The sequence below is a fragment of the Oceanisphaera litoralis genome (assembly GCF_016907015.1).
GTDB classification, from domain to species: domain Bacteria; phylum Pseudomonadota; class Gammaproteobacteria; order Enterobacterales; family Aeromonadaceae; genus Oceanimonas; species Oceanimonas litoralis.
On record NZ_JAFBBE010000023.1, the window covers coordinates 1 to 56,403 of the forward strand.

The 56,403-nt window shown below is 57.1% G+C and carries 52 protein-coding genes and 4 pseudogenes; 20 read left to right on the forward strand and 36 right to left on the reverse strand.

What is annotated here, in order from left to right:
* Positions 1-216 precede the first annotated feature (216 nt).
* The 6 genes from HNR62_RS13465 to HNR62_RS13490 form a co-directional block, all read right to left on the reverse strand.
* On the reverse strand, positions 217-1,404 hold the full coding sequence (locus tag HNR62_RS13465) for a Wadjet anti-phage system protein JetD domain-containing protein (RefSeq protein ID WP_204796599.1): 1,188 nt from the start codon (positions 1,402-1,404) through the stop codon (positions 217-219).
* A 4-nt stretch (positions 1,405-1,408) separates the two neighbouring features.
* Positions 1,409-4,843, reverse strand: a complete 3,435-nt coding sequence (locus tag HNR62_RS13470) for an ATP-binding protein (RefSeq protein WP_204796600.1) — start codon at positions 4,841-4,843, stop codon at positions 1,409-1,411.
* Positions 4,836-5,441 carry a DUF4194 domain-containing protein gene (locus HNR62_RS13475; RefSeq protein ID WP_204796601.1) on the reverse strand — a complete coding sequence of 202 codons (606 nt, stop codon included), beginning with the start codon at positions 5,439-5,441 and terminating at the stop codon, positions 4,836-4,838. Before HNR62_RS13475 ends, HNR62_RS13470 begins: the two co-directional genes overlap by 8 nt.
* Before the next feature lies 1 nt (position 5,442).
* On the reverse strand, positions 5,443-6,915 hold the full coding sequence (locus HNR62_RS13480; protein WP_204796602.1) for a DUF3375 domain-containing protein: 1,473 nt from the start codon (positions 6,913-6,915) through the stop codon (positions 5,443-5,445).
* Between the two features lie 24 nt (positions 6,916-6,939).
* Positions 6,940-7,122: a hypothetical protein gene (locus tag HNR62_RS13485; protein ID WP_204796603.1), complete on the reverse strand. Its 183-nt coding sequence runs from the start codon at positions 7,120-7,122 to the stop codon at positions 6,940-6,942.
* A 130-nt stretch (positions 7,123-7,252) separates the two neighbouring features.
* Entirely contained in the window at positions 7,253-7,489 is a 237-nt protein-coding gene (locus HNR62_RS13490) for a LysR substrate-binding domain-containing protein (protein ID WP_239552807.1), read from the reverse strand.
* A 73-nt stretch (positions 7,490-7,562) separates the two neighbouring features.
* Here HNR62_RS13490 and HNR62_RS13495 point away from each other — a divergent pair, with 73 nt between their 5' ends.
* Complete coding sequence (locus HNR62_RS13495) at positions 7,563-8,414, forward strand: bifunctional allantoicase/(S)-ureidoglycine aminohydrolase (protein WP_204796604.1); 852 nt, start codon at positions 7,563-7,565, stop codon at positions 8,412-8,414.
* Positions 8,415-8,535: 121 nt separating this feature from the next.
* Here HNR62_RS13495 and HNR62_RS13500 read toward each other — a convergent pair whose 3' ends face one another.
* Together HNR62_RS13500 and HNR62_RS13505 are read right to left on the reverse strand one after the other, a co-directional pair.
* Positions 8,536-9,405: a pirin family protein gene (locus HNR62_RS13500; protein ID WP_204796605.1), complete on the reverse strand. Its 870-nt coding sequence runs from the start codon at positions 9,403-9,405 to the stop codon at positions 8,536-8,538.
* A gap of 17 nt (positions 9,406-9,422) precedes the next feature.
* Entirely contained in the window at positions 9,423-10,025 is a 603-nt protein-coding gene (locus tag HNR62_RS13505; RefSeq protein WP_204796606.1) for an FMN-dependent NADH-azoreductase, read from the reverse strand.
* A 69-nt stretch (positions 10,026-10,094) separates the two neighbouring features.
* Between HNR62_RS13505 and HNR62_RS13510 the strand changes: the two genes are divergently transcribed.
* Entirely contained in the window at positions 10,095-11,012 is a 918-nt protein-coding gene (locus tag HNR62_RS13510) for a LysR family transcriptional regulator (RefSeq protein ID WP_204796607.1), read from the forward strand.
* A 20-nt stretch (positions 11,013-11,032) separates the two neighbouring features.
* On the opposite strand, the gene yjjG is transcribed toward HNR62_RS13510, so the two are convergent.
* On the reverse strand, positions 11,033-11,425 hold the full coding sequence (gene yjjG / locus HNR62_RS13515; RefSeq protein ID WP_204796648.1) for a pyrimidine 5'-nucleotidase: 393 nt from the start codon (positions 11,423-11,425) through the stop codon (positions 11,033-11,035).
* A 145-nt stretch (positions 11,426-11,570) separates the two neighbouring features.
* Here yjjG and HNR62_RS13520 point away from each other — a divergent pair, with 145 nt between their 5' ends.
* Complete coding sequence (locus HNR62_RS13520; protein ID WP_204796608.1) at positions 11,571-12,179, forward strand: LysE family translocator; 609 nt, start codon at positions 11,571-11,573, stop codon at positions 12,177-12,179.
* Between the two features lie 36 nt (positions 12,180-12,215).
* On the opposite strand, the gene HNR62_RS13525 is transcribed toward HNR62_RS13520, so the two are convergent.
* Positions 12,216-12,599, reverse strand: coding sequence for a VOC family protein (locus tag HNR62_RS13525; RefSeq protein ID WP_204796609.1), 384 nt, complete (start codon positions 12,597-12,599; stop codon positions 12,216-12,218).
* Between the two features lie 191 nt (positions 12,600-12,790).
* Here HNR62_RS13525 and HNR62_RS13530 point away from each other — a divergent pair, with 191 nt between their 5' ends.
* On the forward strand, positions 12,791-14,146 hold the full coding sequence (locus HNR62_RS13530; RefSeq protein WP_204796610.1) for an MBL fold metallo-hydrolase: 1,356 nt from the start codon (positions 12,791-12,793) through the stop codon (positions 14,144-14,146).
* A gap of 347 nt (positions 14,147-14,493) precedes the next feature.
* Here HNR62_RS13530 and HNR62_RS13535 read toward each other — a convergent pair whose 3' ends face one another.
* From HNR62_RS13535 to HNR62_RS13570, 9 genes are all read right to left on the reverse strand, one after another.
* Positions 14,494-15,660, reverse strand: a complete 1,167-nt coding sequence (locus HNR62_RS13535) for a glutathionylspermidine synthase family protein (protein ID WP_204796611.1) — start codon at positions 15,658-15,660, stop codon at positions 14,494-14,496.
* Positions 15,660-16,280: a DUF1190 domain-containing protein gene (locus HNR62_RS13540; RefSeq protein ID WP_204796612.1), complete on the reverse strand. Its 621-nt coding sequence runs from the start codon at positions 16,278-16,280 to the stop codon at positions 15,660-15,662. The genes HNR62_RS13535 and HNR62_RS13540 overlap by 1 nt, the downstream gene beginning before the upstream one ends.
* A gap of 9 nt (positions 16,281-16,289) precedes the next feature.
* The gene (locus HNR62_RS13545; protein ID WP_204796613.1) at positions 16,290-16,706 is read right to left on the reverse strand and encodes a DUF350 domain-containing protein; all 417 of its coding nucleotides are present in this window, start codon (positions 16,704-16,706) and stop codon (positions 16,290-16,292) included.
* A 149-nt stretch (positions 16,707-16,855) separates the two neighbouring features.
* A complete protein-coding gene (locus tag HNR62_RS13550; protein ID WP_204796614.1) occupies positions 16,856-17,500 on the reverse strand; it encodes a YjfK family protein in 645 nt (214 codons plus the stop codon).
* A gap of 216 nt (positions 17,501-17,716) precedes the next feature.
* Positions 17,717-18,403, reverse strand: a complete 687-nt coding sequence (locus tag HNR62_RS13555) for a PspA/IM30 family protein (protein WP_204796615.1) — start codon at positions 18,401-18,403, stop codon at positions 17,717-17,719.
* Positions 18,400-18,801, reverse strand: coding sequence for a DUF2170 family protein (locus tag HNR62_RS13560; RefSeq protein WP_204796616.1), 402 nt, complete (start codon positions 18,799-18,801; stop codon positions 18,400-18,402). The genes HNR62_RS13555 and HNR62_RS13560 overlap by 4 nt, the downstream gene beginning before the upstream one ends.
* 150 nt (positions 18,802-18,951) lie before the next feature.
* A complete protein-coding gene (locus tag HNR62_RS16210; protein ID WP_338044111.1) occupies positions 18,952-19,533 on the reverse strand; it encodes a phosphoribosyltransferase family protein in 582 nt (193 codons plus the stop codon).
* 27 nt (positions 19,534-19,560) lie between these two features.
* Complete coding sequence (locus tag HNR62_RS16215) at positions 19,561-19,845, reverse strand: ribose-phosphate pyrophosphokinase-like domain-containing protein (RefSeq protein ID WP_239552808.1); 285 nt, start codon at positions 19,843-19,845, stop codon at positions 19,561-19,563.
* Entirely contained in the window at positions 19,842-21,350 is a 1,509-nt protein-coding gene (locus HNR62_RS13570; protein WP_204796617.1) for a thymidine phosphorylase family protein, read from the reverse strand. The genes HNR62_RS16215 and HNR62_RS13570 overlap by 4 nt, the downstream gene beginning before the upstream one ends.
* A 255-nt stretch (positions 21,351-21,605) precedes the next feature.
* Here HNR62_RS13570 and HNR62_RS13575 point away from each other — a divergent pair, with 255 nt between their 5' ends.
* A complete protein-coding gene (locus HNR62_RS13575) occupies positions 21,606-21,851 on the forward strand; it encodes a hypothetical protein (RefSeq protein WP_204796618.1) in 246 nt (81 codons plus the stop codon).
* Positions 21,852-22,050: 199 nt separating this feature from the next.
* Here HNR62_RS13575 and HNR62_RS13580 read toward each other — a convergent pair whose 3' ends face one another.
* From HNR62_RS13580 to HNR62_RS13590, 3 genes are all read right to left on the reverse strand, one after another.
* A complete protein-coding gene (locus HNR62_RS13580) occupies positions 22,051-23,337 on the reverse strand; it encodes an MFS transporter (RefSeq protein ID WP_204796619.1) in 1,287 nt (428 codons plus the stop codon).
* 12 nt (positions 23,338-23,349) lie between these two features.
* The gene (locus tag HNR62_RS13585; protein WP_204796620.1) at positions 23,350-23,793 is read right to left on the reverse strand and encodes a YybH family protein; all 444 of its coding nucleotides are present in this window, start codon (positions 23,791-23,793) and stop codon (positions 23,350-23,352) included.
* Between the two features lie 157 nt (positions 23,794-23,950).
* Positions 23,951-24,847: a dienelactone hydrolase family protein gene (locus HNR62_RS13590; protein ID WP_204796621.1), complete on the reverse strand. Its 897-nt coding sequence runs from the start codon at positions 24,845-24,847 to the stop codon at positions 23,951-23,953.
* A 425-nt stretch (positions 24,848-25,272) separates the two neighbouring features.
* Between HNR62_RS13590 and HNR62_RS13595 the strand changes: the two genes are divergently transcribed.
* The 8 genes and pseudogenes from HNR62_RS13595 (at position 25,273) to HNR62_RS16345 (ending at position 33,741) form a co-directional block, all read left to right on the forward strand.
* Entirely contained in the window at positions 25,273-25,998 is a 726-nt protein-coding gene (locus tag HNR62_RS13595; protein WP_204796622.1) for an ABC transporter ATP-binding protein, read from the forward strand.
* Between the two features lie 10 nt (positions 25,999-26,008).
* Positions 26,009-28,360: an FtsX-like permease family protein gene (locus HNR62_RS13600; RefSeq protein WP_239552809.1), complete on the forward strand. Its 2,352-nt coding sequence runs from the start codon at positions 26,009-26,011 to the stop codon at positions 28,358-28,360.
* 4 nt (positions 28,361-28,364) lie between these two features.
* Positions 28,365-29,585 (forward strand): efflux RND transporter periplasmic adaptor subunit, encoded by a 1,221-nt coding sequence (locus HNR62_RS13605; protein ID WP_204796624.1) that lies wholly within the window; start codon positions 28,365-28,367, stop codon positions 29,583-29,585.
* Positions 29,586-29,816: 231 nt separating this feature from the next.
* Complete coding sequence (locus HNR62_RS13610; protein WP_204796625.1) at positions 29,817-30,554, forward strand: endonuclease/exonuclease/phosphatase family protein; 738 nt, start codon at positions 29,817-29,819, stop codon at positions 30,552-30,554.
* A gap of 191 nt (positions 30,555-30,745) precedes the next feature.
* Positions 30,746-33,043, forward strand: a complete 2,298-nt coding sequence (locus tag HNR62_RS13615; RefSeq protein WP_204796626.1) for a putative bifunctional diguanylate cyclase/phosphodiesterase — start codon at positions 30,746-30,748, stop codon at positions 33,041-33,043.
* Positions 33,037-33,438: a hypothetical protein gene (locus tag HNR62_RS13620; protein ID WP_204796627.1), complete on the forward strand. Its 402-nt coding sequence runs from the start codon at positions 33,037-33,039 to the stop codon at positions 33,436-33,438. The genes HNR62_RS13615 and HNR62_RS13620 overlap by 7 nt, the downstream gene beginning before the upstream one ends.
* Positions 33,425-33,523 (forward strand): annotated as a pseudogene (locus HNR62_RS16470) (diguanylate cyclase); the annotation flags it as partial. The gene HNR62_RS13620 and the pseudogene HNR62_RS16470, both read left to right, overlap by 14 nt.
* 38 nt (positions 33,524-33,561) lie before the next feature.
* Complete coding sequence (locus tag HNR62_RS16345; protein WP_338044112.1) at positions 33,562-33,741, forward strand: diguanylate cyclase domain-containing protein; 180 nt, start codon at positions 33,562-33,564, stop codon at positions 33,739-33,741.
* A 70-nt stretch (positions 33,742-33,811) separates the two neighbouring features.
* Here the strand turns inward: HNR62_RS16345 and HNR62_RS13635 are convergent, their stop codons facing one another.
* The 5 genes from HNR62_RS13635 to HNR62_RS13655 all read right to left on the reverse strand — a co-directional run bounded on the left by HNR62_RS13635 (position 33,812) and on the right by HNR62_RS13655 (position 39,381).
* Entirely contained in the window at positions 33,812-35,047 is a 1,236-nt protein-coding gene (locus tag HNR62_RS13635; RefSeq protein ID WP_204796629.1) for a glycosyltransferase, read from the reverse strand.
* A gap of 420 nt (positions 35,048-35,467) precedes the next feature.
* Positions 35,468-36,910, reverse strand: a complete 1,443-nt coding sequence (locus HNR62_RS13640) for a mannose-1-phosphate guanylyltransferase/mannose-6-phosphate isomerase (RefSeq protein WP_204796630.1) — start codon at positions 36,908-36,910, stop codon at positions 35,468-35,470.
* Positions 36,911-36,945: 35 nt separating this feature from the next.
* Entirely contained in the window at positions 36,946-37,629 is a 684-nt protein-coding gene (locus HNR62_RS13645) for a pseudouridine synthase (protein ID WP_204796631.1), read from the reverse strand.
* Between the two features lie 117 nt (positions 37,630-37,746).
* Entirely contained in the window at positions 37,747-38,166 is a 420-nt protein-coding gene (locus HNR62_RS13650; RefSeq protein ID WP_204796632.1) for a GNAT family N-acetyltransferase, read from the reverse strand.
* A 126-nt stretch (positions 38,167-38,292) separates the two neighbouring features.
* Positions 38,293-39,381 (reverse strand): ADP-ribosylglycohydrolase family protein, encoded by a 1,089-nt coding sequence (locus HNR62_RS13655; protein ID WP_204796633.1) that lies wholly within the window; start codon positions 39,379-39,381, stop codon positions 38,293-38,295.
* 328 nt (positions 39,382-39,709) lie between these two features.
* On the opposite strand from HNR62_RS13655, the gene HNR62_RS13660 reads away from it, so the two are divergent.
* Entirely contained in the window at positions 39,710-40,417 is a 708-nt protein-coding gene (locus HNR62_RS13660; RefSeq protein WP_204796634.1) for an inorganic diphosphatase, read from the forward strand.
* A gap of 193 nt (positions 40,418-40,610) precedes the next feature.
* Here the strand turns inward: HNR62_RS13660 and HNR62_RS13665 are convergent, their stop codons facing one another.
* Positions 40,611-42,956 carry a Tex family protein gene (locus tag HNR62_RS13665; protein ID WP_204796635.1) on the reverse strand — a complete coding sequence of 782 codons (2,346 nt, stop codon included), beginning with the start codon at positions 42,954-42,956 and terminating at the stop codon, positions 40,611-40,613.
* Positions 42,957-43,307: 351 nt separating this feature from the next.
* Positions 43,308-43,646, reverse strand: a pseudogene (greB, locus tag HNR62_RS13670) (transcription elongation factor GreB); the annotation flags it as partial.
* A gap of 106 nt (positions 43,647-43,752) precedes the next feature.
* Here greB (HNR62_RS13670) and gmtY point away from each other — a divergent pair.
* Genes gmtY through greB (HNR62_RS13690) form a run of 4 tightly spaced genes read left to right on the forward strand, consistent with a single transcriptional unit; the run spans position 43,753 to position 48,892 of the window.
* Positions 43,753-45,069, forward strand: coding sequence for a gamma-mobile-trio recombinase GmtY (gene gmtY, locus HNR62_RS13675; protein WP_204796636.1), 1,317 nt, complete (start codon positions 43,753-43,755; stop codon positions 45,067-45,069).
* Entirely contained in the window at positions 45,066-47,798 is a 2,733-nt protein-coding gene (gmtZ, locus tag HNR62_RS13680) for a gamma-mobile-trio integrase GmtZ (RefSeq protein ID WP_204796637.1), read from the forward strand. Before gmtY ends, gmtZ begins: the two co-directional genes overlap by 4 nt.
* Positions 47,799-47,806: 8 nt before the next feature.
* On the forward strand, positions 47,807-48,412 hold the full coding sequence (gene gmtX / locus HNR62_RS13685) for a gamma-mobile-trio protein GmtX (RefSeq protein WP_204796638.1): 606 nt from the start codon (positions 47,807-47,809) through the stop codon (positions 48,410-48,412).
* Between the two features lie 6 nt (positions 48,413-48,418).
* Entirely contained in the window at positions 48,419-48,892 is a 474-nt protein-coding gene (greB, locus tag HNR62_RS13690) for a transcription elongation factor GreB (RefSeq protein ID WP_204796639.1), read from the forward strand.
* 207 nt (positions 48,893-49,099) lie between these two features.
* Here the strand turns inward: greB (HNR62_RS13690) and HNR62_RS13695 are convergent, their stop codons facing one another.
* Entirely contained in the window at positions 49,100-50,713 is a 1,614-nt protein-coding gene (locus HNR62_RS13695) for an IS1634 family transposase (protein ID WP_204796640.1), read from the reverse strand.
* Between the two features lie 80 nt (positions 50,714-50,793).
* On the opposite strand from HNR62_RS13695, the pseudogene HNR62_RS13700 reads away from it, so the two are divergent.
* Positions 50,794-51,674, forward strand: a pseudogene (locus tag HNR62_RS13700) (IS5 family transposase).
* Between the two features lie 181 nt (positions 51,675-51,855).
* Here the strand turns inward: HNR62_RS13700 and HNR62_RS16225 are convergent.
* The 3 genes from HNR62_RS16225 to HNR62_RS13715 form a co-directional block, all read right to left on the reverse strand.
* Positions 51,856-52,071: a hypothetical protein gene (locus HNR62_RS16225; protein ID WP_239552810.1), complete on the reverse strand. Its 216-nt coding sequence runs from the start codon at positions 52,069-52,071 to the stop codon at positions 51,856-51,858.
* Between the two features lie 233 nt (positions 52,072-52,304).
* Entirely contained in the window at positions 52,305-52,688 is a 384-nt protein-coding gene (locus HNR62_RS13710; RefSeq protein ID WP_204796641.1) for a DUF6173 family protein, read from the reverse strand.
* A gap of 55 nt (positions 52,689-52,743) precedes the next feature.
* Positions 52,744-53,235 (reverse strand): hypothetical protein, encoded by a 492-nt coding sequence (locus tag HNR62_RS13715; RefSeq protein WP_204796642.1) that lies wholly within the window; start codon positions 53,233-53,235, stop codon positions 52,744-52,746.
* A gap of 163 nt (positions 53,236-53,398) precedes the next feature.
* Here HNR62_RS13715 and HNR62_RS13720 point away from each other — a divergent pair.
* Positions 53,399-54,563 (forward strand): annotated as a pseudogene (locus HNR62_RS13720) (IS4 family transposase).
* A 57-nt stretch (positions 54,564-54,620) separates the two neighbouring features.
* On the opposite strand, the gene HNR62_RS13725 reads toward HNR62_RS13720, so the two are convergent.
* The 3 genes from HNR62_RS13725 to HNR62_RS13735 all read right to left on the reverse strand — a co-directional run bounded on the left by HNR62_RS13725 (position 54,621) and on the right by HNR62_RS13735 (position 55,920).
* Positions 54,621-55,217 carry a DUF6988 family protein gene (locus tag HNR62_RS13725; RefSeq protein WP_204796643.1) on the reverse strand — a complete coding sequence of 199 codons (597 nt, stop codon included), beginning with the start codon at positions 55,215-55,217 and terminating at the stop codon, positions 54,621-54,623.
* Between the two features lie 100 nt (positions 55,218-55,317).
* A complete protein-coding gene (locus HNR62_RS13730) occupies positions 55,318-55,665 on the reverse strand; it encodes a hypothetical protein (protein WP_204796644.1) in 348 nt (115 codons plus the stop codon).
* A 60-nt stretch (positions 55,666-55,725) separates the two neighbouring features.
* Positions 55,726-55,920 carry a hypothetical protein gene (locus HNR62_RS13735; protein ID WP_204796645.1) on the reverse strand — a complete coding sequence of 65 codons (195 nt, stop codon included), beginning with the start codon at positions 55,918-55,920 and terminating at the stop codon, positions 55,726-55,728.
* Positions 55,921-56,403: the final 483 nt, after the last annotated feature.

A 56,403-nucleotide genomic window follows, 5' to 3' on the forward strand; every position in this document is an offset into this window, starting at 1 on the left:
CCCCCAAGGATGGGTTTATGGCGTGTCGAGGGAGGCGGCTGTGTTGCCTCTGGTCTGGGGCCTCAATATGACCATATCATTACTGGGATTGGTATAATGCGAAATGTACGGTTTTCTAGGCTCCCCTTGATGAGGGTTTATGGCCGGGGGTTAATTTATTTTGTTTTAAATTGAACGCTTCCTATCATTTTTCTCCGGCTGTCGGTTGTTTTGTATTCAGGGGAGCGCGGCCAGAGCCTCTTCCAGTAGCGGAAAAGGGACTCTTTCCTGCTCCAGGCGCAGATTGGGCTGCCAGTGGTGTTGCTTGAGTTGTTGATAAAGCTGTTGTTCGGACTCGTTCAAGTGTGGCAGTTGCGTGGCTGAATGGGGTTTGGCTTCGACTCCCCATAGCGGGCGACAGTGCAGCAGGGTGTCGCTATCCATCAGCAAGGATTGCGCCTGAGGAAAGTAGCTGCGCAACTGCGAGAGCATGGCAAAGCCATGGCTGTCGATATCGCCCCAATAATGAAGGCGGCATTGTGCCAGCCAGGGCACCTGTTTCAATATTTGCACGCCATAACCGAGGCCGAAGATTACCAGGGCATTCCGTGTGGCGGGAAAGGCGAGGCCGTTTACCTTGTTTTCGGTGATAAAAACCCGGTCGAGCAACAGGTCCAGTTTGCTGAACGCATCCAGAGGTATGGTCAGATCGGTCAAGCCGCCCAGCTCGGCGGCCAGCGCGGGGTCGAGCAGGCGAAAGCGTACAGTGGGCTGTTCGTAGTTAAGACCATAACGCTTCTCGAAGCCGTGTTCTTTCAGTCCATTAAAGTGTGTATCAATAGCCGCTTCGGGCAGTAGCTGGTCGAGCAGCGTTTTAAGGATTGGCTTGTGGGCTTCAATAAACTTGCTGTCTACGCCCGTTATATCGAGTTGGCGGATATATAACCCCGGCCGTGGGTGGGCGACCAGATAGCGACAGACCGCCAAAAGTTGCGGCCAGCAACCGGCGTATTTACCAATGATGGCGGCGGCTGGTGGTAGCCAGGCCGCCAGCGCAGGGAAGCTGGCTTCAATGAGTCCGCTATCGGCCATAAAGTGGCGCCAGGGTTGCAGTTGGCCAAGAAAGCGCGCCAGCGCGTCCATGCTGGCAAACTCGATGGCCACCGGTAATCGCTGGCGGCCCATGGTCGAGAATTGAAACTCCTGTTCGACCAGATTGACTTCTTTTACCGTTTTCAGCTCATTTCTGAGTTGCAATAATTGGCGCTGGCACAAGGCAAAGTCATGCAGCAATTGCTTGTCGCTCGGGCGGGGGAGCTTGACTTGATAGGGAAAGTCGAGCGTTCCCTCCAGCCAGGCCCGGTGCCAGCTTAAGCGATGCCACTGTTTATTCAGCTTGTTGCGAATGGTCTTGAGCTCCAGCATCTAACTAGCTTGTCTCCCGGATCATCTGTTTGTAAGGCTGCAAATTCTGGTGTTGTTGCTGCTGATGTTGCTGCTGATGTTGTTCCAGCTGCTGGCGATATTCGGCTATGGTCATGTTGAGCACCATGGAGCGATTTTGTTGCTGATCGACAAAGTGAACCTGTTGCACATAATGCTCGATGACATCGAGTTTTTGTAACGGCGTAACCAGCAACAATTGCAGACCCAGCTTTTTAAATAACTCCAGGCCAAAGCGGGTGCTGTCTTTGGAGCCGCGGGCGAAGGCTTCATCGATGACCACCAGATTAAACCGGCGCCGATGTTCGCCTTCTTGCCCTACCAGCCGGTATTGCAGCAGGATGGCGGCGGCAAGAATGGAATAGGCGAGCTTTTCCTTCTGGCCACCGGACTTGCCACCGGAATCCGAGTAGCATTCTTTCTCGCTGTTATCTTCCCGATAGCGTTCAATCACGTTAAACAGCTGCCAATAGCGCACATCGACCACTTTCTTGGTCCATTTTGGTTCGTTGCGCATTTGCTCAATCAGGCTTTTGACCTGCTCAAACTTTTGCTCCGAATACAGGTTGTCGTCGGTGGCGTATTCCACGCATTGCTTCAGTCGTTGCTTGAATTCGCGGATTTCTACATCCGGTGACGCCACGCCGTCTACTTCGATATAGGTGCCGTCCTGGTAATCCAGCTCCTGTAACGATTGGTTGATCAACCGAATGCGGGCGGCAATGTCTTCTTCCTGGCGATCGAGCTGACTGCGAAATAACGCCATGGCACGAATGGTGTCCTGGTTGAGCATCTCTTTAAAGCGTTTTTCGTGGCGCGGTAGATCCTCTTGCTGCAACTGACTCAGCAGTGCCTGATATTCCGTTAACGCCGCCAGACTTTGGTCCAGCTCGGTGACATCGTTGGGGAAGGCGTGGCCAAACTGCCCCATGGCCTTGATCATCTGGCTTTCTTTACGGCCCCGTTTTTCTTCCAGGTGTTGAATTTTATCGTTCAGCTTACTGCGCAGTAGAGATCCCTGATTGGCGAGCATTTCTATGCGCAGATTGTCGTGGGCACCATATTGACGAAACAGGGCGCCGAGGCCGGGGAAGTACTGCTCTTTTGCTCGCTCGGGCAAGGCGTGCAGTTGGGCTTCTTGCGCGGCCAACACCTGACTAAAATTCTCGATGTCGCTGGCAAGTTTGCCTTGCTCGGTTAACTGTTGATCTCGTTGTGTTTGCAGCCGAGTTTGGCTGTTTTTGGCCGCTTTCAGGGTTTTTTGCAGCGCCTGCAGCTGATCCGAAGATTGTTCAAGTTGCCGATATTCCTGTTGCAACTGCTCAATCTGCTCACTTGACTGTGGCCAGTCGAGCTGCTCAAAATCGAGATCAAACTCGGCCAGATTCAAGGCCTGGCGGCGTACTTCATCGAGCTGTTCACGTTGTTGTTGATGCTGTGCCAGTTGCGAGTGCAGCGCACTAATCGCCTGTTGCAGTTGCTGGTGCTGGGCAGTTAACAGCTGTATTTTTTGCTTGTTGCTCCAGCCCAGTACATAACGGCTCTGGTCGTTAATGGCGTAGCGGTCGTCTTTTTCGTGACGAGAAGGCCCCGACTTTATTTGGCCCTGGGCGGTCAGCCCCTTGTTGCTGCGGCGAAAATCTTCCAGGTTGGCACAGCAGTGATAATTAAAGCGCTGCGTCAGTTCTTTATCCAACCAGGCATAAAGCGGGCTATCGGGCTTGATCTCCACCTTGTCGGGCAACTGGCCCGGTTCGGGCTTGATGGGTAGATAATCGGTGAGCGTTTTCACTCTGTGATACACTAGGCGCGAACCCAGTTTCGTTTGCTCGATAAAATTGCTCACCGAGACATACAGGTGCTCGGGTACCAGCAGGCTGAGCGCAAAGTTATGCAGTACCCGCTCGATAGCGCCCTGCCAGGCTTGTTCGTGGGGCTTTATTTGTAACAGCTCGCCGACGAAGGGCAGCTCGGTTTCGGTCACGGCCAATGCCGCACAAAGTTGCTCGCGGATCTTTAGCTGACGCAATGGAATATTGGACTGACGCTTTTTCAGTGCAACCAGCTCATCGTTAATGGCGTTCTGTTGGGACTGCTGTTGGCTTAAATCGTGTTTTAGCGCGTCTCTTTGCTGTTCTTTCTGCTCTTGTTGCTGACTAATGTGCTCAACATGCTCTTTGGCTTGGGCCAGGTTGGTGACAAAAGTGTCGCTCTCCAGCTGTTCATTCAAGCCCAGGGCTCGCACCAGCTGCTGATAACGATGGGCGTTGCCCTGGCGCTGGTCTCGCTCTTTGCCGAGGCGTTGCATATCGGTGGCGAGTTGCTGTAACCGGCCACCACCCTGGCTGTAAATGTCTTCACTCAGCTGCTCAATCTGCAGTCGATGCTGGTTCAGCTGTTCGTCAAGCTGCTGCAAGTTGAGTTTGGCTTTATCTTGCTCCTGGCGTTTTTGCTGTAGCCGTTTCTGGTACAGCGGCACCGCCAGGCTGGCCATAAAGACATCACTCAGCTCGCGGCTTTGATTGTAATGCTCTTTTTCCTGTGCCGCCGCGAGCGCGTCATTGCCCAGCTGACTGACGGGTTCAAGCAGGCCCACTTTTTGTCGTGCCGCCACTACCGCATCATGCACGCGTTTAAGGGCATCATAACTGCTCTCCAGCTCCTCTATTTGCGCTTCAATCGCGGGGGCGGTCAGCATGTTTTGCCGCACAAAATCGGTGACCGAGCCCACCGACTTCATGGATATCGTCTGGTTGAACAGCTCCAGCGCGCGGCCATCGGCGCCTAAACCCAACTGTTTGCTAAAGCACTGCTGGTAGGGTGCAAAATTATCGAAGATCTCGATATCGCTGTGTTTACGCAGACTTTTGCGCAGATCGGCCATTTTACTGCCAAAGTTGGCGAAGTGTTTCGCCAGACCAAGCCGGGATTGTGCCACCACAAACAACCGGCGAACTTTTCGCTCGCCCGGTTTCAGCCAGAATACTTGCGCCAGGGTGATGTCCTGCGCCAACGCCGAGGAATGAAATTGCGCCAGTAACACGCTGTAATGATCGCCCCCGCGCAGGCCCACGGCTTTGGCTTTGCCGTAATCATCTTGTTGGGAGGTGTAATAGCCATGAAAGTAAGACTCAAGCGAGCGTTCCTTGTCATCGGCTCCCGCCGCCTTGTTAAACGCCACCTTGCGCGGTGGTACCAGCAAGGTGGTGAGACCATCCACCAGGGTGGACTTGCCACTGCCAATGTTGCCGGTGAGCAGGCTGTTATTGCCGGCCAGATTAAGCTGCCAGATTTTTTGGTCGAAGGTGCCCCAGTTCAACACCTCGAATTGCTGCAATCTGAAGCCATTCAAGGTGCCGCTATCGATATCGGTATCGGTGTTGGCGTTAGCATTAGCATGAGTGGGCAGGGTATCAGTCATGGTGTTGCTCCTGCTGCGGCGTCAGCAATTGGCTGAACTCGGCAATTTGTTCGGCATTAACGAAGGCCTTGATGATGCGCTGCACTTCGAAGTCGTCGGGAAAATTGGTCATGGTGCTCAAAAAACCCATTTCGATGACTTTTTTGATCAAGGCATCGTATTCGCGCTGTTGTTTCAGCTCGTTGCTGACCTCGGGGCTGTAAGGCTGCAGCCATTGATAAATTTCCTGGCGGTTAACGATAAGGCGCGGCGTACTTTCTTCATCGTCGTGTTCGGCCAATCGCTTGCGCAGGGCAACCAACAGCAGGGTTTGCGCCAGGGTCAGGCTGCGTCTGGGGATCAGGCGCGGTAGTTCGACATCGTCATCTTCAAACTGCAGTTGCGTCATAAAGGCGTAGCCTTCGGCTTCATCCAGCGTTAAGCCCAGGCCAAGGTGCTGAAAATAATCACGAATGGCCTGCTGATCCCGCAGCAGTTGTTCCCACAAATCACGATGGCGAGCACGGTACACAGGGCCTTTAAGCAGCCTGATCAACAGTGCCGACCGGTCACGTTGGGCTTGTTCTGATAATGCGTGGCTGGCTAGGGTATCTGACATATCAGCGACTCCGGATAAAGGTGATGGCGGGAATGTTAATGGTGCGGGTAAGGCCGGGTTCCGGCTGCCAGCTGATGACTTGCTCCCGTTGCTCATCGATATGGGCGGGCAGCACCTGCTCGCAGGCAAGCTTGATATAGGTCAGCAGTTCATCCAGTCCGTAGCGCAGCGGATAACGCGCTATGATTTGTTCCAGCGTGGTTTGACCGTGGCTGTCGAGCAGGCATTGGCTGATGTTTTTTTGTAGCTGCTGCTCATCGATGTGACTGATGGCTAACAAGGGAGTGAGATCCACCTGCTCGGTGGCGTCGCCCATTTCCGGCTGGGAATCAATGTGCTCGCTGCCTTTATCCTGATACAGCTGACGGCTAAAAACAGGGTTAATGGCTGCTTGTGTACCCGCCAGCGTGGTGAGCTCGGCTTTGACATCGATCTGCGGTTGGGCATTATGTTGATGGGCAAGCGCTTCAAACTCATGAATAAGCTCGATAATGCGGCGGTTATCCTGAGATTGCTCCTGAATATAGCGGCGTAACTGGTCGGTAATTTGCTGGCGGGTGCCGTGCACCTTGGCGCCGGCTTCCAGCAGGTAGCTGTAAAGATGGCTCAGCAGCGAGTCCTGCTGTACCAATATCCGGCCTTGCTCCTGACTGAGCAGTTCTTGCAGATTGTGCCGCATGCTGTCTCGTAGCTGTGGCGTCATCAGTAACTCGAAAAATGCGCTAAACGACTGGCCTTCGTCGGAGTCATCGATCACATCCTGATGGCTGAAGATATGATCCAGTACCTCTCCTTTATGGCCACCGCGCAAGCTGATGGTTTTGCGGGTTTCTTTATCGAGGCTGCGAAAGTTGGCTTCAACCTGGCGAAAATCTCCCAGCAATTGCCGTGACATATTGCCGAGCAAAAACAGCCGCTCTCGCACCTGGGTGTCGGAAAATCCGCTGTCCTGGCCCAGCTCTACGGCAATGATCTCCTGCTCTATCTCTGCCTTGCGCGCCCGCAGCGTGTGGAGCTTGGCCTCGCTGTCTTCGCTGGTGCCCTGTACGAGTTCGCCAATGAGATCGAGCAACATCTTCAGTCGCGATTCCGTACCCACAAACTGCCGGCCTTGTATTTCTTCCAGCCAGCGCAGTACTTTTTCCACTTCCGGCAGCAGATCACACTCCGGTTCGTCTGCTTGTTGAGGCAGGTATTTGCGCAGATAGCCACCCTTGGCGTTGATCCAGTCATCAATATAGGCCCGCGCCGACTTGGGATATTTTTCATCAATGCAGCCGTCGGTAATATTGAACAGATGCTGCTCAAGCATCGCAACCAGTTCCAGGTACGGAATGCTGCGTCTGTTAGTGGCGATAAAAGCGTGATGAAAGAAGCTGGCGAGCAAAGCAAAGTGCTGAGAGCGCAATAAGCGCAAGGCCACACTGTGTTCTTTAAATTGCTCGAGTTGGTCATAACTTAAGGCGGTGTTCATCAGCGGACTCCGGGTAACAGCGTGTTATTGTCGATGAGTGGCGGTGCTGGAATCGTTATCTTTTGTTAACTCAAACACATGGATCGTGCCCTGTTTTTCCAGATCGGATAGTTCCCGGCTCTGGCTGAGCAGGACGGCATCGGTCAGCTGTTGCAGAGCCAGTTGATAGTTTTGCAACCGTTGCTGCCAGCGAATATCCTCGGACATTGACTTACTCCATGTGTGCTGATGGCATTACCCTCTTACTTTACCGCTTTGGTGCGATAAGGGGAAAGGAACAAGACCGGAATGACTATTGCCGGCAGGTGTCGTTGCAGGTCTCGTCACAGGCGGCCGATCAGTCGGTCGGCCAGCTGGCCAGCCCCGGCACGCTGCCCTGGCGTTGTTTGACCAGTGCCAGATCCATATCGCCTCGCTGAAACTCACGCCAGATGTCGCTGCACAGGCCGCTTTTCACCTCCAGCCGAATACCCAGGTACTCGCTCGAGAAGGCCGATAGCGTGGGCATGATGGCGTGAGTGGCAAAGTCTTCCGGCACCCCCAGACGTATTCTACAATAGCGGGTGTTCACCATTTATACAGTCGTGTCGGCCGGCGTGGCGCTTGTCGGCGAGCCGCCGACTTTCTCGTATTAAAGGACAGATACCATGGCCCGTAATACCTATTATGCTCCCAAGGGCGGCCTGCCGCCCCAGACTCAGCTGATCCACGATCGCGCGGTATTCACCGAAGCCTACGCCATTATTCCCAAGGGGGTAATGAGCGACATAGTGACCAGCTTCCTGCCATTCTGGGATGAAACTCGTCTGTGGGTGCTCGCCCGTCCTATGAGCGGTTTCTCCGAAACCTTCTCCCATTACATCATGGAAGTGTCTCCCCAGGGCGGCAGCACCAAGCCCGAGCTGGACTCCGGTGCCGAAGGCGTTATCTTCATCGTTGAAGGTGAAATGACCCTGACGTTGGAAGGGAAGGAGTATCACATGGAGCTGGGTGGCTATGCCTACCTGCCGCCGGGTGCCAACTGGGCCATCAATAACAACAGTGGCGAGCCGGTTCGCTTCCACTGGCTGCGCAAGGCGTACGAATTTGTGGACGGCATAGAGGTGCCGGACGCCTTCGTCACCAACGAGAACGACATAGCGCCGACTCCGATGCCGGACACCAACGATGCCTGGGCCACCACCCGTTTCACCGATCCGACCGATCTGCGTCACGACATGCACGTGAACATAGTGACCTTCCAGTCTGGCGGCGTGATCCCGTTCGACGAAACGCACGTGATGGAACACGGCCTCTACGTGCTGGAAGGCAAGGCGGTTTACCACCTGAACCAGGACTGGGTTGAAGTGGAAGCCGGCGACTATATGTGGTTGCGCGCCTTCTGCCCACAAGCCTGTTACGCCGGTGGCCCGACTCGTTTCCGCTACCTGCTGTACAAGGACGTTAACCGTCACATGGTGCTGAACGCTTCTCCTGCCTATCGCGGCAACCGCAAGTAAGCAGCACGGGCCAATAATGCTAAAAGGGCAGCCCACGGGCTGCCCTTTTTAGTGTAAAGCTCCATCAGGGTACGGCCTTGCCTGCCGTCATGCCTGATTTACTTCGGTATCCCGGTATTTGTCAGGCCAATCGGCCATGACGAAAATCTTGCACCGCCTGGTAGATTTCTTCTTTGGTGTTCATGACGAAGGGGCCGTATTGCTCAATCGGTTCACGCAGTGGCTGGCCGGCAATCAACAAAAAGCGGCTGTCTTGCAACGCCTGAACACGGACCCCATCGCAGTCGTTACTCGTGTTTAATATCGCCATGCCGGGCGCTTGCATGGTTTGCTGCGCCATATCAATTTCACCCTGATACAGCTGGATAAATGCGTTATGCGCAGGGGGAATTTGTTGTACCAAATGGCTGCCTGCCGGCAGGTGCACATCCAGATACAAAGGCGCGGTAATCGGGCGTTGCACTGCACCCTGAACGCCATGGCTGCTCCCGGCAATCACACTAATGTGTGCGCCCGAGTCGGTCACCAAACGTGGTATGGTTGCGGCGTCAAGATCCCGATACCAGGGCGCAGTCATTTTTTCATGGCTGGGCAGGTTCAGCCACAGTTGAAAGCCGGCCATGCGGCCCGCAATTTGCTGTGGCATTTCAGAATGAATCACGCCGCGCCCGGCGTTCATCCATTGCACACCACCGGACTCCAACAAGCCTTCATTGCCTTCGCTGTCGCGGTGCAGCATGCGGCCTTGCAACATATAGGTAATGGTTTCAAAGCCGCGATGCGGATGGTCCGGAAAGCCCGCGCTATAGTGGTCGGGATCATCACTGCCAAAGGCATCGAGCATTAAAAAAGGATCGAGGCGTTGCTGCAACTGAGCATCCAGATAGCGCGTTAATGTGACTCCTGCGCCATCAGAAGTGGCGCGTCCGGTAATAATTCGCTCGATTGAACGTGAGCGCGAGATAACGTCCGATGGCAACAGCGTAGACATGATAAGGCTCCTGAAGGTTATACGTTTAAGGCCAGCGTCAGGTCGTGTTCAGCTTGAGTAAAACCGGTTTGAGCGGCTTGCTCTCCCATGTTTAACCCTTCAGCATAAATAAAGTGTTGTTCGGTAATACCAATAAACGTTAACAGCGTTTTTAAAAAAGGTGTTTGGCTGTCGGCCTCGGTGCCGCGATAAATGCCGCCACGTGCAAAACCAATATACGCCTGCTTGTCTTTCAGCAAGCCTTGTGGTCCCTGGTCGGTATACCGAAACGTCACGCCGTTAAGGACGACATTATCAATCCAGTTTTTCAGCTGGGCAGAAATACCAAAGTTATACATGGGCACACCCAGCACCAAGGCGTCACAGGCTTGTAATGCCTGGACCAGTGCCGTGCTTTGCTCGGCCCTGGCCGCTTGCTGTTCGGTACGCAGCTCGGCGGGGGTAAACAAGGCGGTAATGGCATCATTATCCAGTGCTGGTGCAGGCTGGGTTGCCAAATCAAGCACCTGTACTGTGGCATCGGGATTGTTTTCCAGCAACCGCTCTACAATGCGGTTTGCAACGCGAGTCGAGTTGGCATCCGTGGCGCGAGCACTGGCATTAACTTGTAAGATTTTCATTTGGAATGGCCTCCTGAATAAGATGTAATTACTCTATATCATCGACCAATCAATGATTAGGCGGGGTAAATGAGTAACATTGTTCCATTACCAGAACAATTGTCGGCAGATGACTTGCTGATCTTTGCGCAAGTGGCGCAATTACACAGCTTTACCCAGGCGGCCAACCGGCTGGGCAGGCCCAAATCCACAGTCTCAAGGCGTATTACCGTATTGGAAGAGCAACTGGGTGAGCGGTTGTTTGTGCGGACGACCCGGCGTATGACATTAACCGAGTTTGGCGAACAGCTGCTGGATCATGCCCAACAAGTAACGGTAGAAGTGCAGGCGGCCTGGGCGCTGAGCGAACAGCGCAAGGTGCTGCCGAGCGGGCGGTTGCGGGTGTCTATTCCCAGTGATTTCGCCAACCTGTTTTTGGTCGACATGCTGGCGGCGTTTGTTGCCCTGCACCCCGAGGTGTCTTTGGAGCTGGATCTTTCTGCTCGACGGGTAGACTTGCTGGGCGAAGGCTTTGACTTGGCCGTACGCATGGGCGCCTTGCCCGACGATGCTCTGCTTACCGCCCGTCGTCTCACGGTATTTTCCAGCGGCTTGTATGCCGCGCCCGAGTATTTATTACGACAGGGCGAACCGCAGCAGCCGGATGACTTGCAGCAACACCAGGCCGTGCGTCTACTCACACGTACCGGCGAGCCAGCCAGGTGGCATTTGTGTAATGGTGCCAAACAGTGGCAAGGCGTGCCATTGGGCCGTTTAAGTGCCAACTCGCCAGTGCTGTTAATGCGCCTGGCCTGCACCGGCGCAGGCATTGTTGAAATTCCGCATCAGTTTGCGCTAACCAGCGTGCAGGCTGGCCATTTACGCCCAGTGCTATCAGACTGGAGTGCGCCCGAGCACATTGCCTGGGTCGTGTTTCCCGGCCGACGTTTAATGCCCGCCAAAACCCGTGCTTTTATTGACATGTTGCATGCCGCCCTGAACGAATAAGAGGGGTAAGCCATATTTAATCACTGATGAGGCAACAACAGCTGGTGCAGTTGGTTGAGGGAGCTGACCTCAAAGTGTGGCCGAATGCCTTCGGGGGCGGCGCTGTCGTTGCTGTTTAACCAGCAGGTGTGAATGCCGGCGTTGAGGCCGCCCAGAATATCCGAGTGGAGGTTGTCGCCCACCATCAGAATCTGTTCTTTCGGCGGGTGGCCCATCTGCTCGAAGGCGTGCTCGAAAATGCCCGTATCCGGCTGGGCGACACCGACCTGCTCCGAGATCACCAGGGTGGAGAAGCTGTCCTGCCAGCCGGCCCGTTTCAGCCGGGTATGCTGCATGGCGGTAAATCCGTTGGTGATGATGCCCAGCTTCGCCTTGCCCTGCAGTGACTGGATCAGCTCGCGGGCGCCGGGCAGCCAGCAGAAAAGTGTTCAGTGTAGGGATATTGGCCGAGCAAACACAACCGCGCAGATAAATTCCGCTTAAACCGGTGCCGACTTCTGCCTTAAGATAGGGGCTGGATTCAGGCGGCAACGATTTGGCAACCGAGAGGCGAAAAGAATGGAATTTTCCAGCTGGCTGGCATTGGCGGCCATTTGTGCGATGGGGGCCATCAGCCCCGGCCCCAGCCTGGCGGTGGTGATGCGCAACACGGTCAGGGGCGGCCAGGGCCATGGGGTGTGCACCGCCCTGGGTCATGGACTGGGGGTGGGGCTTTATGCGTTGATCACCGCCCTCGGGCTGGCGTTGCTGATCACCCGTAACCCCATGCTGTTCGAGGTCATCCGTTACGGCGGCGCCGCTTTTCTCGCCTGGCTGGGCATCAAGGCGTTGCTGGCCCGGCCGGGAGGTGGCGATACCAGGATCGGCGAGCATCCGGTGCGTGGTCGTCAGGGCGCCTTCGAGGGCTTTATGGTGGCCTGCCTGAACCCGCAACTGGCCATTTTCTTCGTGGCGCTGTTCAGCCAGTTTGTGCGGGCCGACACCGGCTGGCAGCAGGGGGGCGTCATGATGCTCACCGCCGGTGGCATTGATGCGCTCTGGTATGTGCTGGTGGCGCTGCTGTTGTCGCGCGGGCCCGTGCTGGCCTGGCTCAAGGCCAAGTCGGGGCTGATCGACAAATTGAGCGGGCTGGTACTGCTGGCGCTGGCGGTGAAGGTGGTGCTTTAGAGGGAGGCGGCCCTGCACCAGGCAGGGCCGAGGCGATCAGCGCAGGGAGTGCAGGCCGATCATGTTACCTTCGGTATCGATGGCCAGGGCGACAAAGCCATAGGGGCCGATGGCAAACTTGTCGCGGGCCAGTTGCCCGCCATTGGCCACTACCTTGTGGGCCTGTTCGGCGCAGTCGTCACAGCGAAAATACACCAGGGTACCACCTCCACCGGGCGACATGCCGTTCATCTGCACCAGGGCGCCGCAGGCGCCGCTACCCTCGTCTTCTCCCGGAAACATCCACATTTCCGGCCCCTCTCCTTCCCTCTTTTCCGGCTGTTCCAGCTTCACATCCAGCACCGCCTCGTAGAATTTACGCGCTCGTGCCATATCCGCCACATAGAGTTCAAACCAGACCACGGCATTGCCTTTCATCATCTTGCTCCTTCATCGATGGGAAACTCATCAAGTCTAGTCCTCTTCGGTCAGCCGTGGCGCTGGAACGGCAGAACCCGCCAAACTGACGGATACTGAGAGCAGAAGGTGGTGGCAAACGCGGTTTTTATATTTGGCGACAGACCGATACAGGGTCTGCACCGCTTCGGCATCGGCAACATGAGGGGATCAGCATGAAGATTACCTTTCTCGGCGCGACCCAGACGGTCACCGGATCCAAATTTCTGGTCAGCAGCGGCGATACTCAAATTCTGGTGGATTGCGGCCTGTACCAGGGCTACAAATGGTTGCGGGAGCGTAACCGGCAACCGCTGCCGCTGGATCTGCGCAAGCTCGATGCCATTGTGCTGACCCACGCCCATCTGGATCACTCCGGCTATATACCGGTACTGTACCGGCAGGGTTATCGCGGGCCCGTTTACTGTCATCCGGCCACCCGGGCCCTGTGCGGTATTCTGTGGCCGGACAGCGGCCATCTGCAGGAAGAAGACGCCAAGTTCTACGGCCGGCACAAGCTGGGCAAGCATGAAAAGCCCGAACCCCTGTATGACCGGAAAACGGCAGAGAAGAGTCTGGCGTTGCTCCAGCCCCTCGAGTTTGGCCGCCCGCTGGAGATTGGCCCCCTGAAACTGCAGCTGCAGCCCGCCGGTCATATTCTGGGGGCCGGCAGCCTGATCCTCGAAGCCGAAGGTAAGCGGGTCGGGTTTTCCGGCGATGTCGGCCGGCCGAACGACCTCTTCATGCGGCCGCCTCAGCCGCTGCCCGAGCTGGATCTGCTGTTGCTGGAGTCCACCTACGGCGACCGCCGTCATGAAGACACAGACCCTTTCCGGCAACTCGAAGAACTGGTCAATGACACCGTGGCCGGCGGCGGCGTCATGCTGATCCCCAGCTTCGCCGTGGGCAGGGCCCAGACCATGCAGTATCTGCTGACCCGGCTGATGCTTGAAGAGCGTATCCCCCGACTCAAGGTGTTTCTCGACAGCCCCATGGCCATCGATGTCAGCGGCATCTATGCGCGCTTTGCCGACCAACACAAGCTGGGCCATGGCGATTTTCAGCAGATGAATCAGGCCATTACCTTTACCCGTACCGTGGAGCAATCCCAGGATCTGGCCGACGAGGTATACCCGCACATCATCATTGCCGGTAGCGGCATGGTCACCGGAGGCCGCATTCTCCACCACATGAGGCGGCTGCTGCCGGATCACAGAACCACCCTGGTACTGACCGGCTATCAGGCGGGCGGAACCCGGGGCGCCAAGCTGTCGCAGGGGGTGGAAAGCGTGATGATCCACGGTGACTGGGTGCCCAACCGCGCCCGTATCGAGATGCTGCACGGACTGTCGGGCCATGCCGATTACGTGGAGCTGCAGCAATGGCTGGCGGCCTCGGCCTTGACCGCCGACACGCAAATTCAGCTGATCCACGGCGAGCCCGAAGCACTGGAAGCGATGCGCGACCACCTGCGCCGCACCAGCCCCTATGATGTAGAGATCGGCGAATATCAGCGCATTTTGACGCTGTAGGCATGTACCCCCATGCCCCTGTACCCCAGAGGCAACACAGTCGCCTCCCACGACACGCCATAAACTCATCCATGAGGGCTCGGGAAATGCCGTCCATGGCATTTCACGGTCGTGGTAGTCGATCTCTGTTGCCTCTTTTGGAGCACCGAGTTGCCCGCAAACGACGCCAACAGGCGACTCTGTAGCATCAAGGAGGACAAAGGGATCTGCTCCAGCGACCATCACATGACAGGGATGTCATGTGCTGAGCGACACATGGATGTGCTCGAAGCGGGTCGTCGGAGCGGGCCCTTTGTTCGGGGTTGATATGACAATCGAATAGATCGATTGTTTAAATCGGATTGGTATCAACCCAGTATGATATGGGGCAGGTAGCGGGACAGATCCTGGGTGATGAGGCCGGTATCTTCCCGCACCGCTATGCCGGCGGGTTTATCGTCCACCAGCCAGCTGCCGATCAGGGCGTGGTTGTCGCCGAATTTGGGCAGCGGATGCCAAGCCTGCACTATATAGCCCTCTTCTCCATAGGGGCCATCTACCTCGGCCACCAGCTCGCCGTGGCGCATCACGCTGATGTTGGCGCCCTCGCGGGAAAACAGCGGCTTTTGCACATACTCCTGCAGCGCGCTGCGTTGGGGATCGTCGCCGAAATAGGCGGGTAACAGGTTGGGATGGTCGGGAAAGCGCTGCCAGAGCAGGGGCAGCAGCGCCTTGTTGGACAGCACCGACTTCCACAGCGGCTCCAGCCAGTTGACCCGGCTCGATGCCAGATGCTCCGCATAGTGTTCCTGGAACATGAACTCCCACGGGTAGAGCTTGAACATCCAGTCGATGGTGTGGTTGTCGGTGTCGGTCAGCCAGCCGCCTTCGCCCAGGCCTATGTCTTCGATATGGACGAAGGCGGTGTCCAGTCCGGCCTCCCGGGCGCAGTCTTCCAGATACTGTACCGTACCCCTGTCTTCGACCGTGTCCTTGCAGCAGGAAAAATGCAGTCGCTGGCCGGGATAACGGGCGGCCAGTTCCGCAAAGCGGGTCACCAGTCGCTCCTGCAGCAGGTTGAACTGATCCGCGTCGCGGCGCAGCCGGCCGGCATCGACGTTGTCTTCCAGCCACAGCCATTGCCAGAAGGCGGTCTCGAACAGGCTGGTGGGGGTGTCGGCGTTGTTTTCATACAGCTTGGCCGGGCCCCGGCCGTTATAGGCCAGATCCAGCCGGGAATAGAGGCTGGGATCGCGCCGTTGCCAGGAGTCGGCGATGCCCTGCCACTGGGCCTCGGGAATGCAGAAACGCCTGAGCCAGCATTCATCGCGTACCACCATGTCTACCACCTCCAGGCACATCTGGTGCAGTTCGGCGGTGGGGTCTTCGATGTCCCGCTCTATCTGCGCCAGGGTGAACTGGTAGTAGGCGGTTTCGTCCCAGTAGGGCTCGCCATACATGGTATGAAAACCGAACCCCAGTTGCTCGGCCTGAGTGCGCCAGTGGGGGCGCTCCTTGTGGCTGACCCGCAGCATCAGCCGCCCCAGCTCCGGGAGCCGGAGCGACTGCTGCTTTTGGTGCTTTTCCAGCTGCTCTTGGCCTGGGCGCTCGAGCCGAAGCCGCCGCGCGAGATGGTGCGGGTCACCTTGGGCTTGGGCGCCAGTGCCTCCTTGCCGACCGAGATGCGCTTGCCGTAGCCGGCCTTGCCCAGCCGATGGCCGTTGGCGGTGCTCCACTGGCCGTAGTAGGGCGAGTAGGGGTTGCGGGAGCTGTATACCGGGGTATGGGCATAGCGGTTGCCGTCGAGCAGGCGCCCGAACATGAAACCCGCCATGGCCGGCATGAACCAGTTGTTACCCTGATATTGATAAGGCACACAGCTGCCGCCGCCGAAGTCGGCTTCGCAGTCGCTGCGCTGGTTGTATTTGGGCGCCGTGTCGGCCGACTCGGCCAGCGCCTGCTGATAGGCGGCCCGGCACTGCTCGGCCAGTTGGGGGTTGTCGTTGCTGCAATCATCCGGTGACCGATAGACCTGCACCTCGGTGTCGCTTTGGCCGCAGGCGCTGAGCAGTACCGAGCCGGCGATGGCACCGCCCACCGGTTTGCCGATGCGATCCGCCATGCGAGAAAGCAGCTGACGTTTGGATCGTTTCATAAGGCCTCCTCAGTAGGTGATGCAGGCGGCGTTGAGCAGCCCCACGGCGATCGACAGACCGCCGACCACGGCGCCGGCAGAGACCTGACCTTCGTTGATGCGGGCGGCAATTTTGGGCAGAAACACCAGCCGCACCAGGGCGAAGGCCAGCAGCTGGGCCACCAGGGCGATGAGGCCCCAGACCGCAAAGTCCAGCAGCGACACCGAGTTGGCGGCGGCGCTGGCTACCGCCAGCGAGAAGCCGACGAAGGCGCCGACCAGGGCGATGGCCGCCGCCAGGTTCTGGTTTTCCTTGATCAGTTTCCATTCGTCATAGGGGGTGACCAGCACATAGAGCCACTTGAACAGCAGCAGCATGACGATGGACAGGGAGAAATACAGTAAAAAGGGCCCGAGGCCCGAAAGTGAGGTGAGTAAAGCGTCCATGAATATCCTTTATACCGTTGGTGGAAAATTGTCTGTTACAGGGTGCCGTAGGTTGCGGATGAGCGACGCGAATCCCAACTATCCCCAACTATCGGCCGGCGCAAAAATGCCGGAATTCGCTTCGCTCATTCCAACCTACTCAATAATCGTCAGCTCACAAACCGGAAATCGGTCGGGCCCAGATCGATGCCGGTCGCGAATATCAGGCTGCGCTCGGCCCGCTGGTGTAGAATTTTTTCTTCCGCCGCTACCATCAGTACTTCCACGTCATCGGTGTCTGCCAGCGGCCGCTCGTAGATCATTACGAACTGATCGGTCTCGCTGCGGCTGCCGTCCTTGAGCCAGGTGCTTTCGGTCATGGCTACCGGCCGGGTGTTGTCCCAGGCCCTGGTGAAGAGCTGGCCATCCAGGCTCCATTCCGGTTGCACCAGCTCGCTGTCGAGCAGCCGGTTCCAGGCGGCATCGCCGTCTACCGGCCGGGTCTGGTAGAAATACCAGAGCTTGACCTCGGCCACGCAGTCGTCGCCGGTGCCGCCGCTCAGCAGTACCTGCACAAAGCCGTCGTCGTCGGTATAGAAGCGCAGCAACTGATGGCTTTCGTCCAGAATGACCCGGCCCACGGCCTGGATGATCTGGGTGCCGGCCGCGCCTTCGAAGGTGACCTGTCCTTCGAGCAGCGACAGCTTGAGCGTATCCAGCTCGAAGCCGCCGCCCAGCCGCAGCCCCAGTATTTCCGGGGCCGGCTCGGCCTGAACCGACGGCGGCTGCATTTTTTTCTTCAGCCAGTCGAACATCTTATTTACCCATTAAGTAATGCAGCCTAACAGATGTGGTCCTGTCGTCATCCCGCGGGTCCTCTCTTGTCATTCCCGCGAAGGCGGGAATCCAGGACTTGTGGCGCAGAGCGGTCAGACTGCTGCTTGTCTGCAAAGGCACTGGACCCCCGCGTTCGCGAGGGTGACGATAAAGGCGCGTTAGCTCCAGAATCCACATCAGTTACAGGATACTGCTTATTTACCCAGAATACGGGCCAGTTCATCCTCGGCGCCGGCAGACTGGCTGCCGGTAATGCCGGCGGACTTCAGCTTCTGCTCCAGGGCATCGCCGCTCTCGCTGGCGGCTCGCTCGGCGGCCACGTCCAGCTCGGCCTGACGCTGGGTCTGCTTCTGCTTGATGCGATCCAGGGATTCGACCGCAGTTGTCATCTTGGTGTTGGCACCGCCGTGGCGGGACGACACCGCCGCCTGGGCCTTTTGCACGCTTTCGGTGGCCTTGACCATGTCCAGTTGCTGTTCCAGCTGACGCAGACGGCCTTTGGCGGTGGTGATGTTGTTTTTCAGGCTCAGCTCGGAGGCGGCATACTGGTCGGCGTAGCGCTGCTCGCCGTCCTGCTCGTTTTTCAGCTCGGCCACCCGCTGGGCACATTCCAGCGCCAGCTCCTTGTTGTCCTTGGTCATGGCGGCGCGGGCGTGGGCTTCGTACTCCGCTATGCTGGCGCCGATGGCGTCCACCTTCTGTTTGGCCAGCTTGCGTTTGGCCATGATGCCGGTCAGGGCTTCATCGGAGCGGCGCAGCTCCTGTTTGGCTTCGCGAATTTCCTGCTCCAGAATACGCAGGGCCTGGCTGTCGGCCACGGCCTCGGCGGCCTCGTTGGCGCCCCCCTTGATGGCGGTCACCAGTTTTCTCCAAACGCTCATATGGTTACTCCTTGCAGCTGGTCCTGATACAGGTCGAGAAAGGCTTCGGTGTTGCGGAACAGGGTTTCCACCTCGATCAGCACGCTTTCTTCCTTCGAGCCGGCCGAAAGGGAGCCGAAGGCGATGTAATAGTCGTCACGGTTGATCTTGCTGATGCCGACCGTGGTCAGCGGAAACAGCTGATGGGTACGCAATATGGTGTCGTTCAGCACGGCGGCGTCGTTGACCTGGCTGGCGGGAAACAGCAGGGTTTCGGCGATGATCTGTTCACCGGCCACGGCGAGATAGGCTTCCAGCCCGTCGGCATTGGTGATCAGCAGGGAGTCGTTTTCGAGTGTGCATTGCCAGCCTTCGCGGGTGGCAAGCAGGCCGTGCAGTTGTTCCAGGGTCCAGGACATGCAGGTACTCCAGTGTTGGTAGGAAGTAAGATGAATGGCTCATCACTGCAGACAAGATAGAACAGAGTTGGTTCCGAAAGCTACCCTCATTCGCCCATCGAATGCGCCGGGGAAGCCCGGTCGGCGTCACTCGGGCGCGCTGATGAGCGGCTAACAGGCGGCCAGCCGTTCCCGGATGGGGGCCAGTAGCAGGGGGCTCAGATCGATGGCGTTGGAGGAGTGGGCAATGGCATTGGTGGTGATCAGTCGGCGCAGCCCGTTGTTGGTCAGCTGCTGCTCTATGTGGTCGGCAAAGAGCCCGTGAATGGCGGCGCAGTCCACCTTGTTCAATCCCTGAGCGTGCAATGCCTGCAGGCAGCGCAGCACCGTCTGGCCGCTGGAGATGACATCGTCGATGATCACCGCCGTGTGCCGGCGCCAGGCGGACAGATCCGGCAGCCGTACCGCTACCTGCCGATCGCCGCTGCGCACCTTGCTGCCCACCACATAATCATGGCCGCTCCGGGCGGCGATCTGCGCCACCCACTGTTCGCTCTCGGCATCCGGCCCCACCAGCAGCAGCGGCTCCTGCCGTTCGCCCAGCCAGCTGGCCAGCAGGGGCGCGGCCTGCACTACTGTGCTCGGCACGGTATAGATTTCAGCCAGGCGGTGATAGCGATGCAGATGCGGGTCGACGGTGACCAGCCAGTCGATTTGCGGCGACAGCAGCCGGGCGAAGGTGCGCGACGTCACCGCCTCGCCGGCGTGAAAGCATTTGTCCTAGCGCATGTAGCAGAGATAGGGCGCAATCAGGCCAATCTGGCTGGCACCCAGCTCCTTCAGGGTGTCGCACAAAAAGCTTAGGGGCAGAAACTTGTCGTCGGGACGGGACAGATCTGCCAGCACCAGTACCGGGCGGTCTTTTACCTCGGCGTGAATGCGCAGATAGCTTTCGCCATCCGGAAAGCGGCGCCGTTCCAGCCGGCCGACGTCGGCGTTCAGGCCCCGGCACAGGGGCGCGCACAGCGGATGCGCGTCATCCAGGGAAAACAGCAAGGGGGTCATGGGGCTTCTCCAACCATGAACATATCGTGATTGTTGGCGTAATAGGCCGCCGCATAGTCCAGTTCGCCCCGGCTGTCGGCGTAGAGGGTCAGCAAGGGCTGATCCTGCGCCAGGGCCTGACCCAGCTTGATATGCAGGCGCAGGCCGGCGGCGGGGGAAATGGGCGCGCCGGCCAGCTTGGCCAGCCGGGACAGGCGCCGGTTGTCCATGGCCAGCAGGGTGCCGCTGTGCCGGGCCCCCAGCTCGAGCCGGTGGGCGGCCTGCGGAATGGGCTTCATTCCGCCCTGGGCGTCGCAAATGCGTTTGAACTGCTCCCAGGACTGACCGGATGTCAGTATTTCCCGCGTCCGGGTCTGCGTGACTTCCAGGGTGCCGCTACCGGCCAGATTCAGCAGGTGGGCGGCGAGAAACAGCGCCCGCTCGCGCAAATCGGCGGGGGCCCCGGGCTCGTTGTTGAGCACGGCGAGGATATCCTGCGCCTCCTGAGCCGGCCCTATGCCATAGCCGATGGCCTCGGCGCCATCGGTGATCAGGCAGCGCATTTTTAGCCCCAGCGCCTGACCGACGGTATCGAACAGGCCGGCCAGGTGTCTGGCCTCGTGCTGGCTGCGCACCTTGGCGGTCGGCCCCACGGGAATGTCGATCAGCGCATGGGTAGAGCCGGCGGCCAGCTTCTTGGACAACACCGAGGCCACCAGCTGGCCGACCCCGTCGATGTCCAGCGCATGCTCGATACGGATCAGCATGTCGTCGGCGGGACTGAGGTTGACGGCACCGCCCCACACCAGGCAGGCATTGACCTGGCGTACCGTCTGCTGAATCTGTTCCAGGCTGAGGCGTACCCGGGTCAGCACTTCCATGGTATCGGCGGTACCCGAGGGGGAGGTGATGGCCCGGGACGAGGTCTTGGGCATGACCAGGCCGGCGGCGCTGGCGATGGCTACCACTATGGGGGTGGTTCTGTTGCCGGGCACGCCGCCGATGCAGTGCTTGTCGACCAGCTGCAGGGTGTCGGGCCAGGTCAGCCGTTTGCCGCTGGCCACCATGGCCTGGGTGAGGGCAATGATTTCCTGGGTGTTGAGCCGGTCGACCCCGGCGGTGATAAAGCTGGCAATCTGCATGTCCGAATAACGATGGGCGCTAATGTCGGCCACTATGTCGTGAATTTCCCGGGATGACAGGGTGTGACCGTAGATTTTTTTGCGTACCGCGCTCATGGAATGGAGCAGGGGGGCATGACTGATCTGCACCCGTTCCCCTCCCTTCAACGCCATGCGTTGCCAGGCGATGCGAGAGAAGCCGATATGGTCGGGCGGTAGCACCTTCTCGGTGACCACGTTGAGGGTGGCGATAAGGGTACGGTCTTCCAGGCCGATCTGGATACGGGTATTGGCGTTGAAGCCTTCGGCCCGACACACCTCGCAGTCGGCGCGCATGAACACCACCGGCTCCTGGTGAGTATCGATGCCCATTTCCATGGCAATCAGCGAATGAGAGGCGGACATGGCAAGCACCTTCTGTTTGGCTGGGTACAGGTCGGAACGGATTTTTCCTGGTTTTTAATAGACTAGCCCGGCCGGGTGAATCGTGCTTGAGCACAGGGGGCGGCTGAACGTGGCCGGGGACCTGCCCAAAAAGTTAACCGAATGGTGCTCGATAGACTAAATTGAAACTCATGCTTGAGTTGCGCATATCTCCAGCATCGGTGCATTAACATTTTTGTCAGACCTCCAATCAACATCACCAAGAAGGAAAGCAGCATGGCTTATGTGATTATCGGTGGCGAAAAGTACGAGAAAGAGTTGATCGACCTGGCCACGGCGCACACGACAGGGAAGGGCGAAGGCAAGATCTCAAAAGATGAGGCGGCCGATCTGTTAACATCGGCGCTGGATGGCCAGGGAGTGACGGACACCGAGATGAACACCCTGAAGTATATTCGCCAGAATTTTGATTTCACCGATGCTGCGGCAGCCTATTTTGACAACGAGGTTGCCAGGCTTTAACTGCCGACGGTACAACACCTATTCTGACCATTGCCCCTGAGTGAAAGCGCTAGCTTGCGGCCGGTGCCGGCGTTCCCGGTCGCCGGCCCTGGCGGTGATGGTCAGCAGCACTTCTTTGGGATCCGCATTCGAACACGGGGTGCCGGACGGTTGATGCATCATGATATAGCGCGAAGGGCGGGGAGTGAGCGGCTGCCCATTATCTTGGTTGGCGTTTGTGGCCGGGCTCGCGCACCCGGGCCAGCAGCACGGCGCCGAGTACGAACAACACCAGCAGGCTGAGGATAGACAGCCGGTTGCTGCCGCTCACCAGTGCCACCACCCCTACCAGCAGGGGCCCCAGCACCGCCGCGAACTTGCCGATCATGTTGAACAGGCCGAAGTAGGCGCCGGCTTGGTCGGCAGGGATCAGCCGGGCGTAGAAGGAGCGGGACAGCGCCTGCACCCCGCCCTGCACCAGGCCGATGGCCCCGGCCAGCAGGAAGAACTGGCTCTCGGTCTGCATGGCGTAGCCGCCGGCGGTGACCAGCGCATAGACCAGCAGCCCCAGGTAGATGGCCCGTTTGGTGCCGATGTGCTCGCCCAGATAGCCGAAGGCCACGGCGGCGGGAAAGGCGACAAACTGCACCAGCAGCAGGGCGACGATCAGGCTGTTGCTGGCAAAGCCCAGGGCCATACCGAAGTCCACTGCCATGCGGATGATGGTGTGCACCCCGTCGATATAGAGCCAGTAGGCGATGAGAAAGGTCAGCACCCCGGGGGTCTTGACCGCCTGGCGCAGTATGGCGACCAGCGCCGCGAAGCTGGTGTCGGTACCGGCACTGGCGGGCCGCTCCTTCACCCAGAAGAACAGCGGCAGGGCGAACAGCGTCCACCAAGCCGCCACCATCACGAAGGAGACCTTCACCGCCTGGGTGGCCGAGGCCAGGCCGAACCATTCCGGCTGGGTGGCCATCACCACGTTGAGCGCGAACAGCAGGCCACCGCCCAGGTAGCCCAGGGCATAGCCCCAGGCCGAGACCCGGTCGCTCTCTTCCGGGGCGGCCACGTCCACCAGCAGGGCGTCGTAGAAGGTGAGGCCGCCGAAAAAGCCGACGCTGGCGGCGGCGAACAGCAAGGCCGCCAGCAGCCACTGGCCCTCGCCGGCCCAGAACAGCCCGAGGGTGGGCAGCACCCCGATCAGGGTGAACAGCAACAGCAGGCGCTTCTTGGCGCCGCGCCTGTCGGCCACCGCCCCCAGCCAGGGGGACATCAGCATCACCAAGAGGCTGGCCGCCGAGCTGAACAGTCCCAGCCAGAAGGTGCTCTGGGCCGCCGCCATCTCCTCGGCCCAGTACTGCTTGAACAGCACCGGGAAGAAGCCGGCCAGCACGGTGGTGGCGAAGGTGGAGTTGGCCCAGTCGTACAGCGCCCAGGACCAGGTGGCACGGGTGTTAAGGGTGACGGTGGTCATGGGGTGAGAATCCTCGCATGGGGGGCTGATCATCGCATTCCTCCTTTATCGTTGGGTGTCCCCGGCGCGTGCCAAGCGCTCGAGTACCGCCAGCATGGCCGGTGATATATCCGTGTGATGATGGATCATCTTCCAGCTGTCGCCCGCTCGCCGGTAGAGGTTGGTGACCCTGTGCTCGATGGCAACCTGCTGGTCGGCGAGGGTAATCTGCCCCTGCTCGACGCCTGTTTCACAGGCCAGCTCTCCGGCAACGTGGATGCACTGCTGGTGCAGCTCGACCTTGCCACCGGAGGCAAGCCGGGCGACCTGTTCGAATGAGGCAAAGACTGCATCCCAGCCGACCTGCCGGCCGCCGATGGGATGCAGGGCCGTGACCATGGCCCCGTGCGACCAGATAGCGGCAAGCGGCTTGGCATCGCCGTTGGCCATGCGGGTCAGGGCCGCATAAAAGCGCAGGGATACGGTGCGAACTTCGTCTTCCGCTGACATGGGCTTTCTCCTGGTGTGGTTGGCTGAACCGGGTTGGTTAACGCCAGAGTGCGTCCTGGCGTCATTCTCATTCTGGTCTCGATCCGTGACACTCACAAATTTACCGGGGTGTTCATTTCATGTCTTTATCGCTTGAGACCCTGTCTATGATTTCGGCTTAGGGCCGCAGATGCTCGTTGAAAAAGGCGATGGTTCTTGACCAGGCCAGCTCGGCGGCCTCGGCATCGTACCTGGGGGTGGAATCGTTATGAAAGCCGTGCGGGGCATTGGCATACACAAATGCCTGATAGCGAATGCCATGCTGGTTGAGCGCCTGCTCGTACGCCGGCCACTGGGCATTGATACGCTCGTCCCGTTCGCCCATGTGCACCAGCAGCGCCGCCTTTATCCGGCCGACCTGATCCAGTTCGGGCGGCATACCGTAAAACGGCACGGCGGCATCCACCAGTTCGGGCAGACCGGCAGCCAGGCGGTTGGTCAGGCCGCCACCAAAACAGAAGCCCACCACGCCCAGCCTGCCGTTGCCGTTGTCCATGGCCGCCAGGAAGCGGGCCGCGGCGGCAAAGTCCGCCGCTATCTTGTCGCCATCCAGCCGTTGTTGCAGGGCGCGACCATCGTCATCATTGCCCGGATAGCCACCCAGCGGATACAGGGCGTCCGGGGCAAAGGCGATAAAACCCGCCTTGGCCAGCCGCCGGGCAACATCCTCGATATAGGGGTTGAGCCCGCGGTTCTCGTGGATCACCAGCACCGCCGGTAATGACGCCGGCACATGGCGGGGCATGACCAGGTATCCCCGTCCCTTGCCGTGACCGTTCGGTGACGTAAACTCCCGGTAGCTGGCCTGAATATCCGTGTCGTTGAACGACACTTGCTGGGCCCGGGCGTAGTCGGGGGTAAGCGCCTCGAACAAGGCAACCGCCGTCATGCTACCCATCGCCACACGCCCCAGTCCGGCCAGGAACTGGCGGCGATCGATCAGCCCGTGAGCATATTGATCATAGAGGCGGAATGCCTGTTCCGGGATCGATTGCGGGTTCATTTGCTTGCTCATCGGGCACCTCCTGCAGTTTATCCGGCCAAAGTCGGCATCGTATAGACCGGGATTCCATTCCTGTTTCGCCGCCCAGTCGATGGCCATATCGACTTCCGCTCGGGTCATGGCCCCGAGGGTATGGTTGTTGTCCGGCACCCTGTATTTACGACCCCTGTCGACAGGTGACGAAGCTTGGTACTGTGACAATAATGTTGGAGCGTCCAATAATACTTCTGCGTCAACTCGATGCTGTTAACTCGATGCTGTTAACTCTAGCAGTTCTCTGAGCCGGCAGCTTGACCGTAACCCTGAACACCCGGCTGCATGCATCTTATTCTATCCGTACCCGGTGGCGCGAGTGATGGCGGCATGTTCTAGCGGCATAGAGCGATAGCACTTAGGCTTTTGTTAAACCGCCGCCGCTATCACGCACGAGTGCCCCCATGACCGAACCACTGGATTATCGACTGCCCGCTTTTCGTACCCGGGATCTCACCCGGGTTTATGGCGAAGGTGCGGCCGCCGTGCAGGCGCTGCGCGGGGTGAACCTGGAGATCCCGGCCGGCGAGCTGGTGGTGCTGCTGGGCCCGTCCGGCAGCGGCAAGTCGACCCTGCTGAACCTGCTCGGCGGCCTGGATCGGGCCAGCAGCGGGCAACTGTGGTTTTTCGACCGGGAGCTGAGCGCCATGAACGAGGCCCGGCTGACCCGTTATCGACGCCATCATGTCGGCTTCGTGTTCCAGTCCTACAACCTGATGCCCAGCCTGACCGCCCGCGAGAACGTGGAGCTGGTCACCGAGCTGGCCGCAGAGCCGATGGCGGCAGACGAGGCGCTGGCCCTGGTGGGCCTGGACGAACGCGGCCATCATTTTCCCGCCCAGCTGTCCGGTGGCGAGCAGCAGCGGGTGGCCATCGCCCGCGCCATCGCCAAACGGCCTACCGTGCTGTTCTGCGACGAGCCGACCGGCGCGCTGGACAGCCACACCGGCCGGGTGGTGCTGCGGGCCTTGCAGGACGTGAACCGGCAACTGGGCACCACTGTGCTGATCGTTACCCATGCGGCGGCCACCGCCGCCATGGCCCACCGGGTGATCCACTTCGCCGATGGCCGCATCCGCAGGGTGGAGACTCACGACCACCGGCTCGATGCCGAGGCGATCGAATGGTAGGAGCGGCGTCATGAGCATGCTGGATCGCAAACTGGGGCGGGATCTGTGGCGGGTGCGGGGTCAGGCGCTGGCCATCATGCTGGTGATTTCCCTCGGGGTCATGCTGCTGGTGATGATGGACGGCCTGGTCAATTCCCTGAGCGAAACCCGGCACAGTTATTATCAGCGTTACCGGTTGGCGGAGATCTTCGCGCCGGTCAAGCGCGCGCAGCGCCGGCTGTTGACTGAGGTGGCCGCCCTGCCCGGGGTGGCGGTGGTCGAAGGGCGCATCAACGGCGGGGCCTTGCTCAACCTGCCGGGAGTAGCGGCGCCGATACGGGCCCGGATGCTGTCGCTGCCGACGCGGCTGAACCAGCTGGTGCTGTCGGCGGGGCGATTGCCCAACCCGGGCCGGCGGCATGAGGTACTGTTGCTGAACGGCTTTGCCCGGGCCCGGGGGCTGGCGCCGGGCGATACCCTGCTGGCGACGATGAACGGCGGGCGCCAGCGACTGACCATAGCCGGGCTGGCGCAGGCGCCGGAGTTTGTGTACACCACGGCCCCGGGCGAGCTGGTGCCCGACGACGGTCGCTTTGCGGTGATCTGGATGCAGGAGTCGGTGCTGGCGGCGGCCTTTGATCTGGAGGGCGCCGTCAACGAAATACTGTTAACCAGGACCCGGGGGGCGCGCGAGGCGGGGTTGATCGCCGCCCTCGACCGGCTGCTGGCGCCCTATGGTGCCCTGGGGGCCTACGGCCTGGCGGATCAGCTTTCCAATCGCTTTGTCGAGGAGGAGATTGCCGGACTCCGGGTATCGAGCCGGGTTGTGCCGCCGGTGTTTCTCGGGGTCGCCGCCTTTTTGCTGTACATGGTGCTGTCGCGCATGGTGCAGGCGGAGCGTGAGCAGATAGGCCTGCTCAAGGCCTTTGGTCACAGCGGCCGCGAAGTGGCGGTCCACTACCTGAAATTTGTGCTGGTGATCGCCCTGGGCGGCGCCCTGGCGGGATCGGTGATGGGCGTGCTCGCCGGGCGCGCCCTGAGCGGCTTCTACCAGCTGTATTACCAGTTTCCGTTTCTGCTGTTTCGGCTGGATCCCGCCGCCCTGGTGATTGGAGTCTCGGTCAGCATGCTGGCCGCCTCCGCCGGCGCCCTGCTGGTGTTGCGGCGGGTGCTGGCGCTGGCGCCTGCCACCGCCATGCGACCCCCTTCGCCGCCGGACTTCAGTCATGGCCTGCGCCTCGGGCCCCGGCTCGGCCGCTGGCTGGATCAACCCAGCCGCATGGTGCTGCGCAACCTGTGGCGGCGACCCGTCCGGGCGCTGCTGACGGTGCTGGGCATCGCCCTGGGCATGGCGCTGCCGGTAGCCATGCTGAGCGTGATGAATGGTTTCGACCGCGCCCTGGCGCTGACCTTCAACGACATCGACCGCAGCGATGTCACGGTCAGTTTCGTCGAGCCCCGGGGAAGCAAGAGCCTCTTTGCCCTCGCACAGCTGGACGGGGTACTGGCGCTGGAGCCGTTTCGTTCGGTACCGGTGATACTGCGCCATGATCGCTATCAGTATCGCGGTGCCATTACCGCCCTGATGGACGAGCCCAGGCTGTACCGTGCGCTGGATAAGGATCGCCAGCCCCTGGTTCTGCGCGCCGAGGGGGTCATTCTGGCGCGGGCGCTGGCGCAGAAGCTGTCGATAGCGCCGGGCGAGATGCTGAGCGTCGAGGTACGCGAAGGGCGTCGGCCGGTGCTGGCAATCCCGGTGGTGGGGCTGGCCGACACCCTGCTGGGTGCGCCCGCCTTCATGCAACTGGACGCGCTGAACCGGGTGATGGGGGAGCCGGGCCGGGTATCCGGCGCTTATCTGCGTATCGACACCGCCCGCAGCGCCGCGCTGTACCGGGAGATGAAAGAGATGCCGGTGGTGGCGGGCGTCAGCCTGCGGCAGGAGCGCCGGGAGGCCTTTCGCAAGGTGATGGACAGCGGCGCCGGGGCCACCCGTTACCTGATGGCCGCCATTGCCGGGGTCATTACCTTCGGCATCGTCTATAACGGGGCACGCATCGCCTTTGCCGAGCGGGCGCGGGAGCTGGCCGGCCTGCGGATCATGGGGCTGACCCGGGCCGAGGTGGGCTTTGTGCTGCTGGGGGAACTGGGGCTGCTCACCCTGTTGGCGCTGCCGCTGGGCTCCCTGCTGGGATACGGCCTGTCGCTGGCGGTGGCGGCCGGCTTCAGCACCGAGCTGTATCAGGTGCCGGTGGAGCTGGCGCCCGTCAGTCATGGTCAGGCGGTACTGGCGGTGCTGGCGGCGGCGCTGCTTTCCGGCATCGGGGTACAGCGCGACATCCACCGGCTGGATCTGGTGGCCGCCCTCAATATTCGAGAGTAGCGAGATGGCATCGAGACAGTCACGCAAGGGAATATTGCTCGCCGCCGCGCTGTTGCTGGCGGGGTTGCTCGGTTATGCCTTCTGGCCCCGGGCGATACCGGTGGAGACCGGCACGGTACGGCGGGGCGCCATGACGGTGACCATCGATGAAGAGGCGCGTACCCGGGTACGCCAGCGCTACATGGTGAGCGCCCCCGTGGCCGGGCGGCTGTTGCGGGTGACGCTGGAGGCCGGGGACCCGGTCACGGGTGGCAAAACCGAGCTGGCCCGGCTGGTGCCGGTTGTGGTCTCGCTGCTGGATGCTCGTGCTCGCGAGCAGGCCCTGGCTTTGGTGACGGCGGCCGAGGCCGCGCTCACCGCCGCCCGGTCGAACGTGGCGCGGGCGGGAGCCACCAGCCAACTGGCCGATGCCGAGTGGGTGCGCAACCAGCGGTTGTATCGACAGGGGCATCTATCCGCCTCGGCCCGGGATCGGGCGCGTCAATCGGCTGGGGCGGCCATCGCCACGCTGAATGCGGCCAACGCCGCCGTGGTGCAGCGCCAGGCCGAACTGGCCGCCGCCCGGGCGCAACTGGGGCAGGGATCGCCCGGTAGCGAGGGGGCCGGCAGCGAGGGAGTCGGTATTCCGCTGCTGGCGCCGGTATCGGGCCGGGTGCTGCAGCGACTGCAGCAGAGCGAAACCGTGGTGGCCGCCGGCACGCCCATCATGGAAATCGGCGATCCGGAACGGGATCTGGAGGTGCTGGTCGAGTTGCCCTCCGCCGAGGCGGTGCGGGTGACGCCCGGCAACCGGGTGCTGATCGATCACTGGGGCGGACCTCAGCCGCTGGCCGGGGTGGTGGATCGGATTGAGCCACGCGGTTTCACCAAGTTTTCGGCCCTGGGGGTAGAGGAGCAGCGGGTCAATGTGCTGATCCGCTTCGACGGCGAGCCCGCAGCCCGGCGCGGCCTGGGCCATGGCTATCGGGTGGAGGTGCGGATTCTGGTGTGGGAAGACGACAAGGCGCTGATGGCGCCGTCCAGCGCCCTGTTTCGGGAAGGAGAACAATGGGCGGTACTGGCGGCAGAGGGCAATCGGGCCCGGCTGACCCCGGTCACGGTCGGCCACGACAACGGCCGGCAGGCGCAGATACTGTCCGGGCTGAGTGAAGGGCAGCAACTGGTGCTGTATCCCCCGCCCGAACTGGCCGAGGGTGCGCGAATCGCACCGAACCCCGTCGATTGAGCCATTGGGTCATTTGTTGCAGGCCGAAAGGGTGAGCAGGACGAAGGGGGGCCGGAAGCCGCCAATGGCACATAAACAGCGCTAGAAAGTGTGTTTTGGCCAAAATAAAGCCCAAATCAAGCCAAAACGCGGCCAGAAATTGCGTGTTTAAGGCGTGGTGCAGAAGGAATATTTGTCGTTCCTTCTGCTAAGATGGAGTGACATTTTTCCGTCAAGGCAGGATGTTCTATTATGCTTCGCCCCCGAGTAACGCCGCATCAGCTTGTTCATCAGCACCAGCCACTGGATGGCGACAGGCTGGGCGTGATGTGCTGGAACACCCAGAAACTGACCCTGAGCGCCGAGTTTCGGTTATGTCTGAGCCAGTTGCTGGCGCGCTTTCCGACCCGGCTGCTGCTGCTGCAGGAAGCCAAGCTGGCCCTGAGCCATCGGCTGCAGCTGGACGGCTGGTCTTATGCGGTGTCGCCCAATATTCAGACGCCATCCCATCTGTTCGGGGTGCTGACCGCCGGTCAGTGCGCCTTCGACGACATCACGGTCCTGCTCAGTCACAACCGGGAACTGCGGTTCGCCACTCATAAAAGCCAGATCCTCACCCATCACCCCCTGAGCGGCGGCGACACCCTGCTGGTGGCCAATATTCACGCCATCAACTTCGTGCGCCACGGACACTTTCATCATGAAATCGCGGTGCTCAGGCAGATCCTTATGCAACACAGGGGGCCGCTGATTGTGGCCGGTGACTTCAACGTCTGGAGTCGCTCCCGGCGCCTTTATCTGGCCCAGTTCTGCCGGGCCATGGGACTGAAACAGGCAATCATGGAAGAGGAGCAGCACATCAAAAGCTACCTGCGCCAGCCGCTGGACTTTATCTTCTACCGGGATCTGACCCTGCACTCCGCCACCGCCATCAATACCCCCACGGTGTCGGATCACAACCCCATCTACGCGCAGTTTTCGCTGAGTTGAAAGCTGACCCCGCCCACCGGGATAAAGTGATCCAGGTAGAAAAATCGCTCAATAAGAGCCTAATGAGGCCGATTCGAGTTGACCTGGATCAATCCTTTCTTCCGACAACCGTGTTCACATAACGCTTGTCGCTCTGCATCGCCGCCATCTTTCCGCATTCTATATTGTCCAGGACCCCGGGGGCCTCAACCTTGATATTCCATCTTGTTGAAAACGCCACCTTGCTGCTGTCGTTGTGCTGGCTGCAACTGCTCAATACCCGTTTTTGGGGTAACAATGACAGCGCCGCAAAACTGACCTCCGGTCTGCTGTTCGGCTTTACCTGTGTGATTGGCATCATGATGGCCAGGGAGCCGGAGAGCGGCCTGATATTCGATGCCCGCAGCGTGGTACTGAGCATGGCGGCGCTGTTTGGCGGACCCCTGGTCGCCGGCGTCGCCGGCCTGCTTGCCGGCGGCTATCGCCTCTGGCTGGGCGGGGCCGGCATGTGGCCGGGGGTGGCCGAAATCGTGCTGTCTGTGCTGCTGGGATTGGCGTACCGCTATGTTCACCGAGGTGGCAAGGTTGGTACCGGGCCCTGGTCGCTGTTGATTTTCGGACTGCTGACTCGGACATTGTTAGAGGGTACCTTCTTTTTGTTTCCGCTGGCCTCTGTGGATTTTAAAACCAGTGTTCCCATGCTGCTGGTGATGCCCCTTGCCACAGTAGGACTGGGCTGGATGCTGGGTGACATTATACGGCGCGTGCGTGACGAGCGGGATCTGAACATCGCCGCCACCGCCTTCGAGACCCGGCAGGGCCTGCTGGTTACCGACCCGAACAGCCGCATTCTGCGGGTCAATCAGGCATTCAGTGCCATCACCGGTTACAGCCCCGACGAGGTGATCGGTAAACAGGCCAGTCTGCTCAGCTCCGGGCGCCATAATGCGGTCTTCTATCAGGCGATGTGGCGGCAGCTGTCGGCAACAGGTCGCTGGCAGGGTGAGGTATGGAACCGGCGCAAGAGCGGCGAATTGTATCCAGAATGGCTGTCGATCAGCGCGGTGCACGACCCCCGGGGGCAGGTCAGCCACTATGTGGCAGCGATGGACGACATTACCGAGCGCAAGGCCGCAGAGGCACGCATCCAACACCTCGCCTTTTTCGATGCACTGACCGGCCTGCCCAATCGCAGCCTGTTGCTTGACCGGGTGCAACATGCCATGAACACGGGCACACGAAGCAACACCTATACCGCCCTGTTGTTTCTCGACGTGGACGGCTTCAAGAGTATCAACGACCTGCATGGTCATCACATCGGTGATCAGTTGCTGCGGCTGGTCGCCGAACGTCTCGGCGATGCGGTGCGCTCCAGTGATACGGTGGCGCGCCTGGGCGCCGACGCATTTGTGGTGATGATTGAGGACCTGGACAGAGAGCACCAGCATGCCGCCACCCAGGCCGAGCTGCGTGCCAAGGAATTATGGAGCGCACTGGGAAAACCCTATCGGATCGATGAGCTGACGGTGCACAGCAGTGTCAGCATGGGGGTGACCTTGTTCAGCGACGACGCCAGCACGGCCGGCGAGCGGATACAGCAGGCCGAGATGGCCATGTATCAGGCCAAGGCGGCGGGCAGGCGGGTCATACGCTTTTTTGATTCGGCCATGCAGGAGGCGGTCAGTACGCGTCTGCTACTGGAAGAAGACATTCGCCGCGGGCTGCAGGCCGAAGAATTTATCCCCTATCTGCAGCCCCAGCTGAATGAGGCCGGCCGGGTGATCGGCGCCGAGGTGCTGGCGCGCTGGCAGCACCCCCAACGCGGCCTGCTCGCTCCGGGGGTGTTTATCGAGGTGGCCGAACAGGCCGGGCTGGTTGAACAGATAGATCTTCAGATGCTGCGCCGGGCCTGTTATCGGCTGTCATGGTGGCGACAATGGCCTGCCACCGCCTCGCTCGGCCTGGCGGTCAACCTCAGCGCCCGGCTGCTGTATCAAGCCGACTTCGTCGACACCCTGCTCCGGCTGTTGGCCCGAAGCGGTGCCGATCCGCACCAACTGAAGCTGGAGCTGACCGAAACCATGCTGCTCGACGACATGCCGGCGGCCATTGCCCGCATGCGCGAACTCAAAGGCCATGGCATTCGCTTTTCTATCGACGACTTCGGCACCGGCTATTCGTCGTTGGCCTATCTGCAGAAACTGCCGCTGGATCAGTTGAAAATCGACCAGTCCTTCGTGCGCGAGCTGCCGGAAGACGGCAACAGCCTGGCCATTATCAACGCCATCTGTGCCCTGGCCGGCAGCCTGCAGCTGGAGGTGATTGCCGAAGGCGTGGAAACGGAGGCGCAACACCGGCAACTGCGGGACATGGGGTGCCGGTATTTTCAGGGCTACCTGTTCGGCCGGCCCATGCCGGTGGGCGAGTTCGAGCGGCTGCTGGTGGCGACAGAATCGGACAATGCCGTCGTCGAGACGATCAGCCTGGAGCGAGACGCTGAAGCATGTTGATAAGTAGTCGCAGGGTACTGCTGTCCTATATGACGGTAATGGCGCTTACCGAACTGGCGCTCATACTGCTGATGGAATGGCTTGGGCTGGACATGCTGGGGTTCTGGCTGGTCATGCTGTTTGATGCCACCGCCATGTCACTGACGGCCATTATTACCCTCGCTTATTTTACCGGTCGTGTGCAGAGCCATGCCGGTGTGCTCAGGCCCGATGCTCAGCTTCGGGCCGGGGCTATCGTGTTTGTGACCGAACTGCTCGATGCGGCCCTGCTGTCCGTGATCAGCGGAATGCTGATTTACTGGAAGGTTTTGCTGCCCTGGCAGAGCCGCAAGGAGGCTCAAACGCAGCCGGCGCAGTGGCATCGACTCGGCGTTGTTGTATATGGTTCTGGATAACTTCAAGCCGATTAACGACCGGCTTGGCCATGACGCCGGCGATGCGGCCTTGAAGGAGGTGGCGCGGCGATTGCAGCTCTGTGTACGACCTTACGATACGGTGGCCCGCATGGGTGGCGATGAATTTGCCATCCTGTTTTCCGGCCCGGTCCGGAGTGTCAGTTGGGTGTCAGTATCGGTATCGCCCTGCTGCATCAGGGAATGGATAACCAGGATCAGGTACTGGCAGCGGCCGACAGCGCCATGTATAGCGTCAAACAGACCGGTAAGAATGGGTTCCGGATGGCGTCGTCGGTGCTGTAAGGTGCTGCAAGGTGCTGCAAGGTGCTGATGAAGTGGCATAGGCGGCTAGATCGAGCACCCGCCCGCAGGCTTAACCCCTGTTCGCCCCGGCGTTTTTGGCGGCAATCCACTGGGACATGTATTTGGTGCTCATCATGCTGTGGTGGCGCAGCATGCTGCCAGTGAAGTTGTGCAGCCGGTGCTGCTCCAGGTTGGCTGCGGTGGCCTCGATGCGTGCGATAAGCTGGGCTCCCAGTCTTTCTCCGTCATAACGGCGGTGCAGTAGCTCGGTGCCCTGCCGTTGCGCGGCCAGCCAGGCCTGCTCGTCCTGGTATAACGCCACCGCTGCTGCGGCGAAGGTGTCGGCATCGTCGGCAATTATGCCGGGCCAGGGCGCATCGCCGTGCATGCCTTCGCTGCCAATCGGGGTGGTGATGCTTGGCGTCTGCATCATCATGGCATCCAGCAGCTTGCCCTTGATGCCGGCACCGAAGCGCAACGGCGCCAGGCAGAGGCGGGCCTGCTCCATCACCTCGAAGGCGTCGTCTGCCCAGCCCTTGATCAGAAAGCCGGTTTTAGGATTGTGCAGTGCCGTCGCCTTGGGCGGCGGGTAGGAGCCATAAATGTGCAGCTCGGCCTGGGGCAGCTGCTTGCGGATCAGCGGCCAGATCTGCTGTAAATACAAGACGGCGTCCCAGTTGGGGGCATGGCGAAAGTTGCCTATGGTCATGAAGTGTTGGCGGCTCGCGTAATCGGCGGTGTGAGTCGGAAGCGCCTGCAGCTTGACCATGAAGGGCAGGTGATGCAGCAGGCGGCCGTCGACCTTGAAGCGCTCCTGCAGCAGTGCCATTTCAACGTCCGAGATGATCAGCGACAGGTCGCAGCGCAGGATGGCGGCGATCTCCCGCCGGGCGATATCATTGAACAGGTCGGCGGTGGTCATGTCCCGGCCCGCCTTGTGGGCCTGATGGCGGCCATGGCGCAGGCACTGCAGATCTTCGGTATCCAGTATTCTGAGCGCCTGGGGGCAGTTTTTCTCGACCCGCCAGCCGAACTGCTCTTCCATCATGAAACGATCGAACATGACGATATCCGGCCCGTACTCGGCGACATAGGCATCGAAACTGTCGCAATTAAGCGCAATGCTCCGGCTGGAAATACCCTCGGCGGCCAGATCGACCATGTGCTCGGTGCGCTGGGCCGGGGTGGCGAACTCCACCTGCCAGCCCTGCCGCTTATACAGCCGCAGCAGAGACAGCATATGGCTGCCGGCGGCGGAGGAGTTGGGCTCGGGCCAGACATAGCCAATCACCAGTACTTTTTTCATTTCGTTGTTTTCCTGTCGTCACCTGATGAAGGTGTTCGGATTTATCCATCGCATTAAACATTCGATTTTTTTGACGCTCATGCCCATCTCGGACAAAGGGCCCGCTCCGCCGACTCGCCGTGAACCCATCTTTGGGGGCTCAGCCGCGCCACTGACCGCCAGGGATGGCGGGAATGCCGGAACGGCAGGAGCACTTTCCGGCCATGGCGCGGATGGTCGGCGGAGCAGATCCCTTTGTCCTCCTTGATGACAAGGAGTCGACTGTTGGCGCTTTCTGCGGGCAACTCGGAGTTCTAGAAGAGACAACAGGGATCGCCTCCCGCGACCGTTAAATGCCAGGGATGGCATTTGCCGAGCGTCACATGGATGTGCTCGAAGCGTGTCGGGGGAGGTGCCCCTGCTGTCTCTGTGCACACCAGCTCAATTCCTACCGTAGTGGTCTTCAAAACGGACGATGTCGTCTTCGCCCAGATAGCTGCCGGACTGCACCTCTATCAGCTCCAGCGGTATCTTGCCCGGATTTTCCAGCGCATGATGCTGCCCCAGCGGAATGTACACCGACTGGTTTTCGGTCAGCAGCCGGGTCTGTTCGCCCAGGCTTACCCGGGCGGTGCCGCTGACCACCACCCAGTGTTCGGCCCTGTGATGATGCATCTGCAACGACAGGCGGGCACCGGGATTCACCGTAATCCGCTTGACCTGATAACGGGTGCCGCTGTCGATGGCATCGAATTTCCCCCAGGGCCGATAGCACTCGCGGTGGATGATGTGTTCCCGGCGGCCCTGCGCCTCGAGCTGCTCCACCAGTCGTTTTACCTCCTGCTCTTTATCTTTATGCGCCACCAGCACCGCATCCTTGGTTTCGACGATGACCAGATCCCTGACCCCCAAGGTGGCCACCAGGCGGCTGTCGGCATGGATAAGACAGTGGTCGGTCTGCTCGGTCAGCACGTCACCGCGCAGGGTATTGCTCCGTTCGTCCCGGCCCAGCACTTCCGCCAGCGCCGACCAGGAGCCCACGTCGCTCCAGCCCGCCTCCAGTGGCACCATGGCGGCGGCACGGGTGTGTTCCATCACCCCGTAGTCGACGGAAATATCCGGGCAGGCGGCAAAGGCGGCGGCATCCAGCCGGATAAAGTCGAGATCCCGTTCGCTACCCGCCAGCGCCGCCCGGCAGGCGGCCAGCACTTCGGGCTGAAAGCGTGCCAGTTCCTGCAGGTAGTGTTTGGCCGAAAACAGGAAAATGCCGCTGTTCCAGTCGTAATCGCCGGCAGTCAGGTAGGCCTGGGCCCTGGCCCGATCCGGCTTTTCCACAAACTGCGCCACCTCGAAGCCGCCGGTGTGCTCTATGGCCGCGCCGCGCCGCAGATAGCCATAGCCGGTTTCCGCCCGGCTGGGCGGTATGCCGAAGGTAACCAGCTTGCCCGCCCGGGCCAGGGGCAGGGCGGCCTGCACGGCGGCATGAAAGGCGGCCGTATCCTGGATGGCATGATCGGCGGGCAGCGCCAGCAGCATGGCATCGTCTGCCTGCTCGCCGTCTGCGTGGCCACCGGCAAGCTGTTCAGCTGAAAAGAGCGCCGCCAGGGCGATGGCCGGCGCCGTATTCCGACCCATCGGCTCCAGCAGGATCTGCGCCTGCCGTTCGTTCATCTGGCGCACCTGTTCGGCGGCCAGAAAGCGGTGTTCTTCATTGCAGATCAGCAGGGGCGGCGCCGCACTCAGCCCTTCCAGCCGTTTGAGGGTGGCCTGCAGCATGGACAGCGAACTGTCCAGCAGGGGCAGGAACTGCTTGGGATGCTGCCGACGCGACAGGGGCCACAGGCGGGAGCCATGGCCGCCGGCCATGATAACGGGGAACAGCATGGGTTCATCCTTCTGCTGGGGGGCTGGGACCTGGTTCAAAAGCAGTCGACTTCATCGGTGGTCAGGTGACGCCACTGGCCCGAGGGTACATCCAGCCGAACCTTGCCGATCTGTTCCCGGTGCAGGCCGATCACCCGGTTGCCAACGGCGGAAAACATGCGTTTCACCTGATGAAAGCGGCCTTCGGTAATGGTGAGCAGTACCTCCCGTGGGCCGACCGGTTCCAGTCTGGCCGGCAGGGTAGGGGCTGTTTCACCCTGCAACAGCAGGCCCCGGGCAAAGCGCTCGGCCACATCATCGGCCAGCGGATCCCGCAGGCCCACCCGGTACGTTTTTTCACATTGTTGCTGCGGCCGTATGATATTGAATGACCAGCGGCCGTCGTCGGTGAGCAGCACCAGGCCCGTGGTGTCCGCATCCAGCCGGCCGACGATGTGCAGATCCTCGGCCCGGTCGATATCCAGCCACCGAAACAGCGACGGATAAGCGCCGTCCAGGTTGGAGCACAGGGTGCCGGGCGGCTTGTGCATCATGAGGTATCGGGAGGGCCGGGCGATCAGCGGTTGTCCGGCCAGGGTAATGCGGTTGTTTTCATGCACCTGGGTCGCAGCATCGGTTATCACCTCACCGTTGACGAAAATCTCGCCGGCATGGATGACCCCCCTGGCGTCGGGACGGCTCAGCTCGGTGCTCTTGCAGATGAATTTATCGAGGCGCATGGCAGCTCACGTTGGCAATCACCTTGGTAATCACGTTAGTAATAAAGAGTGCCATTATCGCACAGGCGGCATCGAAAACGCGGTCGCTTCATCAATTACCGCCATGACCGTGGCTGTTCAGGCTAATGATTTTTCCATGGCCAGATGCGGGATCCCCGCGTCCATGAATTCCTCGCCGAAGGGGGTGAAGCCCAGTTTGGCATAGAAGTCGACGGCGTGGGTCTGCGCCCCCAGATATACCCGCGGATAGCCCCGGCGGGTTGCCTCGTCCACCAGCGCCCGCACCACCTTGGCGCCCAGCCCCTGGCCGCGATAGTCGCGCAGGATGGCGATGCGACCGATATGGCCGTCATTCAGCAGGCGGCCGGTGCCCACATATTCACCGTTTGCCACCACCAGGACATGGATCGCCGCCCCGTCCAGGCCGTCGAACTCCAGCTCGGGATCTATGTGCTGCTCCCTGATAAATACCTCGGCTCTGATGGCGCTGATATGGGGGGCGTGTTTGGCATCGAAAGCGATGATGTTGACGGTCATAAGGGCTCCGTGGGCAGGATGGAAAGGCGTATTTTACACCGTCCTGGCGTCGGGGACAGGCCGGTTCAGGCCAAACCCGAGCATTCGTGCGGCTCCCCGAGCCGTCGATCAGGCCTCTTTGGCAAGTCATCCGGGGTCGCCGTGGCCGGGTTCCATCTGCACAGCCAGCGCTCTGGTCAGCCGCAGCAGCTCGGCGGCGTCGGTCAGCCCTTCGATAAAGCGTTCGGGAATACCGGAAAGACCCACCTGGGCGCCAACCAGGGTACCGGTCAGCATGGCCCTGGCCTGATTCTGGCCACCGCCATTGAGTGCATGCAACACGGCGGATTCAAAGTCGCTGGCAAAGCGGGCCGCCAGGTAGTAGACGGCGGGCAGAATGTGATAAATGGCGCAGGGCATGCCGTACACCAGCGAGACCTTCCACGCCGGCACTATGCGGATGCCGTCATCGGCCGCAGTCCGGGCCATATACGAGGGTGTGAGCAGGGCGTCGGGCGAGGCAAAGCGACCGGCCCGGGAGGGCTCGGCCCCCGCCGCCGGCGGCTGCAGGCCCTGTCGGGTGACCGCATGAAAAGGCAATGCGCCGTCTTCAACCAGCTGCATCAACCGGCCCGAGATTTGGTCATCCAGTTTCTGGCCCTGCACCAGCTGGCCGAGCACGGCGGCAAAGGCCACCGTCATGGCGACCACGCTGTCGTCGCTCTGGGTCAATACCGTGTTGGCGGCCACGGTTTCCGCCAGCCGGGCGGGCCGGGTGGCGTAGCGTACGGCCAGCACCAGGGTTCGCTCTATCGCCTCGGTGGTATCGGCATGGCCGCCGCATTCGTTCCAGGGTCGCTTTTGCTCCACCCGCTTGTGCCAGGCGTCGCGAATCGACTGGCTGGTGTAGCCCCCGGGGCCGGTGTTGGGCGTGCCGTCCAGCAGCGGCAGCAACTGTTCATCCATCCGGCGACAGAAGTCGGTGTGATCGTAGCCGTTGCAGTCAACCAGAGACGTCAGCAACAGCTTGAGAATAAAGGCGGGCTGAGAGCCGTCGCCGGCCTGAAGACCTTCATGGTAGCGGCCGGGTTTGGGGGTGCTGTAGTCGTTTATCCAATGGCCATGATCCCGGCGCAGGGCACCGAGATCGTAATACCAGTGCGGGCCCACGCCCAGCGCCTCGCCGATAAAGGCGCCCATGATGGCACCGGCGGCTCTGTCTTGCAGGGGAGTCATGGCCGTCTCCGAATGGCAAACACACTGTCCTTACTATATGTCAGCCGGCTTGGCTCCGCCGCGAACCGGCACAAAAACGCCGGACTGCCGATCGGCCTTGTGCTTGCTCTGTTTACTCCCGCCCGTCTTTCTCTGTCATTCCCGCTAAAGCGGGCATCCAGTGCCAACTGTCATGGTTTTCCGCCTTCGCGGAGATGACGATGGCGAAGGCTGTGGTAAAGGCTGTGGTGAAGGCTGTGCTGAAGGCGATGACGACAGTCGTTTGTAATCCGGCCGTCACTTTGTATTCGCATACTGGGTCACTCTCTATTCAAGGATATGAAACATCATGCAAAAAATCCGGACACTGACGGCAGCCACCTGCCTGGCTATTTTATCGAACACGGCTGCAGCCGATTCTCTGGGCGGTCTGGCCTTCTCGGAAACGACACCGGTTACCGCCGCCATGACACCGAAGGACGATTTTACTGTCGTGGGCACGGAAGATCTTATGGGTCTGAAGGCATTCAACAAGGATGGCACAGTGCGGGCGATCGTCGAAATACCGACCGGCACCTCGGCGAAGTGGGAAGTCAGCAAGGACGACCCGAAAGCGGTCTACTGGGAATACAAGAAGGGCAAGCCGCGAGTCGTCAATTATCTTGGCTACCCGGGTAACTACGGTGCGATTCCCGGTACCGCCTTGCCGAAGGAACTGGGCGGGGACGGTGATCCGCTCGATGTCATTGTGTTGGGGCAGTCGGTGCCACGCGGTGAAGTCGTCGATGTACGCGTGATCGGTGTACTGAAGATGCTGGATGACGGCGAGCAGGATGACAAACTGATTGCCGTACTGACGAAAGACTCTCCTTTTGCGCATATCGAAAGCATGGCGCAGCTGGATGAAGAATTCCCCGCCGCCAGCCAGATCGTTGACCTGTGGTTTGCGCATTACAAAGGGCCGGATGGCGGCATGGAAGGATTGGGATTTGAGGACGCGCAATCGGCACGTGAGGTGCTGGATGCGGCGGCTGCGAATTTTGAAGCCTTACGCTGATGTTCGAGCGCCGGTAGAGGCGTCGGCACCGACTCTGATTTGATTCACCACGCCGCAGGTAGAAAGAGAAGCTAGGTAGAAAGAGAAGCTAACGGTAACAACCAAACACCGTTAGCTTCTTCAACAAGGTAACCGACTCGGTATTTTAGAGTCGGTTACCTACTTACTTTTTCTTACTTTTTCTTATTTTTTCTTATTTTTTCTTCTGCAAGGCGGCGGCCAGGGCCGCGCCCATGGCGCCTTGCGGGGCGGCTTGTTCCTGGCGGGCGGGGCTGTGCTTGCTCTGGCCCTTGTTGTTGCCACCGGCGTTACGGTTGGCGCCCTGATTCCGTTCTTCCCGTCGCTGGCCGCCGCTATTACCGTTGCCATGATCGGCGGCGTTCTGCTCCAGGCGCATGGTCAGCGCGATGCGCTTGCGCTGCAGATCCACTTCCATCACCTTTACCTTGACGATATCGCCGGCCTTGACCACTTCGCGCGGATCCTTGATGAAACGGTCGGTCAGGGCCGAGATGTGTACCAGACCGTCCTGATGCACGCCGATATCCACGAAGGCACCGAAGTTGGTCACGTTGGTGACTACCCCTTCCAGCACCATGTCCGGGATCAGATCGGCGGGTTTTTCCACCCCGTCCATGAAGCGGGCGGCCTTGAACTCGGGGCGCGGATCCCGGCCCGGTTTTTCCAGCTCTTTCAGAATGTCCTGCACCGTGGGCAGACCGAAGTGCTCGTCGGTGTAGTCTTTCGGGTTCAGGGTGCCGAGCAGGCTGGCGTTGCCGATCAGGCTTTGCACCGGCTGCTGCTGTTTATCGATAATCCGTTTCACCACCGGATAGGCTTCCGGGTGTACCGACGAGGCATCGAGCGGGTTCTTGCCGTCGCGGATGCGCAGGAAGCCGGCGCACTGCTCGAAGGCCTTGGGCCCCAGGCGCGGTACCTTGAGCAGTTGCTTGCGCTCGGTGAATACGCCCAGTTCGTCACGATAGGCGACGATATTCTGCGCCAGGGTCGGGGTCAGGCCGGACACCCGGGTCAGCAGCGGGGCCGAGGCCATGTTGACGTCCACGCCCACGGCGTTCACGCAGTCTTCCACCACCGCATCCAGATTGCGGGCCAGCTGGCTCTGGGACACATCGTGCTGATACTGGCCCACCCCTATGCTCTTGGGATCGATCTTCACCAACTCGGCCAGCGGGTCCTGCAGCCGACGGGCAATGGACACGGCGCCGCGCAGCGATACGTCCAGATCCGGAAACTCGTTGGCAGCCAGCTCGGAAGCGGAATAGACGGAAGCGCCGGCTTCGCTCACTACCACCTTCTGCAGTTTCAGCTCCGGGCTTTGTTTGATCAGGGTTTCTACCAGCCGTTCGGTTTCGCGCGAGGCGGTGCCGTTGCCGATGCTCACCAGGCTGACGTTATAACGACGACACAGCTCGTCCAGGGTGCGCAGGCTCTGCTCCACCTTCTTGAAGGGTTCAAACGGATAAACGGTGTCCTGTGCCAGCAGCTTGCCGGTGCCGTCCACCACCACCACCTTGACCCCGGTGCGAATGCCCGGATCCAGCCCCATGGTGACGCGGGCACCGGCGGGGGCGGCCATCAGCAGATCCTGCAGGTTGAGGGCGAATACCTTGATGGCTTCGGCCTCGGCCCGCTCGCGGGCCTGGCCCAGCAGCTCGGTTTCCATCTGCAGCGACAGCTTGACCCGCCAGGTCCAGCTCACCACACCGGAAAGCCAGGCGTCGGCGGCGCGGCCCTTGTGCTGCCAGCCCACATGACGGGCGATAATGGCCTCGCAGGGGTGGCTGTCGGCCTGGGTTTCCACCACCAGGCTCAACGACAGCACGCCTTCGTTGCGGCCGCGCAGCATGGCCAGCAACCGGTGCGAGGGCACCTTGCCTATCGGCTCCTGATGTTCGAAGTAGTCCTTGAATTTGGCGCCGGTCTGCTCCTGGCCACTGATTACCCGGGCCTGCAACTGGCCGTGCTGGCTCAGGTGGCGGCGCACCGCCTCCAGCAGATCCGCCTGCTCGGCAAAGCGTTCCATCAGTATGTATTTGGCGCCATCCAGCGCCGCCTTGGTGTCGGCCACGCCCGCGTCCGGCTTGATAAAGCGGTTGGCCAGCAGTTGCGGATCCTGGGTCGGATCGTCGAACAGCTGGTCGGCCAGCGGTTGCAGCCCGGCCTCGATGGCCATCTGGCCCTTGGTGCGGCGCTTGGGTTTGTAGGGCAGGTAGAGATCTTCCAGCCGGGTCTTGGTGTCGGCGCTCAGCAGCTCTTTCTTGAGCGAGTCGGTCAGCTTGCCCTGCTCGGTAATGGCGTTGAGGATCACGGCGCGTCTGTCTTCCAGCTCGCGCAGATAGCCGAGCCGGCTGTGCAGGTTACGCAGTTGGGTGTCGTCCAGGCCGCCGGTGGCTTCTTTGCGGTAGCGGGCAATAAAGGGCACGGTGGCGCCTTCGTCCAGCAGCCGCACGGCGGCGTCCACCTGTTGTTGCGATACGGCCAGTTCGGTGGCCAGGGCGTGATTGATTTGGGTCATAGCTTACGGACTCCGGGCAGGGCGGCGGCATGCGCTCTGCTAATAACAGAAAGAAAAAGGGGACTGAGGAGGCTTATATCAACCCCGTTAAACAATCGATCTATTCGATTGTCATATTAATCCCGAACAAAGGGCCTGCTCCGCCGACTCGCTCAAGCACATCCATGTGACGCTCAGCACATGACATCCCTGTCATGTGATGGTCGGTGGAGCAGATCCCTTTGTTCTCCTTGATACTCAGGCGTCGTCTGTCGGTATCGGCTACAGGCAACCCGGTGTACCAGAAGAGGCGACTGTGTTGCCTCTGGCGATCCAATCCAATATCTGCTCAGATATTTGATGTGATTGGTATTATTCAAAGGGTGTGTACTGGATTTTGTTGATGTACCACTCTTTCAGGCCGGATGGGGTCTGTACCTGCACTTCGTCGTCCACCTGCTTGCCGATCAGGGCGCGGGCCATGGGCGAGTTGATGGTGATGTGGTGGTTTCTGGTGTCGATCTCGTCGGTGCCGACGATGCGATAGCGCACCAGGTCGCCGTCTTCGTTTTCCAGCTCCACCCAGGCGCCGAAGAATACCTTGCCGTCCTGACGCGGATCGTAATCGACGATGTTCAGCGCTTCCAGCCGCTTCATCAAAAAGCGCACCCGGCGATCGATTTCACGCAGCCGTTTCTTGCCGTAGATGTATTATAACCTCAGTATAATACATACTATTAGTTAGGCTCAATACCCTTTACCTTTGTCTTTTAGGTGCTAATATTGAGCAAGTGACCTCGTACTAAATGTAATATTTATGAAGCATACCTTGAAGTTGGCTGTTAGTTACACAGACACTGCAAGTGGAAACCGGCACCAGTTGCCTGCTGTTTACACTCGTAGTGGCATCCTGATCTCTCACCTCCGGTATCTGGCGTGGTACTCAGAGAAAAGTGACTCGTGGAGAGAAAAGGCCGTTTTTGCGGTGAGACTGCTAGTTGACTATATAGAAGCCACCCCCAGCTTCAAGAAAACAACAACTCTTTTGAAGAGTTTCACTGAGGCTTTAGTAACAGGTACGATTGATTATCAGGCGAGTGATGATCCCCTAGGTTTGTTCTGGAAGCCTAGAGAACTCACCGTAGCTAACAATATCCTTTTTCACATAACTCATTACACTGACTTCTTGGCGTTGCAAGAAGGGTTTGAGCAGAGTCGTGTCAACCCATTTAGAGAGGCAACCAGTTGGGAAGAGCGAATAAATTGGTGCGCTTACTATCACAAACAAGCGAATGTATTTTTGAATCACCTTTCTTCTCATTCTGAGGCTCAAAAGGCAGCAGCTCGTAAGCGGCTTGTTTATACGCCGATGCAGTTGATGATCAGTAATGACAAGGCAGAGCGCTTTCCCGAAGATCGTATTGAAAGCCTAATTTACGAAGGTTTCTTACTCAGAGGACAACCTGATTACCGGTCACAGGCCATCACTATGCTACTCAATTATGGAGGTTTACGGAAAAGTGAAGTATTTCATATCTTTACCTCTGATATAACTCTTCACCCAAACCATCCTGATGAAGCATTGGTTCGGGTTTATCACCCTGTTTATGGTAAGTCCCCAGATCCAAGTTATAAGAAACGCGCTGATTATTTGCTGTCAGAAAGTACCTATAAGCCTAGGAATACATATCGGGCAACAGAGCGATTATTTTCCGGCTGGAAGAACCCCCTCATGACCAGTAAAGATGGGTATTTTGAAGTAATTTTTAATCCTACACATAAAGCGAAAGAGTTTTTGAATGTTTGGGTAAATTACCTTAAGTATCAGCGAGTTGAGCCTGATGATTTCCATCCCTTCGCATTTACCAATGACCAAGGTAGACCGGAAACGCTGAAAAATTACCAAAGACGTCATAAACGAGCCGTGGAGCGTATTGGTCTTGAGTGTAGAAAGGAATTTGGCACTACTGAGCACGGCCATCGCCATGCCTACGGTTACCGAGCACGACAGTTAGGTTTGACCCAAGTAGAAATACAAAAAGCAATGCATCATAAAAGTCCTAATTCATGCCTTATTTATATCAAGCCCACGAGTGATGATATAAGAGCAGAAATGAGAGAATCAGAAAGATGAGCAGTGGAAAAAATCCAGATTTTAAAGCCAGCACTATTACTGCTGCTAGCTTGGCCGAGCTCAAAGCTATCTGTAAGGCTAATGACATTAAAAATACTGTGGAATACAGAGAGCGCTACAAAGATATTGAAGGTTTACCAGCTCATCCTGAAAGGCTCTTCAATAACGAGTGGAGCAGTTATAAAGAATTTTTCGATATGCCTCAGGCAAAGTCCTATAGTGAGCTCAAGAAAGAAGTTCAGGCTAAGGGGATAAAAAATCAGAAGGAATATCGTACGTGGATCAAGGAGCTAGATGATCCACGATACCCACGAACTCCACATGACTTCTATCAAGGTGAATGGGAAAACTGGTATGATTTTTGTGGTAAAGAAAAGCCATTCAAACCTGATTATATTTCAAAGCCCTATCAGATGTGGGCTGAAAAAATACAAGAATTCATGAAGCAGGCCCAAGGAGGAGGGTCCAAAGTTACTCATCTTTGCCGCTTCGTTCGAATCTACATCGAAAAGCATGATAAGAGCTACTCACCGCAAGACCTTTTGACTAAAGAACGCGTGAACATCAAGCCGTTCCGAGAGGAGCTAAAGAAATTACCGACTGATAATTACCGACGTAATATTATTATCGCTGTTAATGAGTTTCTCAACTACGTCATTAGCAATGATCTGACAGATGAAGACGAGGAAACTGGTGAGGTTATCCGAGTGTTGGATGCCAGAAATCCTTTTCAGCTATTGGCTGACGATCGAAGCGTGACTGCTCCAGTTCGTAGTGAGACAACGAAACCTTGTCTACAGTACTTTTTTGTTCGTAAGGCTCAAGAATGGATTATCCCTGAAGATGCGAAGACTTTTCAGGATCTCACTCATCTTCAAAAATTTGAGACTGATTGGGTAAAAGTACCTGCTGATTTAGTCGATTACTCTGATCCAGACTGTGTTGCTCGTAAGCTTGGAGAACAATATTATTTATGGTGCCCCACAGATTGGATTCACACATTCGCACTAACTAAAGTACCACTGAGGGGGCGTCAGATAGCCTATAACGACTCGGGAGAAGGTGACCGAGAAATTGCAGAGCTAAGTGAAGAAGGTCGAATCATATGGGTTAAAAATACGAGTTTGTTTGCTGGGACAACAAAAAATCAGTCTTTTATTAAAAAGCTACCCGACAATAATTTGGGCATGTATGTTACAACGAATAAGACCAGCAATAATGGCGCAGGATATTCCATCCCCTGGATTCCGGAAGATCTGGCCTATTGGCTGATTCGACTTCGTAAGTGGCAGCAGAAATATAATCCAATAACAGAAGCTACCCCTTGGACTGGTTGCCTGCGCACTAACCTTAACGAAGTACAGCTCAAAGCCAGAGGGATCAACTGCTTTCTCTTTCGAGCCTTTAACGACGTTGAGCCCAAAAACCCAGCGGCCGCTCTTACTATGCGGCTAGCAGCTGCGCTTTATCATATACAGCCAGGCAGTCTGAAATTAGCTGAGCTCAAAGGTAGTGATTATCTACTGTCAAACTACAGCTCGAAATATACACCGCACTCCATGCGTGTGAGTTTGATTACAGCTTACATTATGGACATGGGGATGCCCGTAGAGATAGTGATGAAGGTGGTTGGGCATTCGTCTATTGTGATGTCTATCTATTACTGCAAAGTAACCCAGAGAGATATCCGTAAAAGATTCGAAGAAGCAGAGAAAAAAGCATTGAAATCCCAGGCTGATGCGACACAAGCCACTATTGAACAAAATAATATTGAAGCAGTTAAAAATCAGCTGGTTGGCACAAACCAAGACCTACTCCAATCACTGACGAACGAAGTGCCTGCTGGTAACTACATGTTTAGGGATTATGGCATTTGCCCGTTTGCAGCAACTCGCTGTGATGATGGGGGTGAAGAAATTGGAGCCACCAAGGTATATAGTCCAACACCTTCGGGTTACTTAGGCTTTCAAAATTGTCTTCGTTGTCGGCATTTTATTACTGGGCCAGCATTTCTAGGCGGCTTGCTCTCTATAACTAATGAAATATTGTTAGAAGCAAATGATCAATCCGAAGTTTGCCGACACTTACAGGAAAAGGTAGCTGCCATTGATGACAAGCTAACCGAGATGGACCGTAAAGAATATTTGGCCAATCTGAAACAAGAGGCGTTTGATAATAGTCAACGTTCACCTTTTGAGTTTAAGTTGCGAAAGCTAGAGTCTGAGTACGAAAGTGCTGCCAAAAAAATGGATATGCTACTGTGTGATCTTCAATCAGCGTACAAATTAATTCAATTATCTCAAACAGTTACTAATGGCCAAGTCGAATCTGGCAGTTCAGATTTAGCTTTAATAAAAATGCATGATTCTGAAATACAGATAGAAATAGATGAGACTTCACACTTTCAGCAGCTTCAGGAAGTTTGTGAAAACGCTCTTATCTATGAAAGCTGCAACCCTTCACGTGCAATTATACCTCGATCACAGATGCTCGATCGCATGGCTAGCTTCAACAAGTTGGCACCACGTTTGTTTATGTTTTCACCGGATGAACAGCTAATCATTGGTAACCAGCTGGTAGCGTTGTTTAAAGCTCGTCTTCACTCATGGGAAAAGGTTAACAAGCTAATAGAAGGGAAACTTAAGCTGTCGGACTTGGTAGGACCAGAGAGGATAGAGCCCGCTGAAATCGAGATTATCACCAAAAAATCCCTGATCACAGTGCAGTAGAGGCCATTATGAAGCCAAATGAATTACTAGAAAAGCTTAAAGAAACAGCATCCTCTAAGGCTGCTAAAACGTTAGATATAGTCTACGAGATATGTCTAGAGCAAGAGCAAAGAGGACTTAATGACTTTTCTGTGGCTACTATTGCGCGCTTGGGCTTTAAAAGAGGTGTACCAAAAGCTCAGAGCCTGAGGAATAAAACAGGGGAAAGCTACCGGGCGTTACTGTGTTGTTTTGAAGAGCAACATCAAAGTGACAAACCGCGCATATCATCGAGAGCTGAAGATGACTGGATTGAAGAGATCCAGAGCCCAAAACACAAGCTGCTAGTTCGTATTCAGGCGTCTGAGTTGGCTGCGGCCAAGAAGAAGCTCCGTGACTTCGTACCACCAGGAAGCCGCATTGAGGTCAGAGATTATCAAAATGATGAGCAAGATGCAGATGCTAAGCTCAATGCTCAAGAACGCCGAGCTTTAGAATACCTTGTCTCTGAGGAGTTTCTGGATAAATGGGAGTTCTCCGTTACTGAATATGGCGAAGTTGTAGATAGCTCCGGGGCTATAGTTCTTCGAGCAGCAACTATCGACGCTGTGAAAAAAGCACTTACTTATCTGTAGGAATTTATGGATACCAACATTATTACGCCTGAAGGCTATGCCGAGTTAGAAGAAGAGCTCGATCAACTTTGGCGCAAAGAACGACCAGAAGTTACTAAAAAAGTACAGTGGGCCGCTAGTTTGGGTGATCGCTCTGAGAACGCGGACTATCAATATAATAAGAAAAGACTCCGTGAAATTGATCGCCGAGTCCGATTTCTGAAAAAGAGGTTTGATGTATTAAAAGTTATTGAGTACAGCCCCATCCAAGAGGGAAAAGCGTACTTTGGTGCTTGGGTTACCTTGATTGATGAAGATGATAAAACTCTAACTTTTAGAATCGTTGGTCCAGATGAGATTTACAGAAAAAAGGGCTATGCATCAGTTAATGCTCCCGTTGTCAGGGCTTGCCTCGGAAAAAGTGTAGGCGATGAGATCGTAGTTAGAACTCCTGAAGGCAGTAAAGAATGGGAGATTGAAACTATTAGATATGAACAGTGAGTAGGGGGTGTTCTCATTTGAGGCATTTGGCTTCATTAGATAGCCTTTGTGCGTTTGAGGGACGTTGTTTCCTAAATCAGGAAAATATCTGCTGCTCCCGTGATCCGATCTTCTGACGAATGGACTTGGGAGCAGAACGATGGGCAAGGCACGACACAACATCAGTAACTGGCGGCAGTATAATCGAGCCGACATTCCGCACCTAATTTAGGAATAAATGGCCAGGTAACGTTTGCCGAGTGCTTCAAGAATGGTCTGTTGCGGCGGTTGCAGATTGACGATCAGCGGTGTTTCCTCTCCCACTGAAAGTTCATGAATGCCGCTGAAGCACAGGAATACCCACCGCGCGGTGGGGTTCTGGCTCGATTTCTTCTTCATGTCCGGGAAACTGAGATCTTTCTGCCGTAGTGACTGTCGGATGCGATGCTCCAGCGCAGCATAAATCATCAGGCTACAGGTCATCACCATCAGCAACGCCTCAATGCGCTCTGGTTTTTTCAGAAACAGGGAAGAGGTCAGGAACTCCGGGCTTTTCAGAAAGCGGAAGCCGCGTTCTACCGCCTGTTGGGATTTGTAGGTCGCGAGGAGTCCGGCCATGTCCAGATGGTCGCTCAAATCGTTGGTCGCCAGGATAAATATTCCCGCCTGCTCCTTGGCCGTGGCCACTTTATCCAGACAGGTCACCGCCTGGCCGGTTAACAGGTAGTCGATTCTTTCCGGGGTCTGACCTTTCTTGGGCCGGCCCTTTCCGCTATAAATCGGTTGTGCCAAGGTGGCTCCCTGCTCTATCCGCAACACACCGAGTCCACGGCTGAACTCGGCCAGGGCCTGCTCTGCATCTTGCTGACAGGCAAAGCGTTTTTTACATAATTGCTGAAACTGTTTGAGCTCACGCGTGCCGGTTTTAAGCAGATTCCTGGTGACCGTCTGTTGTTCACGTTTGGTGGCCTGTTCGCTGCGCACCAGTAACCAGCGTTGCGGCACACCGGCATAATCGGCTTCGATCCAGTAGCCATGGTAGCCATCCCCCAAGGCCTCCAGTCGCTCCGTTTGCAGGTTCGAGACGGCATGCTTGGCATCCTTTAGCGTCATCGGCACGCGAGTAACGAATAGCTGTTCCTGCTGATGCAGGGCTGACAGCGAATCGGCCGTATAGAGCGCGGCATCACCGACGAAATAACGGCTTTGCTGGGCGGCTTTCAGGGACTTAACATGCTGGCGGGTAACCTCGGCAAAGGCTTTCTGGTCATTGGTGTTGCCGCTCAGCGCCTGCATGTAGACCGGCAGTCCAGCCTGATTCTCGCAGATCAGCTCCAGGATAACCTGGTTCAGCTCTGGCCGATGATCTCGGCTGTAGCCTTTGACCAATTTGATGCAAGCAGGGTTGTCTTCGTCACGCTCATAGGCACCATCCACATGAAAACTGGTGATATCGAGATGAACGGCGGTGCTGTTCAGCCCCAGCCGGGCGACGACGTGCTCGGCCATGACCTGGTAAAGAGCGGACACATCGGCCTCGAACAACGCATCGAGGCAACGCCCCAAGGCATCATCATTGAGGTGTTCGGGCAGAATACCGGGGCGTAGCAGGCGTTCGGTGGGCTTATCGGCAAAAAACTGGGGAAACATGTGCAGAGTTCGACTGTGAAATCCCAGACCATTGATGATCATGGCCACCAAGGCCTCACCGTGAGACACCTGATAGTCTCCCTGCTTCGGCACAATGACATCGACCATCTGGGCCAGCCCCAGTTCACGGCACATTCCTGCCACCAGGCCCAAATGATCGAGGTTTTTAATGCGATAAGAAGGAGTTGCCATGATGCTGCCGCCAAAAAGTAGTAATAGATCAAACTGGCGGATCGGTGTCAAGTACCAAAAATCAGAAAATTAGGTGCGGAATGACGGATCGAGCCTTGATTCATCGCGGTTCACTCTCCTCCTGGGTCGATGAACAGGCCATCAAGCAGTGGCATTCCCATGAGCATCATGGCAGCAGGGGGCGCGGTTTCCAATACAGCGATAGTGCTATTGAAACGGCGCTGATGCTCAAAGCCTTCTTCGGCTTGTCGTTGCGGGCATTGGAAGGGTTTATCAACTCCGTTTTTCAGCTGATGGACGTGCCGCTGACCTCGCCGGGATATAGCAGTATCAGCAAACGAGCCAATACCGTGGACGTGAAGTACCGCTTACCGAGCAAAGGCGCGGTCACTCATTTGGTCATCGATGCTACCGGGCTGAAGGTATTCGGTGAAGGTGAATGGAAACAGCGCAAACATGGCAAGGATAATCGCCGGGTCTGGCGTAAGTTACACCTTGCGGTCGATGCGCGAACCCACGAGATAATTGCCGCTGAAGTCAGCCTGGAAAACGTGGCGGGTAACGAGGTCCTGCCGACGTTGCTCAACCCTTTTCGACGCCGGTTGCATCAGGTCTCGGGCGATGGGGCTTACGATACCAGGGTTTGCCATCAATCACTGCTCTGGAAAGGCAGCAAAGCGACCATCCCACCCCGAAAGAATCCAGCTATTGGGATGAAGGACATCCGAGGAACGAAACTGTTACTGCGCTGAAATCAGGTTACCTGTCCGACTGGAAAACCACGTCTGGCTACCATCAGCGGTGGTTGGCGGAAACGGCGATGTCCCGATACAAGCAGTTGGTAAATCCAAAGTTCAGCCTACGTAACTACAACGGCTAGGTCGGTGAAATTCTGGCCGGTGTTAAACTCATGAACAAAGTCATAGGACTGGGTATGCCTGTTCGTCAGCCGGTCAGCTAAGGGCGGAAAGCCCTTTAGGGACAGGCTGTCTCGGCTCTGATTTGATCAACAACGCCATGATGAGGGGATCCTCCAGCGCCATTGTTCAGCGGCGACCTTTTTGTAGCGAAGCGGAGAAAAGGGCGTCCGATGTAGGCCCTTCTGGGCCAGAACGAACTGCAACCACTGGTTATGAGTTTTGCTAGCGGCCAAACAATTTTGCCCAAAAGCCTTTTTCCTCGCGCTTCACAGCTTCTTCGATGAAATCTATCTTGGGTTTCCGTCTATCGGATTCTTCTATCAGGTCCATCACCACATTACCGGAGCTGGTGTAGGTGGTGAGATGGTACTGGTCAGTTTCGTAGCACTTGCCGAATAGGTCCTTGAAGATATCCTTCCAGACCGAGTAATACTTCATGCATTGCTTCTTAGTGCCGAACATCACCCCGTAGTTTCCAACGACAAGCGCATGGGTTATCTGCTTACGCTTCCATTTTCCTCTTTCGCTTTGGCTATCTGCTCTGCATCCAGCGCCACTAATACGAGGTCATTTTCCATAGGAGATCCATACACTCATAACGCCGCCAGCACGCGCGGCTTTGCAGTGAAGGCGTAGCTGCAACGAAAAAGACGTCGCCGTGCCTGGCATTGTCATGTTTTTTGCTGCTCATACTCTTCCCAGCTTGCAAAGCCAATAGGTCTTTTAGGCTGCACAATGTTTTCTCGTTTCATCGCCACGAGAAGAATACTGATTTGGGAAACATGCTGAATAAGCTCTACCGGCTCACCCAACTCGTTTTTTCCTTGAAATGAAATTAGGGATGGATTCCAGTAGCCAATATCTTCAATATGAAAAGTAATTGCCTGCCCAAAATTAACCAGCCTTGCACCAACTTCATGCTCTTCATCGAGGGATTGATGGAAATCATTTATCCAATTAATCAAACGGCGATGAAATTCATCAGCCAAATTATGATCTTTAGGAGGAAGCATTAACTCTGGTCTATAGCCACCAATCAAATCAGTCGGGTTCATCGTCTCTCCTTAAACATAACGCCGCAATCACGCGTTTGTCGCGTGCATTGCCTGGTTATGCACTCATCTCGTTAAAAATGCTGTCCTGAATTTCTCTTAGTTGTGCCGCCTTTGAAAAAAGGAAATCGTCATACTTATCTCCAATAATGGCACCAATCCCGCCTAGGGTGAAGCTCACAACACGGGTAACGCTATCACCTTTGGCATCTGACGAAATCCGCCACTGTTCGACCTGTTCACCTATTTGGGGATTAAGCGACTTTATAACCGTTTCGGTATAGCGAAGCCTCTCATCAAGGGACCTGAGCTTTTCTGTCCTCTCTGGCGACCAACCTTGTTTTGCTGTTGCGTGGACATCCGCAAAGGTAGCAATCAATAACTGAATATTCTTTAGTAGATTGTCTCCTTTCAGCAGCTGTTGCCTACTTTTAGTGATAGCCCGTTGAAGTTTGTATGCGAAACATGCTGCAACTGCTGCCGCCAATGTGGCCAGTCCGGCGAATACTGTCGCTCCTGCTGAAACCCAGCCTGGATCAATCTCTGACATTACCTACTCCAAAAGTATTCATTGGTGCATAACGCCGCACTCTAGCGAATCCCCTCATAATTCTCTTCTGAATCAGAGAGGTAGACGCGCATCCTGCCGTTTGATCTAATGAATTTCGCCAAAAACACATTAGTTCTCAACGTCCCGATGAGGAGAGTGCAGGATGCGCGATGTTCATATCCTACAAGAATTGCTGACACAACAGTGCCCTGAAATTCATAAAAAGCGACTGACCTCACTCATGGTGGCCACCTCAGCCTTGCTGGAGGGGGACACACTGTCTCTAACCGCTCTGGGTCGCAGCATTAATGGTGCTGCGTCAGCTAAACATTCATCTACACCGTGGACGGTTGGCGCTGTATCGCTGGCATGCAAGCAACCTGTGCGGACTCAATCCCATGCCGGTCATCCTCATCGATTGGTCTGATGTTCGTGAGCAACTCCGGCATATGACGCTCAGAGCAGCCATCGTACTCAAAGGCCGTTCCATCACGCTCTATGAGCGCGCATTTGCCTGGGAGGATTACAACTCGCCGCGCAGCCACAACCGTTTTTTGCGTGAGCTGGCGAGCATATTACCTCAGGGAGCCACGCCTTTACTGGTCACCGATGCAGGCTATCGTAATACCTGGTTTCGCGAAGTGGCTTCCTACGGCTGGTACTGGCTGGGACGAGTGCGCGGTGATGTGGCTTTTACTCCAGCCGATCAGGAGCAGTGGCGCTCAAACAAAACCCTGTATTCCGATGCCAACCAAACACCCCGTTATATCGGGCCAGCAAAGCTGGCCAGAAAATCTCCTATTCGTTGCCACCTGTACCTGTATAAAAGCGGCGCCAAAGGGCGTAAAGACCGGCGTACTGCTAACTCAGGTCACAAGCACACCGCGCAACGAGAATATCTCAAAGGCAGCAAAGAGCCCTGGCTGCTGGCGACCAACCTTCCGTCAGCATTGTTCAGTGCGGCACAAGTGGTGAGGTTTTACGCCCGACGGATGCAGATAGAAGAATCATTCCGGGATCTGAAAAGTCCTCAATACGGATTTGGTCTTCGGCACAGCCGAACCCGCTGTCCACGGCGCTACGATATCCTGTTGCTCATCGCCTTGCTGGCTGAAATCATCCTGTGGTGGTTCGGTCTTGCCGCTCAGCAGGCGGGTTGGCAGCGTCACTTTCAAGCCAACACCATTCGACACAGGGCCGTGCTGTCATCGGTCCGGCTCGGTAAAGAAATCCGAAGGCGGCCAAACTATCGTATTACTGAGCAGATGCTGTACTGGGCCAGACTGGAGTTAATGCGCTTGGCTCATCACGCGGGGATCAGCGAATGATGAGGGGATCCTCCAGCGCCAAACATAATGTGCGTTTGGTTATACTCACTTACTACATCACATTGATTTGTTAAATGATATATCCAAAAACCGTTCAGCTAAAGAAAAATATGTGTGATTAACATTAATGGAGTTTAACATTAAAGCTACACTCCCCAAAGAAGCTATTGCAAAACGGTTAGCAAAATTAATCGTTTCTTCAGCTCTGGAGTTGCTTCTGTTTTTAGAGTATTGCATTAATTGCTTTGTTCCTGAGTGAGTGAAATTATTTAAACCTTTCCAGTGATGGTCCTTGAATTGTTTCAATGTACCATTTAAATGGGGTTTAAACTCTTCTAACTCATCTATCATTTCCTGAAAAAGCATGTCTTCTTGTGATTTATTAGTTGATTTAACCCTGTCTCGTTTAAATTGTGAAACCTGCTTTTCAGATGCACAATGCTTTAACCATTCAGCTTTGATATGCGCTTCAAATAAAACTCTTAAAAGCGCTGATGCAGCTCCAACATGTTTAAGTTGAATTAAATCGAAAATTGCTCGTTGTGTATCAAATACGATAAAGTGTAACCGTAATGCCAAGTTATCTTTTTCGCATAATTTAAAATCTTCACCTTTTAACGAGTCAGATATTTCTAAAGCAATAATATTTTCCATATATCATCTCATCATTGAATGTTGCCAACACGCGCACTTTTCTAGGGAAGCCGTAACGGAAAATATGTTGTCGTCCATTTTTTGTCAATGCAGCCCATGTTTATCGCTCAAGTTTGGCTATTTTCTTTTCAAGTAACTGTATGTCTTTTAACCAACTGTCCGGTGAGTGCAGATTGTTGTGTTTTCTGTACGCCATAAATTCAGTTCTGGCATTATTATAAGCTTCTAGTGCATTCTCCTTCTCACCGGCCTTCTCGTAAGCTACACCCATCTCTTTGAAGAACAAGGGCGTCATAATTTGAATAAATTTAGCGGACTTATCCAAGCTAATGATTTCATTGCATAACTCTACGACTCGTTCATAATTTTTTGCGCGCTTCGCTTCTTTTAGAGATTTTCGAAGCTGCTGCCAGTGATCAAATATTTTCTGGTCAAAATTAACTGACATATGCCTTGGCCCAATTTGTAATCAGAACGCTACCAATTAATAAAGCGGCCCGCTATGGCGTCAAATGCTTTTATCATAGGGTTGCAAGTTTCCGGCTTGCTCTCGAATCTTGTACTGACGACGGATCATCTCCTTACCTTCTTCCAGCGATATCCCGAGTCCCGCGCAGTGACCAGGCAAAATTGATTTACCACCGCCGTCTCGATATGCCAAGTAGACACTCTCTTCAGTCGTCAATTTAATATCTGACATCATCTTACTCCTCAGGTTGATCATGCTGATTTTTTATGTTTTTTCATCGTTACAATACGTTCACAACGAGCATGTAAATGTTGATGAATTGCTGTGCACAGTACCTGCAAACACTGTCTAATAATACATTGATAGTGAATGATTTTTCGGGCCAGGTGCTCATGTATGCACATCTGGCTGCATCAACTCGAGGACGTTAGTCGGATAACAAAAATATACTGTATAAGTAACAGGGTTTTGTGATGGCTTTTCTCTTGCTTCCATTTCTGGCAAACACAATACCGCCGAGTCTTGTGGATAAGCTTGTCTCTCTTCTGCTTTTTCTTTGTTATTGAACACAGCTCAGTAGTATACGTAAAACTCATATGAAGCTCATTAATTATAGGCAGCGCAGATTGAAAATGGGAAGAGAAGGATGGTTAAATTTTGCTCTCCAACTAAGTAGTTGATATTTAAAGAATCGTCTGAGTCAATACATGTAAGTGA

Excerpts from the sequence above, each read along its gene's own strand:
- greB (WP_204796639.1), top strand. The coding sequence starts at position 48,419 with ATGGATACCAACATTATTACGCCTGAAGGCTATGCCGAGTTAGAAGAA.
- HNR62_RS13490 (WP_239552807.1), bottom strand. The coding sequence starts at position 7,489 with ATGGTGAACACCCGCTATTGTAGAATACGTCTGGGGGTGCCGGAAGAC.
- HNR62_RS13480 (WP_204796602.1), bottom strand. The coding sequence starts at position 6,915 with ATGAACACCGCCTTAAGTTATGACCAACTCGAGCAATTTAAAGAACAC.
- HNR62_RS13660 (WP_204796634.1), top strand. The coding sequence starts at position 39,710 with ATGCAAAAAATCCGGACACTGACGGCAGCCACCTGCCTGGCTATTTTA.
- HNR62_RS13500 (WP_204796605.1), bottom strand. The coding sequence starts at position 9,405 with ATGTCTACGCTGTTGCCATCGGACGTTATCTCGCGCTCACGTTCAATC.
- HNR62_RS16215 (WP_239552808.1), bottom strand. The coding sequence starts at position 19,845 with ATGACCCCCTTGCTGTTTTCCCTGGATGACGCGCATCCGCTGTGCGCG.
- HNR62_RS13470 (WP_204796600.1), bottom strand. The coding sequence starts at position 4,843 with ATGACTGATACCCTGCCCACTCATGCTAATGCTAACGCCAACACCGAT.
- gmtZ (WP_204796637.1), top strand. The coding sequence starts at position 45,066 with ATGAGCAGTGGAAAAAATCCAGATTTTAAAGCCAGCACTATTACTGCT.
- HNR62_RS13715 (WP_204796642.1), bottom strand. The coding sequence starts at position 53,235 with ATGTCAGAGATTGATCCAGGCTGGGTTTCAGCAGGAGCGACAGTATTC.
- HNR62_RS13535 (WP_204796611.1), bottom strand. The coding sequence starts at position 15,660 with ATGCTGCGGGTCAGCCACAAGGAGCGCCCCCACTGGCGCACTCAGGCC.
- gmtY (WP_204796636.1), top strand. The coding sequence starts at position 43,753 with ATGAAGCATACCTTGAAGTTGGCTGTTAGTTACACAGACACTGCAAGT.
- HNR62_RS13590 (WP_204796621.1), bottom strand. The coding sequence starts at position 24,847 with ATGAGCAAGCAAATGAACCCGCAATCGATCCCGGAACAGGCATTCCGC.
- HNR62_RS13580 (WP_204796619.1), bottom strand. The coding sequence starts at position 23,337 with ATGATCAGCCCCCCATGCGAGGATTCTCACCCCATGACCACCGTCACC.
- HNR62_RS13530 (WP_204796610.1), top strand. The coding sequence starts at position 12,791 with ATGAAGATTACCTTTCTCGGCGCGACCCAGACGGTCACCGGATCCAAA.
- HNR62_RS13640 (WP_204796630.1), bottom strand. The coding sequence starts at position 36,910 with ATGCTGTTCCCCGTTATCATGGCCGGCGGCCATGGCTCCCGCCTGTGG.
- HNR62_RS13525 (WP_204796609.1), bottom strand. The coding sequence starts at position 12,599 with ATGATGAAAGGCAATGCCGTGGTCTGGTTTGAACTCTATGTGGCGGAT.
- HNR62_RS13495 (WP_204796604.1), top strand. The coding sequence starts at position 7,563 with ATGGCCCGTAATACCTATTATGCTCCCAAGGGCGGCCTGCCGCCCCAG.
- HNR62_RS13735 (WP_204796645.1), bottom strand. The coding sequence starts at position 55,920 with ATGATGTCAGATATTAAATTGACGACTGAAGAGAGTGTCTACTTGGCA.
- HNR62_RS13635 (WP_204796629.1), bottom strand. The coding sequence starts at position 35,047 with ATGAAAAAAGTACTGGTGATTGGCTATGTCTGGCCCGAGCCCAACTCC.
- HNR62_RS13550 (WP_204796614.1), bottom strand. The coding sequence starts at position 17,500 with ATGTTCGACTGGCTGAAGAAAAAAATGCAGCCGCCGTCGGTTCAGGCC.
- HNR62_RS13505 (WP_204796606.1), bottom strand. The coding sequence starts at position 10,025 with ATGAAAATCTTACAAGTTAATGCCAGTGCTCGCGCCACGGATGCCAAC.
- HNR62_RS13475 (WP_204796601.1), bottom strand. The coding sequence starts at position 5,441 with ATGTCAGATACCCTAGCCAGCCACGCATTATCAGAACAAGCCCAACGT.
- HNR62_RS13595 (WP_204796622.1), top strand. The coding sequence starts at position 25,273 with ATGACCGAACCACTGGATTATCGACTGCCCGCTTTTCGTACCCGGGAT.
- HNR62_RS13695 (WP_204796640.1), bottom strand. The coding sequence starts at position 50,713 with ATGGCAACTCCTTCTTATCGCATTAAAAACCTCGATCATTTGGGCCTG.
- HNR62_RS13710 (WP_204796641.1), bottom strand. The coding sequence starts at position 52,688 with ATGAACCCGACTGATTTGATTGGTGGCTATAGACCAGAGTTAATGCTT.
- HNR62_RS13575 (WP_204796618.1), top strand. The coding sequence starts at position 21,606 with ATGGCTTATGTGATTATCGGTGGCGAAAAGTACGAGAAAGAGTTGATC.
- HNR62_RS13585 (WP_204796620.1), bottom strand. The coding sequence starts at position 23,793 with ATGTCAGCGGAAGACGAAGTTCGCACCGTATCCCTGCGCTTTTATGCG.
- HNR62_RS13665 (WP_204796635.1), bottom strand. The coding sequence starts at position 42,956 with ATGACCCAAATCAATCACGCCCTGGCCACCGAACTGGCCGTATCGCAA.
- HNR62_RS13605 (WP_204796624.1), top strand. The coding sequence starts at position 28,365 with ATGGCATCGAGACAGTCACGCAAGGGAATATTGCTCGCCGCCGCGCTG.
- HNR62_RS13730 (WP_204796644.1), bottom strand. The coding sequence starts at position 55,665 with ATGTCAGTTAATTTTGACCAGAAAATATTTGATCACTGGCAGCAGCTT.
- HNR62_RS13610 (WP_204796625.1), top strand. The coding sequence starts at position 29,817 with ATGCTTCGCCCCCGAGTAACGCCGCATCAGCTTGTTCATCAGCACCAG.
- HNR62_RS13545 (WP_204796613.1), bottom strand. The coding sequence starts at position 16,706 with ATGGACGCTTTACTCACCTCACTTTCGGGCCTCGGGCCCTTTTTACTG.
- HNR62_RS13725 (WP_204796643.1), bottom strand. The coding sequence starts at position 55,217 with ATGGAAAATATTATTGCTTTAGAAATATCTGACTCGTTAAAAGGTGAA.
- HNR62_RS13570 (WP_204796617.1), bottom strand. The coding sequence starts at position 21,350 with ATGTCCGCCTCTCATTCGCTGATTGCCATGGAAATGGGCATCGATACT.
- HNR62_RS13645 (WP_204796631.1), bottom strand. The coding sequence starts at position 37,629 with ATGCGCCTCGATAAATTCATCTGCAAGAGCACCGAGCTGAGCCGTCCC.
- HNR62_RS13555 (WP_204796615.1), bottom strand. The coding sequence starts at position 18,403 with ATGAGCGTTTGGAGAAAACTGGTGACCGCCATCAAGGGGGGCGCCAAC.
- HNR62_RS13465 (WP_204796599.1), bottom strand. The coding sequence starts at position 1,404 with ATGCTGGAGCTCAAGACCATTCGCAACAAGCTGAATAAACAGTGGCAT.
- HNR62_RS13560 (WP_204796616.1), bottom strand. The coding sequence starts at position 18,801 with ATGTCCTGGACCCTGGAACAACTGCACGGCCTGCTTGCCACCCGCGAA.
- HNR62_RS13520 (WP_204796608.1), top strand. The coding sequence starts at position 11,571 with ATGGAATTTTCCAGCTGGCTGGCATTGGCGGCCATTTGTGCGATGGGG.
- HNR62_RS13620 (WP_204796627.1), top strand. The coding sequence starts at position 33,037 with ATGTTGATAAGTAGTCGCAGGGTACTGCTGTCCTATATGACGGTAATG.
- HNR62_RS13540 (WP_204796612.1), bottom strand. The coding sequence starts at position 16,280 with ATGAAACGATCCAAACGTCAGCTGCTTTCTCGCATGGCGGATCGCATC.
- HNR62_RS13510 (WP_204796607.1), top strand. The coding sequence starts at position 10,095 with ATGAGTAACATTGTTCCATTACCAGAACAATTGTCGGCAGATGACTTG.
- HNR62_RS13650 (WP_204796632.1), bottom strand. The coding sequence starts at position 38,166 with ATGACCGTCAACATCATCGCTTTCGATGCCAAACACGCCCCCCATATC.
- HNR62_RS13600 (WP_239552809.1), top strand. The coding sequence starts at position 26,009 with ATGAGCATGCTGGATCGCAAACTGGGGCGGGATCTGTGGCGGGTGCGG.
- gmtX (WP_204796638.1), top strand. The coding sequence starts at position 47,807 with ATGAAGCCAAATGAATTACTAGAAAAGCTTAAAGAAACAGCATCCTCT.
- HNR62_RS13655 (WP_204796633.1), bottom strand. The coding sequence starts at position 39,381 with ATGACTCCCCTGCAAGACAGAGCCGCCGGTGCCATCATGGGCGCCTTT.
- HNR62_RS16225 (WP_239552810.1), bottom strand. The coding sequence starts at position 52,071 with ATGAAGTATTACTCGGTCTGGAAGGATATCTTCAAGGACCTATTCGGC.
- HNR62_RS13485 (WP_204796603.1), bottom strand. The coding sequence starts at position 7,122 with ATGTCCGAGGATATTCGCTGGCAGCAACGGTTGCAAAACTATCAACTG.